Below are 54,921 nucleotides of genomic sequence, written 5' to 3' on the forward strand. Positions count from 1 at the left end.
CCCTGGGAGACGAGGTCCTCAGCCTCAGGGCAGGCGAGCGGGTCAGCCTCTCGGGGATGATATACACCGCCCGCGATGAGGCCCATCTCCGCATGATGGAAGAAGGCATTCCCTTTGACCCCGAAGGAGCCGCTGTCTACCACTGCGGGCCGGTGGTAAAGAATAACCGGATCATCGCGGCAGGCCCTACCACCAGCGCACGGATGAACGAACTCTCCGGGTTTCTGTTGGATGCGGGTGTGCGGGCGCTCATCGGCAAAGGCGGCATGGGTGACACCGTGCGGGAGGCGCTGCGGGGCAGGGGTGTATATCTCGCCTTCACCGGCGGTTGTGCGGCCCTTGCGGCGTCACGCATGACCCTGAAGGGAGTCTTCTTCGAAGATTTGGGAATGCCGGAGGCCGTCTGGGCCATTGAGTGCAGAGACCTCCCCCTGACCGTTGCAATCGATGCAGAGGGAAATGACCTCTTCTTTGACGTCCACCGCAGAGCAGAGAAAAGATTTGACAAAATGTTCTGATATCTCCCATATTTGGGTAATCAGATGAAACTGTCGATACCTTTAGTAAATGATCGGAACAATAATATTAGCAGGACGTGCCGGATGAAACTGAAAATCGATGAACGGCGGTGCAAGGGCTGTAACCTCTGCACCATCGTCTGCCCATATAATATATTTCAGGAAGGCAGGAAACTCAATGAACGGGGCATCATTGTCCCGGTTCTTGACCGGCCCGAACGCTGCACCAACTGCCGCCTGCGACACCTCTACGGCAGGCAGTTATGCGGTGCATGCCAGATGATCTGTCCCGACCAGGCCATCTACTGGGTTGAAGAAGACCCCTATTCTGAAGAAAGCGTGGTGATTGAGTTTTGAGCAAAATTGAGTTCATGCAGGGAAACAGGGCATGCTGTGAGGGAGCCCTTGCCGCCGGATGTGATTTCTTCGGGGGGTATCCCATCACCCCTTCCACCGAGATTGCAGAGATGATGGCGCTAAAACTCCCGAAGGCGGGAGGCACCTTCATACAGATGGAGGACGAGATCGCGAGTATGGGAGCCATCATCGGTGCGTCGTGGACCGGTGCCCGTTCCATGACCGCCACATCAGGCCCGGGATTCTCGCTCATGATGGAGAACATCGGCTATGCGGTGATGACAGAGACTCCCTGTGTCGTCGTCAACATCCAGCGTGGCGGCCCTTCAACCGGCCAGCCGACGATGTCCGCACAGGGGGACATGATGCAGTGCCGGTTCGGCCCACACGGAGATGTGGCAACGATTGCCGTTGTGCCTTCAACCGTGCAGGAGATGTATGAACTGACAGCAAAGGCATTCAATCTCGCCGACCGGTTCCGTGTCCCCACCTTTGTGATGTCGGATGAGACCATCGGGCATATGCGTGAGAAGATCGTCATACCCGAGAAGGTCGATATCGTGCCAAGAAAACCGCTCCTCAAAGGAAAACTTCCCTTCGAGGCGGATGAAGACGGCGTTCCCGGGTTTGCAGAGTTCGGGAGAGGCCACCGGGTGCATGTCACCGGCCTCACCCATGACGAGCGCGGGTATCCGGATACAACAGACCCGGAAGTCCACGAAAAACTGGTGAAACGCCTCTACAACAAGGTGGAGTCAAAACGCCACGAGATAGCTGATTATGATGCCGTCAATACCGATGCAGAGACTGTCTTTATCACCTACGGGCCGTGTAGCCGCACGGTCCGGCAGGTGCTGCACGACCACCCGGACGAGTGTATCGGCCACCTCAACCTGCGCATCGTCTGGCCCTTCCCGGAGGAGACGCTGAAGATTTTTGCCAATGCAAAGACCTTCATCGTACCGGAACTGAATCTCGGCCAGATGGTACGTGAAATCGCCCGGCACACGACCGGTGAAGAGGTGCTCTCCATGCCAAAGATTGGCGGGCACATTCACACACCCGCAGAACTCTATGCCGCAGTGGAGGCCAGAAAATGACCACCCGCGTCTTTGAGAAGTGGTACCGCGAAGACCGGCTGCCGCATATCTTCTGCACCGGCTGTGGCAACGGCACCGTGATGAACTGTGCCATCAAGGCGGTAGAGGAGATGCACTGGGAGATAGACGACACCATATTTGTCTCCGGTATCGGCTGCTCCTCCCGTGCACCGGGGTATATGTCCACCGACTCCCTGCACACCACCCACGGCAGGGCACTTACATTTGCGACCGGCGTGAAGATGGCCAACCCCGATCTCAATGTGGTCGTCTTCACCGGTGACGGAGATGCCTCTGCCATCGGCGGCAACCATTTCATTCATGCCTGCCGGAGAAATATCGACATGACCGTCATCTGCATGAACAATATGATCTATGGCATGACCGGCGGACAGGGGAGTCCCTGCACTCCGGTCGGCAAGATATCCACCACCACCCCTTACGGGGCTACCGAGCCGGTCTTTGATCTCGCAGAACTTGCTGTTGCAGCCGGTGCAAACCATGTGGCCAGGTGGACTTCCTACCACACAAAAGAACTCACCAGGGCCATCGAGACAGGCCTTGCCACCGAAGGCCTCTCATTTATCGAGGCGATGGTGCAGTGCCCGACCGCATACGGCAGGAGAAACAAATTCCGCAAGGCGACAGACCAGGTGGAGTGGATGCGGACGCATGCCATCCTCCTCCAGAAGGTCCGCCGGCTGGAAGAGGAAGGAAAACCCATACCCGAAGAGCACTTTGCAGTCGGGGAATTCGTCCACCGGCAGCGCCCGGCAATGGGGGTGCGCCGATGAGGCATGAAGTCATCTTCTCCGGATTCGGTGGACAGGGAGTCATACTCTCTGCAGTGATTCTCGGGCGTGCGGCGGCCCTCTACGGCAACAAATACGCGGTCCAGACGCAGGTCTACGGGCCGGAGGCACGGGGCGGTGCATCGATGAGCGCCGTTGTCATTGACGATGAACCGATACTCTACCCCAAGGTCGCCTCCCCTGATATCTATGTGATCATGTCCCAGCAGGGATTCGAGAAGTACGGGGCAGCTGCACCCAAAGATGCTCTCATGCTGGTGGACTCAGAACTGGTCCATTCGCGGCCGCAGTGCGCCTGCACTGAAATCCCGGCAACAACGGAGGCAAAGGAGACCCTGGGCCGGGTCATCGTTGCAAATATTATCATGCTCGGTGCACTGGTCACGGCCACCGGTCTGGTCTCCGAGGATGCCATCAAGCGGGCAGTCCTTGACAGTGTGCCAAAGGGGACCGAGGATCTGAACCTCAAAGCCCTTCACCTCGGATTTGAACTTGGAAGAAATACGTGAGGAACTAACGGATGAAACTCCTTGAATTTGAAGCAAAAGAGATATTCAACAGATATGGCATCCCGATCCCCGAGGGCGTGGTAATCAACAGCCCGGATGAACTCAGTGGTCAGCTGAACAAATTTTCCGACGAAGTCGTGGTCAAATCACAGGTGGACGTGGGCGGACGGGGAAAGGCGGGCGGCATCATCATCACAACGAAGGCGGACGCAGTGGAGGCTGCCAGGCATCTCTTTTCCCTCCCCATCAAAGGCCTCATCCCGAAGGCCATACTTGTCGAGGAGAAGCTGCCGATTGAACACGAATACTACGTGAGCATCACCATCGACCGGACGACACGCCAGCCCATGATCCTCTTTGCAGAGACCGGCGGTGTCGACATCGAGGAGACGGCCCGGACCCGGCCTGAAGCCCTCCGGCGTGCCGGATTCTCACCACTGCTCCCGGACGTGCCGGGATACCTGATGCGCCGGATCTTAGGGACCGCCCCGAAAACACTCGGACCGGTCATCAACAACCTCTACAAGGCATTCTCTGCATCGGACGCCCTGCTCGCCGAGATAAACCCCCTCGTGACGACCCCGAAGGGCGTCTTTGCGGCAGACGCAAAACTCATCATCGACGACAATGCCCTGATACGCCAGGGCATCACGGCAAACCGCGACCTGACCCCCCGTGAACGCGAGGCAGAGGAGAACGGCTTCTCATATGTCGAACTCGACGGCTCCATCGGTGTCATCGGAAACGGTGCGGGCCTGACGATGTCCACCCTTGACCTCATTGCGCACTACGACGGCAAAGCGGCAAACTTCCTCGACGTAGGCGGCGGCGCCGGGCGTGAACGTGTCATGAAGGCCGTCCGCCTGGTGGCAGGCATGCCGGATGTAAAGGTCATCGTCGTCAACCTCCTCGGGGGCATCACCCGGTGCGACGAGGTGGCAAAAGGCATCATCGACGCGGGCATTGACCAGCATGTCATCACCCGCCTTGCAGGGACAAACGAAGACGAAGGCAAAGCACTGCTGGCAGAGAACGGCTACCAGATGCTTGAGACCATGGAAGCAGTCGTGAAACAGGCAGTGAAGGAGGCAGCAGCATGATATACGGCGACCATAACACCGGCATCATTGTCCAGGGGGCAACTGGCAATCAGGGTGCATTCCACATCAACCTCATGAACCAGTATGCACGGGAGACAGGCGGCCGCGGTGTGGTGGCAGGCGTCACCCCCGGCAAAGGCGGCCGGGACGTGCACGGCGTCCCTGTATATGACAGCGTGCGTGAGGCAATGGCAGAGCATGATGCGACCACATCGGTGCTGTTTGTACCCGGATTTGCCGCAGGCGACTCCATCATGGAGGCAGCCGATGCAGGGCTTGAACTGGTGGTCGCAATCACCGAAGGCATACCGGTGCACGACACCATGCGGGCCCTTGCCTTTGCCAGGATGGAGGGCTGCACGGTCATCGGCCCGAACTGCCCCGGCATTCTCTCTCCCGGCGAGCTGAAACTGGGCATCATGCCCCCGCATCTCGCCACACCCGGAGAGGTGGGCATCATTTCACGCAGCGGAACCCTCACCTACGAGGTCATCAACGAACTCACACGGGCCGGTATCGGGCAGTCAACCGTCGTCGGCATCGGCGGCGACCCGGTCATCGGCCAGACCTTCACCGAGGTGCTGGAACGGTTTGAATCCGACCCGCAGACAAAGGCCGTTGTGCTGATAGGAGAGGTGGGCGGAAACCTCGAGGAGGAGGGGGCGAACTCAACCGACCTCCCCCTCGTCACCTACATCGCGGGTATCTCCGCACCGCCGGAGAAACGGATGGGCCACGCGGGCGCCATCATTGAAGGCGGCGAGGGCGATGCGGTATCAAAGATTGCACGTCTCAGACGCCTGGGCATCCCGGTTGCAGAGAAACCCTCCGATATCCCGGCGCTGGTGCGGGAGCTCGTATGATCCAGACGATGCTGAATGCAGCCGCGGCACTTGCAAAAGAGGTCGGTGCAAAGGCAATCGTCTCATTTATTGAACCGGTGGATTTCACCTGCGACATTCCGGTGATATGGGTGCAGGACATGCAGCTTGATGTCCTGCGTGACCTCACGATGCATGACATCCTGGAGGTATCTGAGCGCCACCTGCACGATGCAGCCGTCCAGATCTACATCTCCCAGAAGTATGAATCCGGCACAGTCATCGGTGTCTTCCCGTACGCCATCTTGGTCTATGACATTAACAAGGGCAAGGAGTTCATCAGCGTCCAGGAGTTTGACGACCTGGTACCACGGGGCGTGATGACGGCTGTCCTCCAGCTGGCCCTTGAGATTGCAGTCGAGGGGCGGGAAGGCCATTCCATTGGCACCGCCTTCATCATCGGCAATATAGAGGAAATTCTCAGCCACTCCCACTCGGCCATCATCAACCCCTATCAGGGACACAGAAAAGAGGTGCGTGACATCACCGACCGGAGCAACTGGGAGAGTGTAAAGGAATTTGCCCAGTTAGACGGCGTCTTTGTGGTGGACACCACGGGGTCCATCCAGTCGGCCGGCCGGTATATCGATGTCAGAGGAGACGAACTGAGCCTCCCCCCCGGCATGGGCGGCAGGCACCGGGCAACAGCATCCCTTACCCGCATCATCCCTGCGGTGGGAGTCACCATATCAGAGAGCGGCGGTATGGTACGGGTATTTCGGAACGGTGAATGCTGGCTCACGGTCCGGTCTGATCTCAGGATTAAAAACTGAACCTTTTTTGACGGAAAATTACCCGGGGTTATTTTTTATCCCAAAGGAAATTCTTATGTCTCAATGAATCCACTTTTTAATTATCTAAGGAGTTCGTGAATATCAATGGGACGAAATATTGCGGTTGAGACGCTCAGCGAGACGCCACTGAACAGACAGAGACTGGAACTTGCAGAACGCAAATGTATCGGCCACCCGGACAGCCTTGCAGACGGTATCGCAGAGGCCGTCTCACAGGCCCTATCACGGGCATACCTGGACGAATGCGGTGCAGTGCTTCACCACAACACCGACCAGGGCGAGATCGTGGCAGGCGAGTCACTCCCGAAATTCGGCGGCGGTGTCATCACCCGGCCCATGTATGTGCTGTTAACCGGGCGTGCCACAAAGACCTTCGACGGCGTGACCATCCCCACCGATGCCATTGCTCTCGATGCTGCACGCAATTATCTCACCGATACACTGGAATACCTGAACATGAACCGGGAGGTCATTGTTGACTGCCGTATGGGAACCGGGTCGTCTGATCTCCGGGATGTCTTCCGTGCCTGTGAGAAAAAACACCTTCCGCATGCCAACGACACATCATTTGGTGTGGGGCATGCACCATTCTCTGACCTTGAGAATGTGATCCTTGCCGTCAGCAACCACCTCGACGGCGTATACCGCCCGAAAAACCCAATCATCGGGACAGATATCAAAATAATGGGCCTGCGCCAGAATGAAGATATATCCCTCACCCTCTGTGTGCCGATGGTTGACCGGTTCTGTGCTGACTTAAACGACTACAAGGAGGCAGTCATCAGGGTCGGCGAAGAGGTGCAGCGGGTCGCCTCCGGTGTCACCAGCCGCCGGGTGCGTGTGGACATCAACACCGGCGACAACTACGAGAAGGAAGGGGCCATCTTCCTGACCGTGACCGGTACCTCTGCTGAGATGGGAGACGACGGGTCTGTCGGCCGGGGCAACCGTGCAAACGGCCTGATCACCCCCCACCGCCCGATGAGCATGGAAGCCACCAGCGGAAAGAACCCGATAAACCATATCGGTAAGATATACAACCTCCTCTCCACCGAACTGGCCCAGCAGTGTGCACGGGAGTTTGACGGCATCGAAGACCTCTACATCAGACTGCTCTCCCAGATCGGACGGCCGATTGACCAGCCGCTCATCGCAGGCGCACAGTTTGTGGCAGCAGACGGGGCGGATATTGCCGCCATCAGCCGTGGTATCGAGGAAATAATGGATGCAGGTCTTGCAGACATCACCTCGGTCACCGAGCGGGTCATCCGCGGAGAGATGAAGACCTTCTGAACACCCATATAACGGAACACAAACATATGACAGACGAGACACAAGAGCGGATACGGCTGGCAATCCCGAACAAAGGCCGCATATCAGACCCGATTATTGACCTTCTGGAGAAAGGAGGACTCCATCTCCACAGTTCATCCAGCCGCAAGCTCATCGCACCGACATGTGACCCGGCTGTCGAGGTGCTCTTTGCCCGGCCGATAGACATTCCCGAATACGTGGCAAACGGCGCCGCAGACCTTGGGATTACCGGGCGCGACATGGTCCGTGAACGCGGAACAGCGGTCACCGAGATACTGGACATGAAGATGGGCAGTGCGACGCTTGTGCTTGCGGTACCGGAGGAGTCAGGTATCAGGACAGCTGAAGAACTGGCAGGCAGACGCATTGCAACCGAATTCCCGCACACAACACAGGAGTTCTTCCGGGAACGCGGTATCGAGGTAAGTCTCTTCCCGGTCAGCGGTGCCTGCGAGGCAACGCCCTATCTCGGGGTGGCCGATGCAATTGTGGATCTGACCAGTTCAGGCACGACCCTGAAGACCAATCATCTGGTTGTAATCGAAGAGATCCTCCGTTCAACGACCATACTCATCGGGAACAATGAGGCAATGCAGCAGAGACGGGGGAAGATCGATGAGATCACGCTTGCCCTGGAGAGCGTCATATCGGCCCGAGGCAAGTGTTACCTGATGATGAATGTGCAGCGTGACTCACTCAGTGAAGTGCGCGGAGTGCTGCCCGGTCTGGGCGGGCCGACGGTGATGGACATCGCATCGGACGAGAGTCTCGTCGCCGTCCATGCGGTGGTTGATGAAGAACGGGTCTACCAGCTCATCACCCGTCTGCGCAATGCAGGTGCACGGGACATTCTCGTCATGCCAATTGACCGGCTCATCCGGTGAGGAGACGATGAAGGTATTTCCCGCAGTAGATATACTGGACGGCACCTGTGTGCAACTGGTGCAGGGCGACCGGAAGAACAGCGTTGCCTATGGTGACCCGGTATTGCGTGCAGAGGAGTGGCTGCAGCAGGGCGCTGATGCCCTGCATGTGATCAACCTGGACGGAGCCTTCGGTGCCGCAGATAAAAACGTCGGTCTCATCAAGGAGATCATCCGTTCCACCGGCGCTGAGATACAGCTGGGCGGCGGCATCCGGAGCACGGCGGATGCGGCAGGCTGGCTGGACGCCGGTGTCACACGCGTCATCATCGGCACACTGGCCGCAGACCGCCCTGAGGCGATCACCGATATCGCAGACGCATACGGCAAAGAGGCAGTGATGGCAGGTGTGGATGCCCGTGGCGGCAAAGTGGTCGTTCACGGCTGGGAGGAGACGGCAGGCGACTTCATCACCATGGCCCGTGCCTTTGAGGAACGGGGTGCAGGTGCCCTGCTCTTCACCAATGTCGATGTGGAGGGCCTCTGCAACGGCATCGCAGAAGAACCGGTGCGGCGCCTGAGAGAGGCCGTCCGCATACCGGTTGTCGCCTCAGGAGGCATCACAACGCCGCAGGATGTCCATATCATGCGAGAGATAGGTGTAGAGGGCATAGTACTCGGTTCAGCCCTGTACAGGGGCACCATCACCCTGAAAGAAGCAATCGAAGAGGCAGAGAGATGAGACAGGCAGAAGTAACGCGAAAGACAAACGAGACGGCAATCTCTGTGACGGTGGACCTGGATACCGAGGACAACATTGCAGTGGATACCGGCATACCGTTCCTTGACCACATGCTTGAATCCTGTGCACGCCACGGCAGGTTCAGCCTGATGGTGAAGGCGGTTGGAGACCTGGAGATTGACTGCCACCACACCATCGAGGATACGGCAATTGTCCTCGGGGATGCTCTGGCAAAAGCGCTGGGTGAGAAACGGGGCATCAGGCGGTTTGCACACATGGCAGTGCCCATGGATGAGGCAATCGCGGTGGTGACCCTGGACCTCGGAGGCCGTGGCTATCTGGTGTATGAAGCCACATTCTCACCAAACGGGTTTGGAGCAATTCCCGCAGACATCTTTGAGCACTTCTTCTACACACTCTGTATCCACGCAGGCATCACTGCACACATGAACGCCACCGGCAGAAACGATCACCACATCTGTGAAGCACTCTTCAAGACATTCGGTGTCGCATTATCACAGGCGGCGGCAGTAACTCCCGGACATAACGGGATACCAAGTACAAAAGGAATAATCTGAAATTTTACTTTTTTTTGAAAAAGAAAGGATGTATTATGCGTTCATTTCATTGACCGCAAGGTCTACATCTTCTTTCTTGATCGTCTTCCGGCCAGCGTGCTTGGCATACTTGCTTGCTTCTCTGGTCAGCTCAGCAATGTACTCCTGGGCAGCATCTGCGATTGCCTGTGCGGCATCGCTGCCAACTCTCTCAGCGCCGTTGTTTTTTGCAATCCTCACGACTGCAGCGATAGGTAGATCATTCGCCATATTTATTGCACCTCAGAAAGAAAATCGGCAAGTTAATATATAAACCTTATGGCGATTCGGGGTAATCTGCCTTGTAAAATCCACAATAAGGAGTATTCACGGTGTATTTCACACACCATGAGCAAATCGGAGAGGGATTTAAAAAAACGCAAAAATGGAGATGTAATCGATATTTGATTGTGCAACAACCAGTATTTATTTTTTAAACAACGAATTGGCAATGAATACTGAATTCGAATAATCTGACGAGGCGCGCGAAGTATCGACAAAAATCCGGTCGATATTTACCACCGGAGCACCATGGGCAATTCCCCCTCCAAGGAGGCATAATGTACGAAAAATAAGGTTTCCCGATATACCGTCCGGGGCGATGATAACACCGTGGGAACGGACGGCATTCTCAATCAGAATCTCTGCATGGTCACAACCTGTACGGGCAGCCACCAGCTCTGCATCCGCAATGGTCCTGTCCACCACCGGATGGCGCCCCAGATCACCGAGACGCCCTCCGGAGAGTACCGCCGCACGGTCTGTCACACCAAAGGCAGGTGCCATCCTCCGTGCCTGTACGAGCAGTGAAATCTTCTCGTCAACGGTCCATCCCTCATCCACCCCGACCGGTGCCAGCAGAAACCGTATTCCCTCTGCTGTCTCAAGAAAGGCAACCCGTTCCAGACGGGAGACGCCCGCCACCCGTTTCAGTGCGGAAAGCGTTGAACTGGAGGGCAGACTGCCGCGTATCGCTGCGTCGATGTCACCGGAGAAGAGCGCCTGCACCAGTGCCTCTTCCGGCACAGGCTCATACACGGCATCGAAACCTGAAAAGGTATCCCGGTTATCAGGATGCGTAAAACAGCGGAGTGGAATTGCTCCTGAACACCTCTCCATGGTCGCCCGGACAGATTCCGGGTTCGTCCCGGCACCAATCCCAATTACCACCGGCCGAACCCTCCCTAATCGTCCCTGGGAAGCCCCATGATCCCCTGTTCATTCAGGTCAAAGACCATGGTCTCAGTGTCACAGTGGCGTATGATCAGTCTCTCTGAATCGGTCACCACACCGATATCCGCTGCGGCCATACCGACACCGGTAAAGAGCTTTAGAACGGTGTCCACTGAACCGGCAGGCACGGTGACAACAAAGCCCATGCCCGGATACATGCGCACCCAGTGTTCAAAGGTGAGGCCGAGTGCATCAAGGTCAGGCCGCGGAATATCCTCAAGGCAGACGACAGCGCCCTTCCTGCTGCTCTCAAGCAGCATGCCGAGCGTGCCGATGACGCCGGGGTTGCTGATGTCCTTACCAGCACTCACCAGTCTCTCTTCGCCGAGGGTGCGCATCACCCTGATCTGTGCACGCACCTCTTCTGCCGTCCGGAGGGTGGCGGAATCCCAGTTCATGGCACAGGACGGATGTATACGTCCATGAAGATCGATCGCTGCGACTATCCGGTCGCCCACCTCTGCGGTATGAGAAAATATTGCATATTCAGGGTCAACGCTACCAAGGATTGCGACATCAATGACATTCATCTCCGCATCCGGATGAAGGTGTCCTCCCACCACAGGGACACAGAATTTAGCAGATGCCTCATACATCCCTCTCAGCACTTCATGGCATACCTTTGCATCTTTGACAGACAGAATATCCACTATGGCAAGGGGTGTGCCCCCCATCGCAGCAATATCGTGGACATTAACAAGCACTGCACAAAAACCTGCCCAGTATGGATCTGCATCCAGAAGACGGCTCCATATGCCGTCGGCTGCCAGAAGAAGGCCGGTATCTCCGTTCTGTATTAGTGCCGCGTCATCCCCGAAGGAGACCGGCACGTTTGGTGTTACAAGACGGAGCGATTTGATTACTTCTCCGATTGCACGTTTGCGTGTGACGCCATCATAATCGCGTACCGCTTTTGCAATCTCGTCTGTGGAACATTCTACCACAATTTACACCATCTTCGATCAAAATATCAGCGTTCAGTTTAGTTAATAATATGCATATTTCTCCCGGATAACGGTGCAATGGCGGGCCCGGCACCCCGCTGCGGATACACTGCGTTCACTCCCAAAAACGGCTACCGCAGCAACACAGATGAAGACAAATTTCCCGGGCACTTCCAACCATTACCACTGCATTTTTCACCATTCAGGCACAGAGAATTATCCATGGACTGGGCTGCACACTACAGACCACAGCGTCTGCAGGATATCATCGGCAACGGCCAGGCAATCCGCCAGATCGCTGAGTGGGGACGAACCTGGCATACCGGCACGAGGCCGCTCATCCTCTACGGAAAACCTGGAATCGGAAAGACGACCGCAGCCCATGCGTTCGCCCGCGACATGCAATGGGACATCATCGAACTCAACGCGAGTGACCAGCGCACAAAGGGAGTAATAGAGAGAGTAGCAGGTGCAGGCAGCACCACAGCAAGCCTTACCGGCACCGGGCGGCGCCTCATCATCTTTGACGAGGCGGACAATATCCACGGCAATGCCGACCGCGGCGGGGCACGTGCCATAGCAGACGTCATCCGTTCGTCCCGTCAGCCCATCATCCTCATTGCAAACGACCTCTACGGCCTCGACCCGTCTATACGCGGCCTCTGTGACACGGTTCCGTTTCGGGCCATCATGGCAAAGACGATCATCTCCCATCTGCGCTATATCTGCGCAGCAGAAGGTGTGGACTGCGACCCTGCGGCATTGCAGCATATCGCAGATAATTCAGGGGGGGACATGCGTTCCGCCATCAACAGTCTCCAGGCCGCTGCCATCGGCACCGACCATGTGGGCAGCCATGATGTGCACACATCACAGAAAGACGAACGTACATCAATATTTGAACTCATCACAGCCATTCACTCCGGTGCTGACGATGACAGACTGCTGCGCTATGCACGTGAGGTGGACGACACCCCCGACACCATCGAACAGTGGATCGGGGAGTCGGTGACCGCAGTGAAGGGCACCGGGGAGAAGGCGTATGCCTACCGGACGCTTGCCGCAGCAGACCGCTTCATCGGCCGCACCTACCGCCGCCAGTATTATACACTCTGGAAATATGCATCCGCCCTGATGGTCATGGGGCCTGCAGAGGCGGCAGGAGGAAAGGGCATACATGCACGCATCATGCCGCCCGCCCGCTGGCGCAGGATGAGCACCGGAAGAAAACAGAAGACACTCAGGAGCGGCATCATGGGAAAACTCGGGGAAAATTACCATATTCCCGGTAACGCATTGCGCGAGGATTTTTTCACGCCCATCACAAAACTCATCGAGGCAGACCCGGAAGACTACGCCCGTCTTTTGCACTTTGATAAAGACGAACTGGAATTCTTTATCGGCGATAAGAAGAAGGCTGCCGGGATCATCAAAGACCTCGCAAAAGAGCGGCGTGAAGAAGAGCGGGGGTATACAAAGAAAAAGCTGAAAAAGGGGCAGAAGGCAGTGCCTGAAGTGCAGAAAGAGGTGCCTCGTCTCCCCCCGGAACCAGTGGAGCCTCCCAAAGCAACACCGGAGGCGCCGGAACCCGCTGCCGAACCCGAACCCATCCCTGACCGCTCACAGAAGACCTTATTTGACGGGTTTTAGATGCGGGTATAATACTGGTGGAGCACGACCCCGCAGTCAATGATGCGGCCGCCGCGCTCATATATCTCATCTCCCAGGTGATAGATGATGCAGTCTGCATTCACCGAGCGTGCAAGCGCGATGATGCAGGGAACCATCTCAATCCCCGGCCGGACCGCATAGATGAGTGCAGTGCCACGGTAGCACGCGGTATCAGGTGAACAGACGTCATCCAGAAGAAAGGGAATCCCCTCCGGCGGCTGCTGCGGAAGGATGTCGGTTGTTTTGACCGTCACCCCGGCACGGGCGAGGGCATCTGCCACACTGAAATTTCTGCCGACCCCAACTTCTGTGGCAGACTGGTAATTCCCGATGATATAACGGGAAAAATGCTCTTCAATATGCTTATAGCCCCCCATTGACAATGTTATTTCGGATGAGTTTCCTTATATTTTGGGATTCAACGTCACCGGAGGGTCTTCAGATCCCTGTGGCACAGGCAATCGGGGCAATTCTGGGTACAGACGTTGACCTCCGGGAAAATCCGGTCATGCTGCGTGGCTTTGACGGCGCACGCGGCCAGTATAACGCATCAAAAATACTTGGTGGCATGCAGGACATCTATACCCGGCAGCATGGCATCGGGGACTACATCCTCATTGTCGCCGGAAAAGACCTCTATATTCCGGGGCGCGATTTTGTCTTTGGCCTGGCCCGCCCGTCAGTGCGTGCAGGCATCATCTCGACGACCCGCCTCGATAACCGCTATTACCAGCGGAAGAGTGACATGTATGACACCATTGACCGTGTGGTAAAGGAAGGCACCCACGAATTCTGCCATATGCTCGGCCTTGACCACTGCAGAAACAGCGAATGCATCATGTTCTGCCCGACAACTCTGGACGAACTGGACAGGAAACGCAAGACCCTCTGCCCGACATGCCAGAGGAGACTGGACGCTGCCAAGAGACATTTCTGATTGTCCACATGCTGTTGTCGCTATAGAAACAACAGATTTATTTGTTCCCGGGAAGAATTACCAATATAACCTTTCAGTTAGTCATAGTGTATTAGCAGAGGAATAGACACATGCGATATTACGAGGGCCTCATTAAGCGCAAATTCAAAGATCTGGTCGGCTCAAAATACGAGGCGATCCAGAAGGAATACAGTGAATATATTCTCACGGAAGAAGAGATGCGGCCGCACGAGATCAAAAAAATTCTGCTTCCGCTGGACTTTTCAGTCACCGAAGTGTCAGAATCCATATGCGAACTGCTTTCAGCATACGAGAACGCAACGGTCACGCTGATATTTATCACGGATGAACAGATCTCTGATATCATCAGGGCTTCCCTGGACGAGGAGGCAGGCGAGGAGTTCACCCGGAAAAAGGAGGAATACGGCACCCGCCTCCTGGATGACTATGAGCACTGCCTCACATCACGCAACATTCCCTGCATGCGGCGCATGCTTCTGGGGAACAAACAGCAGGACATACTGAAGATAGCACCTGACTTTGATATGGTCGCCATTCCGAAATGCTATGCAAGCAACCACCCTGATTCCTGTGCGGTGAGCGGAGACGCCATCCTTCTGGCCCAGTCACTGGCGCAACCGACAATTGTATTCTGAAGTGATTTACAATGCTAACAACCATACAGCTTCTTGCACTTGTCGTATTCATTGCGACATATATCCTCATCATCGATGAGCGTATCCACCGCGCCGTTGCCGCCATGGCAGGTGCTGCGGTGGTCGTATTCCTGGGGATTGTCCCCTGGGATTCGATGCTGGAGCACATCGATTTCGGCACCATATTCCTGTTGATGGGAATGATGATCATCATCAATGTGGCCCAGCAGAGCGGACTCTTTGAGTATATCGCCATACGTACCGCAAAGATGGCCAAAGGCAGCCCCATCATGGTGCTCATATTGTTCTCTATCGTGACTGCCATCGTCAGTGCCTTTCTGGACAATGTCACGACCGTACTGCTTTTGACGCCGATGCTGCTCTACATCACCAAACTGATGGACTTAAATCCTGTGCCTTTCCTCATGGCAGAGATCATTTCGTCCAACGTGGGTGGTGCCGGCACTCTCATCGGTGACCCCCCGAATATCATGATCGCTTCCTCCGCGGGTCTTTCATTCAATGAATTCATCACGATCATGGGGCCGATTGCAGCAGTCGACATGGTACTGGTGCTCATCATCTTCCTCGTCATATACGGCAGGTCGATGAAGGTGACAGAAGAAGAGAAAGAGGTCATCACAAAGACCATCAACAGTCTGGATGAGCAGGCTGCGATCACCGACAGGAAGCTCTTCAAAAAGGCAATCGCTGTCATTCTCATGGTGGTCGTCCTCTTCTTCATCCACAGTTCAATCGGCACCTACCTGCACGTGATCTTCCCGTTTGTCGACCCCTCCCTTGCCCTTGAACCGGCGGAAGTCGCCCTCATCGGCGCTGCCATCATCCTGATATGGAGCAGGGTGCAGCCGGACGAGATCTTCGAGAAGATTGAGTGGACCGCCCTCTTCTTCTTTGCAGGCCTCTTTATCATCGTGGGAGCCTTGGTGAACACCGGGATCATTGAGATGATCTCCCAGTACATGATCGGCATGGTCTCAAACCAGTTTGAGGCGATGTTTGTTATTGCCTGGTTCTCGGCCTTTGCCTCGGCAATTGTGGACAATATCCCGCTCACGGCGGCCCTCATACCCCTCATTCATGACATGAGCGCCACCATGGACGTCTATCCGCTCTGGTGGGCACTCTCACTGGGTGCGTGCATGGGTGGAAACGGAACGGCCATTGCCGCATCAGCCAACATAGTGGTGCTCGGTGTCGCAGCGCGGGAAGGAGTAACGATTACCTTCATGCAGTTCCTGAAGATAGGAATGCTCGCGCTGGTGGTCACGGTCGGAGTCGGCCTGGTGATGCTCTATGCCATGTTCGGAATGCTCTAGGAGATGGAAACGATGAAGATACTGGTATTACTGGACGGCTCCATGTGGAGCCACAAGGGAGCGCTCTATGCACTCCGGATTGCACGCGAGAAGAAGGCAGAGGTTGTCTTATTCTCGGTGCTGGACAAACGGGATTCAAAGTCAATGGCATTCAACTTCTGCACCCAGTCAAATATGTGCAGCAGAATTGAGAACTATGAATCACAGATCTGGCGGGACATGCGCAAAAACATCAACGATGAGATGGCACAGGTCCTCCTCTTCTTTAACCGGGAAAACATTCAGACCGCATCAAAGATTGTCGAAGGTTCGGCATCAGAAGAGATCATCAAAGAGGTGCAAAGCGACGGATACGGCCTGATTGTAATGGGCGCATACGGAAGAAACCCGAGATCCAGCGGAAACAGCCTCTTCCCCAAACTGATAAACAAACTACCGGTGCCAATCTTCATGGCACGCTGACCTTTTTTTTGTATATCCCGCTCACCCCGGCCATTTCATTTTTTAACAGGTATTTTTAACCGGATCAGGGCATCATGCCTGTCTGATCGTGACACGGCCATTCAAACACATACTTAAACGCCAGTGTACAACAATATACATCAATGATTCTTACTCACTCATACACAGACAACAGCCGGAGAGCATACGGGGGAGATTCCCATAAAATCGCGTGACATCGCCATCGTGGGCATTCTCCTTGCCATCGGCGCCATTCTCCGTTACCTCTTAAATATCATTCCCACGGCAATCGTATCCAATCCCATCATCGCACTCTACTGCCTTGCCATCATCCTTATCCGCCCGAACGTACGGGACACCATAGGAATCGGCATCGTGGCAGGCATCATATCCGCCCTTATCAGCCACTCCATATTCCCGCCGGCAAACCTCATATCAGAACCACTGGGGGCACTGGTCTGTATGGCCCTGTACTCAGCGACCAGAAAACACATACCGGTCGCACCCACCGTAGCCACCTTCGGCGCCACCCTTGCCAGCGGGTTCACCTTTCTTTCCATCAGCATCGTCGTCATTGCGGCAGGCTTCATATCCGCACCCGGTGAAGGCTTCACCGTGGGTTCCTTTATTCTCGTCGTATCACCCGTCATCATCCTCACGGCCATCGCCAATGCCGTCATCGCCCAGCTGCTCTACATTCCTTCCGCAAAGATACTGATGCGGGGGGCACAGGGAGAAGACGTGCAGGTGCACACGGACATGACCAAAGATACGTCGGCAGACCCGGACACCCCGGCATTCCAATTCACCAACTTCTCCTACACCTACCCGCAGGGAAGAGCACCCGCACTCAAAGATATCAGCCTCAGCATCTCCCAGGGGGAGTGCGTCCTTGTGAACGGCACCACCGGAGCGGGCAAGACCACCTTCTGTCTGGCGGCAGCAGGCATCCTCTGCCATGAATACGAAGGAGGGACGAAGGGCACACTCTCGATATGCGGACAGGATGTGCGCAGCTATGAGGACATGGGGGAGATCGGAAAGAAGATCGGTGTCGTCTTTGACGATGCCGATGCACAGCTGATATTCACCACGGTTGAAGAAGAGGTCCTTTCAGGTCTGGAAAACCGTGGCCTGCAGCCGGAGGACGTCAAAACACGTCTGGAAGATATGCTGGCATTCACCAGCCTGACAGAGCTTCGCTACCGTGAACCCCATTCACTCTCGGGCGGCCAGAAACAGCGGGTGGCACTGGCAGCAACCCTTGCATCCGGCACCGCATGCCTGATACTGGACGAGGCAACGGCAGAGCTGGATACCGCTGCAACCGAGAGCATCATTGCCATCCTCACCAGACTCAGGGAGGCGGGCAGAACCATCATCGTGGTGGAGCAGAAACCCCGTGCACTCGCAGCCATCGTCGACCGTGTCATCACCATCGAAGACGGCCGCCTTGCAAGAGACGAGACCGCAGCAGAGTTCTTCGCGACCTATACCGATGAAGCAGAGGTCAGCAACGATCGGGTGGATACCGCCGCAGTTGCAAAACAGGGCGAACCCCGGATTGTGGTGCGGGATCTCGTCCACAACTACGGGGAGAACCGTGCCCTGTCGGGGGTCAGCCTGGATATATATCCAGGTGAACTGGTAGCCATCATCGGTGAGAACGGCTCCGGCAAGACGACGCTCGTCAAACACTTCAACGGTCTGCTGCGCCCGACGTCCGGGACGGTGACCGTCTGCGGTATGAATGCAGCAGATGAGAGCGTCACCCGCCTCGCAGAGCAGGCGGGCCTTGTCTTCCAGAACCCCGACACCATGCTCTTTGAAGACACCGTTGAAAAAGAGATGCAGTTCGGTATGAAGAACATCGGTATAGACCCGACAGATGCACAGGAGCGTATCAAAGAGGTGCTTGTCAGGGTGGGGCTCGGCGGGGGGGAGGCCCGGTTTCCCCGTGCGATGAGCAGGGGGGAACGCCAGCGCCTTGCTATCGCCTGCGTGGTGGCCATGAAACCGGAGATCATCATCCTCGATGAACCAACGACCGGTCTGGACCCGGAGGAGGCCGAACGCATCATGGGCATCATCCGCTCCCTCTCAGAGGCGGGCCATACTGTGATCATGGTCAGCCATGATATGTCCGTTGTCAGACGGCATGCAGAGCGTATCATCCTGATGGATGAAGGGACGATCACATCAGACAGCACACGCATCAGCGGAGGTGCAGCATAATGGCAGAGATTCTCCAGTACAAACGGATTGACGGTGTCTTCCACCGGATGAACGCACTCACCAAGATCTGCTTCCTGCTGGTGGTCATCGTGCTGGCCATCCTCTCGACAGATCCGCTGGTGCTCGCCGGTCTTATTCTGCTGGTCTTCAGCCTTGCACTGGTTGGACGCTTTGGTCGTGAACTGCTCGCACAGGTGCCTATGCTTATATTCCTGAGTGCAGGTCTTATACTTTTGACTGTCCTTACCATGCAGAGCGGTGATGTGATAGGCTACCTGATACCTGCGGCCGTGCCGGTCATCGGCGGGCATATACCCGTCACGACAGGAGCGCTGCACTTTGCCGCTGTTCTCTCACTGCGGTTCTTTGTGATGCTCTTTACATTCCAGCTGATGATCATCTCCACCCAGCCGCGGGATCTCATCACCGCCCTCCGGAGACTGCACCTGCCGGTGGACTACGCGCTGATGCTGTTGATTGCCATCCGGTTCATCCCCAGCCTGCAGCTGGAGGGCAGACGCATCCAGGAAGCCCAGCAGGCCCGGGCATACAATCCCGGTGCAGGTGTCAAGGGCAAGGTGCGTGCACTGACCCCCATCATCATCCCGCTCGTCTCCAATGCCCTTGGCAAGGCCAATGTCCTCGGCCTGACCATCGACCTCCGGGGACTGCGGACGATGTCCCGCACACCCGGCCTCGACCGTCCCTTCGGCAGACCGGATTATCTGCTGGCCGTGCTCATTGTGGCCCTTGTCATTGCAGGTGCTGCGGTGACTCTGGGCTGAATTCTTTTTTTTGGCTCAGCCTTATCCAAACTATTCTGATCTTTGATTGTCCCCTTTTGTCGCAATCTAAAATACAACCGGAGCAAGGGGGGATGCTCGCCCATCCCCCCTGCGACCTATCATATTTCAGGGGGTGGGTTTAGGGAGGGGGACTTTCCCCCTCCCTTTCTCTTAGTCAGGTGGGAGACATTGAACTGCAAAACTATACAAGACAATCGCTTACGTGAGAGATATTATTCAGTGTCAAGTTCACGTTTAAGTCCAATATAATACCCCTGAATCCAGTCCGCATAATTGGTAATTTGAATTCCTGTTTGTTCAAATCGGTGTAAGTAATCCTTAGCAATCTCCAACTCACCGGCATTATACGCATAGCAGGCAATACGAATAAATGCAGAAACCTCTTCAGGATGACCATGAATTCTATTAAATTCATCCATTGAATTTTTCGTACATTCCCACATCTCTTCTATTCGATTTTGTCCAAGAAGCTCATCGCATAAATCAAGTCCCACGACTACTGCTCGGATATAATTTCTATGTTTCAAGAGAGTTCCTTTCATATCACAAAGTAATCTCAGTACAATTTCTCGGTCATAATTAGGCCCATTTTCTTTCTCAAGGACCGCTAAATCCCATAGATAATTACATTTCTCTGAAACACAGTAATCAGGTAATAACTGAAGAATTTCTGCATATTGTCTTTCAATTTCTGATATGATTTGTTGGAGATTTTTTGAATTTGTGAAAAATAAATCCTCAAATAATGTTAGCCGCCCTAACTGTTTTAATTTCTGTAATACGTGATCAAGTTCTTTGTAACAATGATACCTTTCCAGAGGAAGAAGAGTGGAGTATTCAGGATACTGACACTCAATCTGTGTAAGAAATGCAGGTTTTAACAATTCTGCATTCCATCTCATTCGTAGTTGAGAAATATCATATGAAAGTTGTTGTTCTCTTGAAATTCCAGGATACAATCTTTCCCTCGCTTCATCAAGCGCCTCAGCTAACTGTTCCTTATTATTTATTTGACGGCAATAATCTGTGACAAAATTGAAATATTCCAAAATATCTTGGGTATTCTTTTTATCAATCGTTGAGTAATATTCATTCTTCAGTTGTTCTGCCTCATTGAATTTCTTCAAAAGAATCAGCACATGGATAACATTCTGATAATTGATGTGAAGAGAGCGTTTGTCACCAGTTCGCTTTGCACATGAAAGACTTTTTTTGTATCTCAGAAGTGCATCAGTATAATTTCCTTCTAATTTACGAATCTGACCAAGATTATTCAGAGCAATTTGATAGGTTGTTGTTTCTGATTGATCGGAGCATTCTGAGATTCCATGAAGAAGTAATTCGGAGCATTTATTTAAATCCCCTTCAAACTGAGCAGACAATGCTCTTATTACATACCACTGAAGAAGATGTTCTCCTGAAAGATCAGGAAGTTTCTCCACAATAAGATCAGCATAAATATAATTTCCAAGTTGTACGGCATATCCTGCTTTTTGAAGAGCAAGGTCTGTCTTTTCCCCATCATTCAGACTTTTTTCATCAACATTCATTAAAAGTTCAAAACTGCGACGAATATCAGATAATCCTGAGGATGCCTGGGCTGCAAGAGTATAATACCTAAATTTTTCAGAGGAATCTAAAAACATCCATTTGTTCTTTTTTAATAATTTTTCAGCTTCATTTGGTTCATTCGCTTTGAGGCAAGAAACAACATCTGAGCAAACCGATGAGCAAGGCCATAGAATCTTTCCTTTTGAGGAATAGATGAAAACCAGAGCGAGAACAATGAATAAAATAAGGAGAATTATCGCAATGTTGGCATCTAAGATACCCTTCATTATGGAAATCAGATAAAGAAGGAACAGAGTAGCGAATAGAAAATACTTGTAGCAATACTTTTTATTCAACAATATTTTCCATTTTATTAGAATGGCACCCAATATTGAAACGTATATCAGAAGAAATAAAATTACATCGCCACTATCAAAAACTGATTTTATTTCAATAATATCTGGAATCATTCAATTCAATCATTAAAATATTCAATTATCAAATGATAAAGGCTCTTCTTCAGAATATGAGAAAGCAGGATCTGTATATTTATTGCATAGTTCTCATCAATTCGATGAACCTCACCAAATTATAAAATCATTCATCAGAAAAAACAACTGTGGATGACGAAATTTCTGATGGCAATACCCCCCTATGCATACACCTGGTATGTTCCGAATGAATACTCGTGGTCGGCATGGAATCAGTGTCCCGGCTTAACATAACAGGACAGTCAATAAAAAGAGGAATTATTCTCTTCTGCGCCCGATGGCAAGGATTACGCCTGCAATGGCAAAGGCCGCCACTGCGGGAATCCCTGTTACGGGAGACTTAGTGGTCGGGGGAACGGCGACCAGACCAAGAATGACCGTCGTGCTCTGGCCACCGGTCACTGTTACCGTCTGGGAGGCATCGGTATATCCGGTCTGCTTCACGGTCACGACATGGGTGCCTGCGGGGATGTCGGAGAGGGTTACCGGGGTGATGCCCTTGAACGTATTATCGAGGAGCACCTCAGCACCGGACGGGGTTGAGGAGACGACTATCTGCCCGGTCGTGTCCGGCACCGGTGACGGTGCATTCGGCGTAAGCTGGGTGTTCACGGTCACAACAGTCCCGCCTTTCACATATACGGTCTGGGTGTAGTCCTGGTAATCCGTATGCCGGATGAGAATGGTATGAGATCCCTCCCTGACACTCGTGAGATCGAGAGAGCCGCCAGCCGGGGTCTGCCCCATATATTTCCCGTCAAGGTAGACGGATGAACCGCCCGGAGTGGATCCCACTTCAATGGACCCCATGCTCGGATGCTGGGGGGTAAAGGTAACGGTGACGGGCGTCTGCTGTCCTGCATTCACGGTGACAGTCTGGAGGTACTCATCATAGCCTGCCTTGTGCAGCCGGAGGGTGTGCGATCCGGGAACAAGGTTGGTGATGAGATGCGGGGTTTCAGCCATAAATCTCCCGTCCAGATAGATATCCCCCCCTTCGGGTACGGTATTGATATTGAGGGAGCCGGTCTGCTGGGGATTGGGAGTCAGGTATGCATTCACGGTGACGGTCTGGCCCGCGGTCACGTAGGTTGACGTCCCATACGACTGGTAACCACTCATCGTAATATGGACGTTATGGCTGGTTCCCGCACGCACTGATGAGAAGGTTGCAGGAGTACGCTGCCAGGTGCCGCCGTCAATGGTTGCAATGGCACCGGCAGGCTTGGAGATCACCCTGATATTCCCATACGACGGTGTGGGGATCGGTTTCAGGGTCGCATACAGGTTCACGGTCTTGCCGTTCGCAGGCCACGACGTCACCGGGCCGGTGAAGGTCCGGTAGCCGGATTTTCGGACGGTAAACGTCCGGTATGGCGTGCCGGTGGTCACGACCCCGGTATCACAGAATCCCTGTGCAATGCTACATCCCGTGGAGGACGCATCAAAGGTAACCACAGCGCCGTTCACGTTGCAGTTCACCCGTATCCATCCCCTGTCAGAGCCAACAGGCGCCGTCGTCACATGGGTGGTTGGTATGGCTGTTGGCACCATCGTTACATGGGTAGTCGGTATGGCTGTTGGCACCATCGTTACATGGGTGGTTGGTACCACGGTTGGCACCATCGTTACATGGGTAGTCGGTATGGCTGTTGGCACCATCGTTACATGGGTGGTTGGTACCACGGTTGGCACCGTCGTCACATGGGTGGTCGGTATGGCTGTTGGCACCATCGTTACATGGGTGGTTGGTATGGCTGTCGGCACCGCCGTTACCGGTACCGGCTTCAGCGTTGCATCAATGGCACTTTGCTCGCCGGCACGGAGATCCTTTGTGGCAGTGTAGCGCTCATAGCCCGTCATCGTGATCTCTATGGTGTGAGTGCCAGCTCCCAGTTCCCTGCCGCTGATGGGAGTGATCCCTGCCACTTTCCCGTCAATAAAGACCGCCGCCCCGGAAGGCGAGGAGATGATGGTCAGCCAGCCGACCTGCGAGCCCGGTGCCTCTGTGGTCGGCACTGCTGTCACCGGGTGCGTAGTAGCTACGGTTGTGGGTACCGTGGTGGGTTTCACGGTTGCTTCGTGAGTGATCGTCTCGTTGGTCACAACCGGTTCTGCCCCGGCTGCTGATGCGGGAATGACCAGCATGGCAACAACGAGGAGAGAGATAAGTAATGCGGCATATTTCATGGATCTTCTTTTGTTATTTACCGTGTAATAAGGTTTAATGGTGTCTGAAAAGAGGGATGGAGCCGGAGTGCGGACGGCTGCCGCCCGGTTCCCCATATGATTACGAAAAAACAGGCAGAACGCCCACGACTTTAGTCGTGGGAGTATGTCAGCCTCCCCTGCGATTCCTGAATTTTTACCCAGTACGATATATCATAAGGATTCCCGGTGATATTCCGGCAAGGAATAAACCGTATGTCCACAACCGACACCTCCCTTAAAACCACCGTTGGCAGCCTTTCGCTTAACAACCCGTTCCTGCTTGCGTCAGGTCCCCCTACTGCCTCGGGCATACAGATCCGGCATGCGTTTCGGCTCGGCTGGGCGGGTGCGGTCACCAAGACTATTGTCCCAGATACGCTGGAGATAGAGGATGTCTCGCCCCGTTTTGCGGCCTGGAAAGGACAGGATGCCGGGCTCCTCGGCTTTGAGAACATCGAACTGCTCAGCAAACGGAATCTGTCGTACTGGACCGGTGAGATTGCCGCCATGAAAAAGGAATACCCGGACCGGGTCCTGATAGCAAGCATCATGGCCTCGCCCGATCCCGCAGAATGGCAGGATCTTGCCGGCACCGTGCAGGACGCAGGGGCTGATGCGATCGAACTGAACGTGTCCTGTCCCCACGGCATGCCTGAACAGGGGGTTGGTGCTGCAATCGGACAGCATGCCAGTCTTGTCCGGGAGCTGACACATGCGGTGCGTGGCGTCGTCAGGATTCCGCTGATAGTCAAGCTCACGCCCAATGTCACAGATATCGTGCCGGTTGCGCTGGCTGCTGTGGAGGCCGGGGCGGATATCCTTACTGCGATAAACACAGTCCAGTGCCTGATGGGCGTCGATCTCGATACCCTTGAACCCCTTCCATCGGTAGCCGGATGCAGCACGTACGGGGGATACTCAGGGCCTGCGGTGAAACCTATCGGGCTCCGGGTGATCTCGCAGATTGCCCGGGAACTGCCGGTCCCGCTCATGGGGATCGGCGGCATCTCCCGCTGGCAGGACGCTGCCGAGTACATCGCGGTGGGTGCATCAGCAGTCCAGGTCTGCACGGCGGTTATGTGGAACGGGGCCGGCATCATCCGCGAAATGACCAGGGGGCTCTCGGGATATCTTGCAGAGAAGCACCTTCCGGATCCCGGTGCCCTCAGGTGCCGTGCTCTCCCCCGCATTGCATCGCATGCGTCCCTTTCCCGGGATACAGCCCATTGCGCATGTGCAGAATTCCCGGACCGGTGCACGTCCTGCGGCCGCTGCGTCATCGCGTGCCGCGACGGTGGATACCATGCTATCTCGCTCACGGACCGGCACGTAGCAATTGACAAGGGCCGGTGCGACGGATGCGGCCTGTGTTCCTTTGTCTGTCCCGAAGGTGTCATCGTCATGCAGCCCCGCACGCAGATGACAGGGAGATGAGATGGAGCCGCCGTTTGTCCAGGCGGACGAACGCCCCTCACACAATTTCACTGGTGCTGGTGTTTTAGAGGAAGAGAACATAGATGCCGGTCTCTGAGCACATCGATTCGGCATCTCCTGATTAAACAGGATTAAATATCGTTAATTGTAGAGATGTCTGTCATAAAATGAAAATTAAGACCATTTTAGTTATTATTGTTGCAATTGTGGTTGCCTGTATGTTAATTCCGCCCGACGTCTACGAGCAGACCGACGTACGCTCAGGCATAGGGAACGGTCTTTCCGAGATCCTGCTCGGGCTGGAGAAGTATGATCTGGCAATGATGACGAGCGACTGGGTGCTGGAGACAAATACTTCCAATATTGAGGCACGGGAACAGCAGGTGGCGGCACTGACCGGCCTTGAAGAGTATGAAGCAGCCATAGAGATGCAGAAATCTCTCGTGGCAGACAAAGGGACTCAGACAACCAAAACCGACTGGACTAAACTTGCAGAACTGAATGCAAAAGCAGGGAATTTTGGAGATTCCGTGGATGCCTATGAGATGCTTGTTAACACGTACGATCTTTCACCCACTGATGCGCAGTCCGTTGAAACAAGCGATCTGATGCGTTCCTACTCTGAAAAGGGGGCCCTCCTGATTAAACTGCAGAGATATGATGAGGCAATCGCCTGTTATAATTCAGCAGTCGAACTGGAACCGTCAAGTACAGCTGCCTGGATTGGTCTTGGAGATGCATACCTCTTTAAATCCATGTATGATCAGGGCCAGTTAAAGGATATGTACAAAGAACTGGGAAAAAAACCATCTGAACGGGATTCATCCGTTAAAAAGATAGACATGTCAGCGGTTAATTCAAACAGGAAGGCGGTTGAGGCATACCAGAAAGCCGTTGAGATCGATCCTCTCGTCTATCCGTTTGTCGTTACCAAAATAATGGGCAGTTATGAAAAGACGGTGAGCAGTTACCAGGATATACTGGAGAATTTCCAACTGGATCCTTCCGACGGGCATTGATTCCACGATCATCCAACAGATATATGGACAGTTATTTTCATGTTCCCAATTTTCCATCACTCTGTTTTTTCCAATTATTTTTGGGAGGATATCGGATTTCCTCTAATTCTCTTCCAAATCTTCAGATTTTTCCACAGAACCTAAAAATATTCGGGATACTATCAACCATACCGAAAGCCCTAAAATTATCTGCGTATTCAGACAGAGAGCTCCTCAGGCCGCCGTTCTGCATTCTCTTCCTCTCTATACACGATACAGGCGTATGACGCCAACAATGCCAGAACCACAGACTGCCGCCGCCATTTTCAGGAGGGTCGACGCACTGCTAGCCGCCGTCAGCCCAAACCACAACGTGATGCTCCTGCGGGTCATCGCCGCACTTGTCTCTGTCCTCTGTTTTGCAGGGGATCAGATCTTTAAATCTCCGGCCCTTGCCCTTGCAGGAACGGTCACCTATATCATCTGCCTGTTGCTGTACACCGAGGGGCTGTTCAGGACCATCATCCTGATGCACCGTGTCAGCGCCGAACTCCTCATCGTCGCTGTGATGGTTGTCACCTTCCTGGACGGTCAACCCCTGAGCGGGGCGCTGGTCGCCTGGGTAATCGGTCTCGGGCTCTTCATCGCCACCACCATCATCAGAAAGAACCGTGAGCGTATCGAGGGCCTGGTGAAAGAAGGGAAACAGACAGCACGGGTAATCAAAGACGGAAATGTCAGAGAGGTCGGGCTGCATGAAGTCTCCACCGGTGATCTGGTGATCGTCCCAAAGGGGGCGATGATCCCGGTCGACGGTGTGGTCACCGAGGGGCACTCCTCGGTCGACGAGTCCGCAGTCACCGGTGAGCCGTACCCGATCTTCAAGCAGGCCGGGAGCCAGGTCACTTCAGGAACACTCAACCTCTCGGCACCGATTCATGTCAGTGCGACACGGGACGGGGACGACACCTATCTCTCGGTGGTCACCAGGGAGATCGAGGAGAGTCTTGCAGATAAATCGCAGACCCAACAGCATGCCGAGACAATCGTCCAGGTATTTCTCATCGGCGTGACCGGGTATGCGGGCCTTTTGTATCTCCTCACCGGTGACCTCCACCTCCCGGCCGCCGTCCTCTCGGTAGCCTGCCCCTGCGCCTGGGCCCTGGCCACCCCGGCTGCCTTCGCCGCGACGATCGGCCGCCTGAGTCGGGAGCACGTCCTTACCCGGGGTGGAGAACCCCTGGAACGACTGGTCGGGGCGGAGACCCTGGTGACCGACAAGACAGGAACCCTCACCCGGGCTGAGCCTGTGGTGGGGAGCGTCGTCACGCTCAATGGTGCCGATGAGAGGGGAGTGCTAAGATATGCAGCCGCTGTTGAGGCCAGGTTCTGCCATCCGATCGCCGCAGCGATCACGACGCATGCGGAGTCGCAGGAGATCGGTGCGCTGCCTGAAGTGACAGAGAGCGAAGAGCTCCCTGGCCAGGGGGTGCGGGCGGTTATTGACGGGAGTGTGGTCTTCATAGGGAGTGGGGAGACCCTCCGGGCAGCCGGTATCACTCTGCCTGCGGTGCAGTATGAGGGGCGGGCGGTCTGGCTCGCCGTCGAGGATGAACCTCGTGGCGTCTTTGTCATCAGAGATACCCTGCCCGGTACGGTGGACGGATTTGCCGACGCCGTGCGGGCGTGCGGAATAAGCCGGGTAGTGCTGGCCACCGGCGACCAGGAGGAGAGGGAGGCGCAACGGGTCGCCGCCGCGATTGGGGCAGATGAGTATCATGCCGGGTGCAGACCTGAGGATAAGACTGCACTGGTGAAACAGTTCCAGAATAGAGGACGGGTGGTGATGGTCGGCGACGGGACCAATGATGCACCGGCCCTCGCGGCGGCGGATGTCGGAATCGCAATTGGCGGACATCGCAATCCGGGTCTAGTCGTACGTTCGGCGGAGATTGTCGTTCTGGGTGATGACCCTGCTGCAGTACCTGTAATTCTTGCGGCAGGGAAGGCAATGAAACAGGTGATCACACAGAACTATGCCTGGGCGGTGGGCTTCAACACCGTCGGCATCGCCCTTGCGACCGCCGGGGTGCTCAATCCAATCCTTGCCGCCGTCCTCCACCATGTCAGCTCGGTCTTTGTCGTGGCCAATGCCACCAGACTCTACTTCAGGCGGGGGGGCAAATCATAAAAATACGGAGGAGATCAGATGATGACAGAATCCCGGAAAACAGGCAGAAACCGTGAAGCGATGTCAGGCATTGGTTTCAGGCTCATGTCACTCATGTTTCGCATAAGAAACATGGTGAATCCGCCAGGAGAACTTCTGAATGAGATTGGAATTGACGATGGCATGGTTGTTGTTGATTACGGCTGCGGCCCGGGCAGTTACATCAAAGACGCCTCAGCGATGGTCGGTGCAGCCGGCATGGTCTATGCAGTTGATATACACGAACTGGCAATCGCATCCGTCCGGAAACTGATACAAAAAGAAGGGCTCAAAAATGTAGTTCCGGTACAGGCGAACGGATATACGTCCTCCATTGAAGACCATACAGCAGATCTCATCTATGCGCTTGACATGTTCCATGCGATAGGTGATCCCGATGCATTTCTCACGGAACTGCACCGGATTGTAAAACCCGGCGGGATGCTCGTAATAGATGACGGACACCAGCCACGCGAGGCGGCAAAAGAGAAGATTCTGCATTCGGGCCTATGGGAGATAACAGAGGAAAGGGATGCATTTATGAGATGCACTCCTGCTGAAACGGAGTGAGACGATTGGAATTGAGAACCCGGAATGAACAGGCAGGAAAAAGAACGAGAATATCTTTTTTTGGGAGTGCGCGGTATGAAGCCATCCATGGCATCTCAACACATTCACTGAATCGGGCCAAGGCACAACTCCGATATTTCTTCATTCTGTGAAATCCGGAGATACACGCAAAGAATCCTGGATAAGGCCCACCGGGTTATTGTGGTTCACATTGATACCTTCAACCCATACAGACGGAAACGGACAGGGTTACTCACCCATTCTCCTGAAGAATTTGTTCCGACGACTGGTCACAAGGCACGTATCATCAGTGGTGGTCTTCAATAAGCGGGAAACAGATGCAGAAGATCCGGGTTTGCCCGGTCATCTTCCTTCTTCTGCAGGTCTGCGCCCAAAAAAGAATGAAGTGTTTACTTCTTCTTTATGTAGTAGGCTCCGCCTGCCACCACACCCACCACGATACAAACCACGAGGATGGTCGTCCATGGAAGCGTGCCTGCCTCAGTAGATCCTGATGCGGCGGGAATGGCTGCAGCTGCGGTGGTGGGCACCGTGGTCGCGGAGACCGGTGCCTTCGTTGCCGTGGTCACGGCTGCCGACCCGGTGAAGAGGGCAAAGCAGCTGAAGTGGGTGACCCTAGCGCTCACGGTATGCGTCGCCGCATTCACCGTGGTCGGAAGGTTCTCCCAGAGACCGGTGGCAGCGTTGTAGCATCTGATTTTGTAGTCTTTGCCTTCCACCCACTCGTCATCGGGTATGCTGAAGCTGATGGTGATGGCCGGGCTGAACGTGGCCCCCTCCGGTTTGCACTCGCAGGAGTAACCTTCAAAGGTGAATCCGCTGGGGACCGCAGGTAATGTTGCAGCCTGCTGGATGCGAATCGTTGATAGGGGTTTGCCCACAGAGTCGTAGACCCCGGTGCCTTTCGGAAGGTAGAGGGACACCTTCTTGTCCACAGAACTGACCGTCACCGAGCCGAGCAGACTGCCGGTGGATGAGGTGGTGAGGCTGGCCTCTCCCAAAACGGTGTCGGGGGAGACGACTGGCTCCTGATAGATGGGGCCGCCACTTCCTCCGCCACCGCCGCCGCTGCCGCCGGGGCTGGGCGGGGTGTAGGTCGCGCTCAGGTTAAGACGCTGGGTCTCGCCCGGACTGAAGGTCGCCGTCTCCTTTGCGGTGTGGCCGCCGACCGTGAAGGTGATGGTCGCACCGACCTCGCCGTCATAGCCGGTGACAATAAGTCTGCGGTCTTCAAGTTCCAGACCGCCGTAGCTGCCCGTCTCGGTGGTGGTGAGCGTGCCCCTCACTTCACCGTTGATAAGAGCGGTGAGCACGGTGCCTGCCGGTGCAGGGTTGCCGTTGATGGTGACACTCCCCCTGAACTCGTCCGGCAGGAGGGGCAGGCTGTCCTCTGCTGCGACGCCGCCCACAAAGGCGAAGACGAGGAGGATTGTAATGATCGTTTTGTAGTTCATGGTGTGTGCCTCAAAAAATTCAGGCGCTAATGGCCGCAAGTGTGCCATCAGCCCTCATGAAGAGCCAGTAGCCATCTCCGGGCTGCATATCACGCGTATCTGCGTGTGAGTTGCCTGCGCCGTTGATGACTGAGGTGGTGTATGCCTGTGTACCTGAGTCGAATCCCAGAAGGATGGCCCAGTGATCTTTTACGGATATGAGTGCGTCCTTTGCGGGCGCCGCGGTGGTGTCAGAGAACCCGACTGCATTCCAGCCTGTGGTGAGGCGCTTTACAGGAGGTGTCTCAAGGGTTTCGGTATCGAATGTGAACGATACGCTGGCCGTGCCGTTTGAGTAGAGCCAGATGCCGTCCAGCGGACTGATGGTGTCAGTGCCGGTCATCTGCTGCCAGCTCTCTTCAGGGCTGTATGCATAGACGGAGTGTCCGGCGGAGTCAACATCCCCGAAGATGGCAACGGTGTTATTGCCCGGTGCGAGGTTCTTGGGTGTGGAGACAAAGTTCCAGCCGTCCCGGAGGGAGAGGGTCATGTCGCCTTCTACCACTGGTTCCGGGAAGTTGGTGAGTTTGATCTCATCGATGCTGCTGATCATCTGACCTTTGGTGAGGTCGCTGCCAACAAGCCTGAGCGGCCATTGCGGCTTGTCACCACTCTCGGAAAGGGGTTTGCCGTTGTTTTCGTTTGCTATGATCATGTTGTTGTTGTGTGCGACGTCGGCACTGGCAAGTTCAACACTGTAGTCATCATCGGTGCCTGCCACGTTGTCCGGGCCGTAGTCGATGACGGTGACCGTGTAGCCTGCTTCAGCGAGTTCGTCGTTGAACGGGCCGTGGCTGTTGCCGTCGTCGACCCAGCCACAGAGCAGCCAGAGCGGCATACCGGACCAGAGGTTGTCATCGTCTGTCCAGGTGGCTTTGTGCTTGGAGTTGGCACAGACGACACCGTGTTCAAACGCGGCACGGTCGATGGTCTCTGATATCGCACCGTTGAGGGTCAGCACCCAGTCGGTTCTGGCTTCAGGCAGAATTTCGATGGTCGCGACCTTGGCAGCAGAGATGCCTGCAACCGCGGGCATGCCCTCAAAGTAGTGCCAGTTCTGTTCTTCAATGCACTGGTGCATATCCCAGTTGCCGAATATGCCGTCGTCTGCCATGAAGAAGAGGCGCGGGCCGTCACTGTAGGCAGGAGTGTCACCTTTTTCTTCGGTCCACCATGCGAGAATGGCCTCTCCCTGCCGGATCTGGGGTTCATAGATCGGTGAGTAGGAGAGACTGGTGCGGTAGCCATCAGTAGCAATGAATTTGATTTCATTACCCTCCGAGGCGCCGCCTGCGAGGTCGCAGAGGTCACGTACCGATGTGCCTTTTACGACTTCATTGATCTTTCCGGGGTTGGCATTGACACTCTCTTCAGGATCCCAGAAGTTATAGGCTTCACCGGGATGAGCATCGTTCCAGGCACCCTCAAAGACCGGGCCCTGGAAGTGGAGTGCAGTGCCGTTCTCACCGCCGTAGACGGTGAGGTGGCGCTCCATCCACCGGGTGGTGACGGTGGCCTCGCCTGCGATGGTCGTGCCGTCGCCAGCATATTTGATGATATGCACGGAAGGAAGTCCTTCGGTGGAGATGACAGTGATTTCAGCAGATCCTGAGACAGTGTTGTTCGTGGCTGTGAGTGTGGTCACACCCGGAGCACCGGCGGTAAAGAAGCCGGTCGCATTTGCGGTTCCGACGGTCTCGTTGCTGCTGGTCCAGGTGAAGGTCAGATCGGACATGCTCTCTTCGTACTGGTCAATGCCTGAAGCAGAGAACTGCCATTCTTCATGTTCTTCGAGTTCAGCGGTGGCCGGGGTGAGGCTGATCGCGGTGAGTACCGAACCTGCTTTTTGTATGACGTTGTTGTTCCATTCACCCATCATGGGGTATTCGTCTTTGTAGGTGCCATATGACATCGGCGTGTCGCCTATGCCGTCTCCGGCAGCGTCCTCACCGGTGTATCCGCTGTAGTAGTTGCCGACATAGCCGATGTACTCGGTGTCGCCGTAGGTGTAGGTGACCTCCTCAGGCGAGTGGTAGATGTTGTCGGTCAGGCACTCGACGGTGCCGTCGAAGGTGTTGGCCCAGATGATGTTGTCATGGAGTGTATCCTTGACGCAGATCTCGTCTTCGTCGTTGTCTCTGCAGGTGTTGTTGTAGACAAGGTTCGCGGTGACCTGATCCCTGAGGCTGATCCCGCGTCTGGTGTTCTCATGGCAGTAGTTCTCTTCGACAATATTGCCGGTGGCAGTCTCCTCTACAACGTTTCCGATGTGGATACCATTGTAGCAGTTGGCACAGTCATTGTAGCGCACTTCGCAGTCATCGAAGTCAACGATCTCAATACCTGCGACATGCTCGTTGGTCAGTCCCCTCACGGAGAAGCCTTCGATGATGATGCCATCGGCATTGAGATCGAATACCGGAGCGTCCGGTGATGTGGCGGTCACGGTGACCGCATCTGAACCATCCTCGGACCGGATGGTGAGCTGTTTGTCGACCAGCACATTCTCAGTGTAAGCGCCGGCCTTCACCACGATGGTGTCACCGGCATATGCAGCGGTCACAGCCGCCTGGATGCTCTGGAAGTCTGCCCCGGAATCATCATCTACGTAGAGGGTCTCCGGCTCATGCGGCAGCACGAGCGGATAGTTTGGGTGCGCAGACATCAGCGGCGCATTGTCTGTGCCCAGGCTGTCCGGAAGTTCGTAGGCTGTGTCTATGACGCCGTCGCCGTCCTCATCCGTTCCGGCGTAGTCCGACCAGAAGTTCCCGAGGCAGCCGGTTTTTTCAACGCCGTTATAGGTGTAGGTGACGGGCTCAGGAGAGTTCCAGTAGGTGGTGGCCGGGGCGGTGGTGCCATCGTGGAGGGTTACCCCTGATACATTAGAGTTCAGGAAGATTTTGTTGCCCTCGCCTGCCTCACGGAAGTAGAAGCCATTTCCTTCTAAATCTCCATTAAAGGTATCCCCAGAGATGGTGTTGTTGGATGATGTCTGGTAGAAGTACACAGCATTTCCTTTCCAATCATTCACGGTATTATCTGATATGGTGCAATTGACTGAATTCCGAACCAAGAACGCTCCTATAGTCCGACTGCCCATGCAGTTGACAATGGTATTATTTTCAATCACCACGTTTTTTAGGCCATTTACCATTATAGCGCCATATTTACATTCAGCATTTCGGGCAACATTATTCCTTAAATTTACATCAGAACCAAGTCTAAAAAACCAGTTTACACTACCACCATCAATGATATTGTTTTCGAATGTACAATTTGGAGATAATAATTCGACCCCAGCGGAGGCGGAAAGACCTTCAAAGACACAGTTCCGGATGATCGTATCCGGTGCAGGCCCAAATGTCCCAAGCCGGATACCGCATGGACTGTTAATTATTGTCAGCCCGTCAATGATTGTCCCGGTCCCGTCCTCATTGCTCCCGGATGGGACCTCAATAGATTCGCCATTTACCATATCTACAACTACCGGGCCGTCATCTTTGAGGGCCTGAATGGTAAGATGCGGTTTATGTATTGAAAACCATGAATAGGTGCCGGGCAAGATCATAATCGTATCACCCGGTGACGCGGCTGTGATGGCATCCCGGATAGTTTTGTAGTCAGCAGCATCTCCGTCGTCGTCAACGTAAAGAGTCGATGCCAGAACCGGCGTGCAGATGAAGGAGAGCAGAATAAGGGAGAATAATACGAGTAAATTCAGTTTTTTCATTTCAATCACTCAAAAAAAAGGAAAAAAGGGTTAGTTGGAGTGGTGATGCGTCACCACGAGCTTTACATAATCGGTTTCAAGGTGCGAATAATAATCATCCATACCATCTGATGACTGAGCAGCATTCTGCTTCACAAGCACGGTGACGTCACCATTAACGACATAATCGCTGATGCCTGAGGTGACGCTGGAGAGTGCCACGTAGCCAACGTTATTCTTCCAGATGTAGGTGGTGGCGTCCTGATCTGCTGAGCCGTTGTCATGGCTGCTGGTGCCGGTCCAGGTGAAGGCCAGCTTCTCGATGTTGGCTGTGTCCTCAGAGAGGTCGAAGACAAAGCGCTGTGCAGCGAATTTGCCGTCGTTCGCACTCACAGTTGTCTCGAATACGTTGTTAACCGTCGCAATCTTGGATGTATCAACCGTAGTGCTGCTCGGCTCGTTCACGGCTGGAGTTGCACCGACTTCGCCCTCATACGCAGACTCAACAGTGTCTCCGCCGGTGGCGAAGTCATAGCGGTGAGCTGGGAAGATCTTGATTGTGTCAACGGTCTGGACAGAGAGACCCTTTGCAGAGGGGTACTGGGTGCTGTAGAACTTCCAGTACCAGGATGGCAGTGATTCGTGCATATCCCAGTTGGTGAAGTTGTTCTCGGTTTCGTTGTAGAAGTAGAGTCTCATGCCCTTGCCCCAGTTAGGAGCAAAGCCGTCCACGGAGTCCCACCAGGTGAGAACCATGTCACCCTGGCAGGAGACCGGAGTGTAGACATTGTCGTAGCTGAAGTAGCGGTCCGCCTTCGGGTAGGTGGAGTCAGCGACCAGCAGTTCGGCGCCCGGACTCATATTATCAACCCTTACAAGGAGATCCTCTATGGAGGTGCCGTTGTGGGCGCCGTAGCTAACAAGGTTGACGCCTTCTTCGTCCTCGTCCCAGACGTTGTAGTCATTTGCATTGAGACCAGCGGCAATCCACTCGTCCTCAAAGACCGGGCCCTGCATGTAGATTTCACCGTTGCTCACAACATGAGTAAAGTTATCTCTCATGTCCGTCCAGCTAATGGTTTCTGAGTCGTCAACAACTGAGTAGTTGTTGTCGCAGTACTTCGTTACGGTGACACTCTCTGTCCCCGCTGCCGCCGGGGCCACCAGCACTACGCAGATCACGCAGAGGCAGAAGAGCGCCGAAAGCCCGTATTTTAAAAATCCATCTTTTTTCATTTTCATTACCTCAGCCAGCATGCCAACCTCTGACTAATAGACCTTCAAGATATCAATATAAAACAATTTTGATTTTTTACACCCATTTGTCAACATAATTATATTAATAAAATTGACCCCAAATACCAGATCAAAAAGCCAATCAGAGCGATTAAAATGCACAAATACAGAATATAACACCATTTACCGAGCAAAACGTAAAAATAAGCCACATTATCGATTTATCGGAAACATTTGACACACTGCCCCTTATACCAGGAAAGAGACCGGCAAACGCCACGAATATATTGTGCGCACAAAATAATTATATTGCATTACATCAATAAAATATATATTTGTAACAAATATTGGCAGAGAAATTAAAAAAGAAAGATGATTCAGGCCCCGATGGCCGCAAGTGTGCCATCAGCATCAACACGGAGCCAGTAGCCCCAACCCGGAGACATGACCGCACCGTCAGCAGGGCGGGCCGCCAGTTCATAGGCCTGTTTGTCTGCATCATAACCCACCAGTGAAGACCAGTTGGTAAGACTGACAAGGGCATCCGTTGCCGGGGCGGAATCGATATCAGAGAAACCGATTGCATTCCAGCCGGCGGCAAGCGGTTTCATCGCCGGGATCTGTCGGGGATTGGAGTCATACGTCAGGTTGACGGATGCATCCGTATCGGAATAGACCCAGAGACCATCCAGAACCTGAATCCGGTCTGCTGAGTCAAGTGCCTTCCAGCCGTCTGCATCATAGATCAGGACAGAGTGGCCGGACGGGTCTGGCGAGGCAAAGACGGCCAGCGTGTCACTGCCGGAAGCAAGCCTCTTCGGGGTCGAGACAAAGTTCCAGCCGGACTTCAGGTCAAGCGTATCATCCTGAGGACCAGAGCCCCCACGCCTGATTACGGTCACAGACGTTACGAGGGAATTATTATCTTCATCCTCCTCACCCCCGCCGCTTACCACAGCAGTCAGTTCATACGTGCTCGCAGACGCAGGTTTCCAGACAAAGGTCACCTCCGTTGCAGCACCGGGTTCAAGACTCCCCACCTCCGTTACTCCGATCTCCGTTCCTTCCGCAGAGAGTGAGAGCGTAAAGGAACCGGACACCTCACTGCCCCGGTTGGCCACACTCAGACCTATCGTATTGTTCTCCCCTGCAAAGACCTGGGCAGGCAGAATAAATGCTTCAGGCACGAGATCAGGCGTACGCGATAGTTCCACAACCACACTCTCAAAGACCGAGCCTCTCGGATATATCGAAAGCACCTCCTTGTTGTCACCGGAAATTTCCGCAACAGGCATAAACTCCATCAATACCGATTCATTCTCTGCATCCAGATGCACCCTCGTATATCCAAGGGTATTCTCCAGACTGTTCTGGTAGCCGGTGGTCTTCTCCTCTGTCAGAGTGTACATCGGGCCTCCTCCGGTTGCTGCCACTACATACTGTATGCCATTGACCAGATACCGCTGGTATGAGTGGACATGCCCGTTGAAGACCGCATTCACACTGTTCTCCTCGAAAACAGGCCCCCACAGGTCGCGGAAATTTTCCCAGCCGCCGGGATGACGGGTGCCGGAACTGTATGGCGGGTGGTGGAAGGCCGCAAATTTCCAGGGGGCGGTGTTCGATGCAAGATCGTCTGTGAGCCATGCGGTCTGCTCGTCCATCTGTGAACCGGAAATACCACTTGAATCAAGCATGGCAAAGTGTGCATCACCACAGTCAAAGGAGTACCACTGAGGCATATCAAAGGCCTCATAGTAGGTGATTCCGTCATCAATCTCTTCATGATTACCGGTGATGGGGTAAATGGTTGTGTTCGCAAGCATCGCCCCTCCGGCTGCAAAGAACCGGTCCCATTCCTCAGGGTTTTTCGGGTCACCCACGGTGTCGCCCACATGGAGCACAAAAGAGACATCCGTCTCCTCCTCTGCAATCCTGTCGGCAACAAGTTTGTGCCTCTCAAGCTGGGTAAAGGTCGGCAGCTGCTCCTGTGAATCACCATAGACGATGAAATCAAAGGAACCCGACTCGGGGAAGGTTTTGAAGCTGTGATCCTCTGTCACATTCACCCCGGCCGTCACCTGGTAGTGGTAGGTCATCCCCGGCATAAGACCGGTCAGGCGCACATGATGGAGCAGGGACTCCTCATCGCTGGACACACTCCGGCCATAGCCACGGGAGAAATAATCCGCCTCAATGGCATAGTCCACCTGTCCGGCCGCCGGTATATCGGTCTTCCAGCTGATGGTCGCTTCTGTTCCCGTTGTTTTGGTGATGTACGGCCCATGCACGATCTGCTCCCGCTGAAGGATTTCGTATTCACTGAGACATGCGACCAGGGGGTAGTAGTCATGATCAGTTTCAGAGGCATTGTAGACCATCTCGCCGACCCCGTCGCCGTCGGCATCGGTCCCGGCATAGGAGTCAGAGTAGTAATTGCCAAGATAGCCGTAATGGAGGGTGCCATTGTAGATATAGTCAACCGGCCCCGGAGTGTTGGCGGTGTTGTTCGATGATTTATAGCTCGTCCAGCCTGCCTGATTTGCCGGAGCGTCCCCCAGGTGGTTCAGGTAGATGAAGTTATTGTCTGCCCGATCTGTCTGTAAACCACATGACGTGCACTGGAGGCAGGTATTGTTGACAACGGTGTTTTCTGTGCTGGACTGGATCTTTATACCAACACGACTCCGTGTCACCCTGTTGTCAGAAACAAGATTGCCATTGGAGGAATCGTACAGTAAAATACCCGAATCGCCTCCTGATATGGAATTCCCGGAGATAACAGAGTCTCTAAGGGTGAAAAAAAAGCTTTCACCGCTGATCGTGTTATTGGATATGGTGAAATTCACACCACCATGCGTAGATATAGCTTTTGAGTTAATTGTGATGGTGTTTCCCTCAATCCTTAAATCAGAAGAACTACTCGTTCGTATTCCACCATCCTCATTACCTGATATACTACTCTTCACTACCCGGGTCCCGCAAGAACTCAGAATATATATCCCATGCTTGCTGTTGGCAGTCATCTCAGACGCCCTGATCTCAGAGCCTGACGATTCCTTCACCAAAATGCCATAATGAGGGTTTTCCGACAGTATGCAATGCACAAGTGTCGTATCCTCTGCCCCGTTCAGCTCAATACCATTGAGTGAGTTCTCAGATAACAGACAGCCATCGACCAGCGAGTTCCTGGTGTTATTCACCAGTATGCCATTCAGGGAATTCGTATCCGCAGCACAGTCACTGAGAACAATATCCCCGGCAGCCTCCAGAGCAAGCCCGTTATAGTTGCGTGTGGATGTGATATTGCTAATCCTGCAGTGCTGCACACCATTCACCAGGAGACCGGAACATCCGGTACTGGTTGCGCCTGTCACAGTAAAACCGTCAATCGTGACATTCCCGACAGTCACCTCAATCGCACTCCTGCCCGAGTCTGCCGCGGCAACGGTCGCTCCTTCTTCTGACAGAAGAGAGAGACGCTTGTCAACCCTGACATTCTCGGTATAGGTTCCCTCACGAACCATGATGGTGTCACCGGGGTTGGCGGCAATGATTGCCTCCTGAATGGAAGTGAAATCACCCGCACCACCAACATCGACAGTGATGGTCTTTGGTTCGGGCAACGCCTCTCCCACCGTCACAGTCGCCTGTCCGGAAATCCCGCCTGAAGTTGCGGTAATTTCAGTCGTTCCCTCACTAAGCGCCGTGAAAATTCCTTTCACGTCCACGGTTCCGACAGATGTATTGGCACATGACCAGGTGACCGGAACACCCGTCATCAACTTCCCGTACTGATCCTTTGCAAGAGCAGTAAACTGCCGGGTCGTACCACTCACGAGGCTTGCCTCAGAGGGCAGAACCGTGATTGTAGTCAGGAGCGGCTGATTGGTCACGGCAATATAATTCTTTTTTGTCCAGGACACCGAACCTTCCGCGTTCGTCACCGTCAGGGTGACCGTGTATGTACCGGATTTAGTGTACTCGTGCACAGGATTTTGATCGGTTGAGATAGCATTGTCACCAAAGTCCCAGTGCCACGCGGTGGGAACGTCAGCGGATGTCTCCGGGGTAAAAGCGACGGTAAAAGGGGCACAGCCAGAGGTCTGGTCTGCATCAAAAAATACCCTGAAGAGGGGAGCCGGGTCCTGAGATTGAATAATCACCCGGTTGACATATTTTACCGCATATCCGGTCGTTGCTGGATATTCATCATCCCCTGACACATAATAGTGCCAGTACTGTTCATCCATGCACTCATGCATGTCCCAGTTTCCAAAGACGTGCCATCCCCAGGGGTTGGTTGAGTTGTCAGCAAAGAAGATCAGGCGCATACCTTCCTTGTAACCCGGAGTATAACCCAGATCCGGCCGCCACCACGTGACAACCATCGGGCCCTGCCGGGGTTCGGGAGTGTAGACATTCTGGTATCCAAAACGTTTGGACATCCCATCATTGGCCATAATTCTGACCGTATCCTCAGAACTCATCCCGCCGACCAGTTCACAGAGGTCTTTGACATCCGTGCCCTTCAGGGCACCATAGTCTTTCTCTTCGATATTTCCGGTCTCATTTTTATCCCATCTGACTATCCCTTCTTCATTACCCAGCGCAGGCCCTTCGTGGTAGTAATGCGTAATTCCATCACCCTGAATGGGCAGATTTTCTTCCATCCAGTGGTAGTCAACGGTTTTTGTCGCAATGAGACTTCCATCAGCAGCCAGTTTACTGACAGTGACCTCGTTTGTCGGTGACCCCGCGGCCACCGGCGCGACCACAACACAGAGCAGCAGCAACAGACAGAACAAAACACCTGTCCCCTTCATATCCAGTCACCTGACTCTGCAGAACATATCATTCTATTAATCGATTGTACAACATTCATCCCGTCTCATCCTGTATATGATATACTGAGGGAGTCTCTCAAAAACAGATATAAATTAGTTCTGATTTTTTTTGACATATTGTAAACAACTATAAATTAATCAGATCGATATCCGCAGGCATGTGTAAATTTGATATAGGCCATTAGAGAGCCCCTGTCGGGATAAGATGAGCAAAAAGGAACTATAATGCGAAAAGAACGGACAAAGATCCCCGAATATATAAAAAACGGATAATCATGCCAAAAATAGTAAAATGAACGGAATTAAATCAGATATCAATGATGCGCAGCCACATCGCCTCTGGTTCACCATAATCCCCATACCCCCGGAGTATCAGTCCTGCCGTAAAGAGAGGGAATTCATACAAAACCGGCAGCACCTGTCCGACCATAGGCAGCCGTGAAAATGAATCGCACAGAAATCCGGGAAAAGAGCACAGAGAAAGAAAAAAAGAATGATTTCCTCCGGCGGGCATCAGTCATCCAGTCCACGGATACATCCTCTTTCTGCGAACTGTCCGAACACACCCGGATTCATATCAAACTCCACATTCTACCTGCCCTTCCCCATATCCGTAAGACCAAGGGCATACTTTCGTGCAACCGGATAAACCGGCTCAAGTTGCCCGGAGAGATCTTTCCCGCCAAGCGTAAACGGAGAACTTCCCAGCCGGCGTATCGCAGGAACAGATTCATCATAAAACCGGAACTCAAACGAATCAAGATCAGACCCCACCTTCCAGAAATTCCGGAGATAATCTTCCGGTGAGAATACCGTCTGTGCACGAACAGCATCTTTGCCCTCATCTTCAGCAGGAACATCCGTACCTGCCGCCGCACCCCGCCTCTTTCTCAGTGCATCAAGCACCTCTTCACGCCCCATGCCGCGAAGACCGAACAGGAAGAACGGATTCTCATCAAACCATTCTGCAAGGATATAATAGACCGCCGCAATATGCTTGCAGGGATTCGCCCAGTCCGGACAGGAGCAGCTTGTGGCAATATCATCATCTGACTGGGGGAACAAAGACAGGCCCACCGATGTAAATACCTCTTCAAGCTCCTCCGGCATCTCACCGGACAACAGTCGGGCCGCAATGATTGCCTGCCCCGCCATCCCGTCTATCACCGACTCCCATTCATCTGAATCATAATCCCTGAACGTGATCGTCACAGTATATGGAGTTCGCATGGATCCCCTGACTTTCGCCTCCACCACACCGTCCTGGTACCGAATCGATGTGACCGATCCGTTCCGGGCATACCTCTTGCCACGGGAGAGGCGGGGAGAGTCACCGATCTCTTCCAGTGCCCGGACAAACCTCTGTGACCACCACATCTCACCAACCGCACCGCGCCTGCTCTTGAGAACCGGGGATCTTTTCAGGTAGACCCCGTTGCCGGAATCTGAAGTATTCTCCTTAGCTGCCATCAGGACTCTCCAAACGCATCTGCACTGAGCGAGACCAGTTCTCTCAGTTTATCAGTAGAGAGATTTGTAAACCAGTCCTCACCCGAACCGATAATCTCATCTGCAAGCTTTCGTTTCTCTTCAAGCATCGCATCAATCTGCTCCTCAAGCGTACCTGCGGATATCATCAGATGCACCTGCACATTCTTCGTCTGCCCAATCCGGTATGCCCGGTCGGTCGCCTGATCCTCAACCGCCGGATTCCACCACCGGTCCACATGAAACACATGATTGGCAGCCGTCAGGTTCAGCCCGACACCACCGGCCTTCAGTGAAATGACAAACAGCCGCGGGCCATTCTCTGACTGGAACGATTCCACCGCCTCGTCACGCTTTTTCCTTGATGTTTTGCCATGCAAAAGCAACACCTCCTCCGAAAATTTATCCCGCATCAACACCTGAAGCTGCTCTGCAAATGTGGCATACTGGGTAAACACAATCGCCTTATCGCCATTATCGATGACTTCGTCAAGCATCTCAAAGAGACGCACCAGTTTACCGGATCTCACAGAATTGATACAGCCGTCACCGGTGAACAGCACAGGATGGTTGCAGATCTGCTTTAGCCGGGTAATGGCAGACAATATGACACCCTTTCTCTGAATACCCTCGGATTCATCAGCCGCCCTGAGCATCCCGTCAACCGTTGCCTGATACAAAGTTGCCTGTTCCTTTGTCAGTGTGCAAAAGACCTTCTGTTCAATCTTATCCGGCAGATCCTGTATGATGGAACGATCGGTCTTTACCCTCCGCATAACAAACGGGCCGATCATCTTTCTCAGCAGAGCACCCGCATCACCGTCATGATACCGCTCAACGGGCACGGCAAACTCCTTATAATAACTGCCATATGAACCCAGATAGCCCCGGTTCAGGAAATCCATGATAGACCACAGTTCTGTCAGCCGGTTTTCAACAGGCGTGCCGGTCAGTGCTATTCTCCGGCCCGCCGGAATTGTCCTGACAGCACGGGACTGTTTGGTCAGGTGATTTTTGATGTTCTGGGCCTCATCCAGCACCAGACATGCCCACTGAACCAGATTGATTGTATCGATATCGCGGTTTGCCAGACTGTATGTCGTAATGACCACATCATATGCAGATACCGCCTCCGCAAACTCTTCTCCCGCAGCACGTCCTGTGCCATGATGAATATAGACAGAGAGACCAGGAGCAAACCGGGCAAACTCACGGTTCCAGTTACCGATAATTGACATCGGGCAGATGACAAGAACCGGCGTTGCAGGCAAATTGGAATATTTCATCTCAGAGAGCAGATACGCAATAAACTGCGGGGTTTTGCCCAGCCCCATGTCATCGGCAAGGCATGCCCCCAGCCCCTGCCGCGTGAGAAAAGAGAGCCAGGAGACACCTGTCAACTGGTATGGCCGGAGTTTGCCGTTAAAAGTGTCGGGAATCTCAATCACTTCCGGTTTGGTTACCCCCCTGATATTGTCCAGTATCTCCCCGACCTGTCCGCCGGGTGACGAAACTTCAACCTCAAATTCCTGTTCAAAGGCCCGTGTGGTTTCAAGTTTTAACAGATCACCCAGTTCAATACTGCCGTCAGCATATTTCCTCTCAAACGCACGCAGAGTCCGTTTGATCTCTTTGGAATCGAAGGCGACCCATTTCCCCCTCACACGAACAAGCGATTGCTTCATATCTGCAAGTTCCATAAACTCATCAACAGAGAACGTCTCACCGCCCAGTGCAATGGTGTAGTTGAAATCCAGCAGACTATTGAAGGAAAAAAACCCGGAACCCGTAGTCTTCTGTTTCTCCGGGGGTTTTGGATCAATATTCAGTACCGGCTTCTCCGGTTGCTCTTTCCACCAGGGCGGCAGGAGCACGGTAAAACCTGCCTGCTGAAGTAATGGTGACGTCTCGCTTAAAAACGAGTAGATATCAGCCGTGTCAATCGCAAGAGCTGTCGGGCATGCAGTCTTCAGACCAGCCGCAAGTCCGGGAAATATCCTGACCGCACGCCCAAGATCTGCCAGAAAATCCTCTTCAGGATGGCTGGTTCTGCTGAACAGATACGTATGCTCTGTGGTTCTCGGTTCCCATATTTCCTCTGCAGGAATGATCAGGGAAGGCTCATCACGTGCCTGAAGCTGAAATGTGATATTCCAGCGATTGTCCTCACCATCTTCATCCGGTTCTTCAAGGCGAAAACAGGTTTTGAATTCGTGGACTTTGCCTTCATCCGCCCCCCCGGAAAGCCAGGTATTTATCTCTGCAATAAACGCTTCAGAGAGAGCAACGGGATGATATTGATCTGCATGGCACCCGGTTAATTTCAGGAAACAGGACAGCGCCTCTTTTTCGGACGTCTGCATCTTTTTACTGATTTTAAACGGAACCGGCGTATCAGAGAGGGCATCGGTCACCACCTGAGAAACCATAGAGGTCACAAAACGGTCAAGTATGGTATCTGCATGATATCTGAAAACATATCCGGAATCCGCATCATATCCGTTTGCGCACGATTCACATACACAGGGCATTGCCCCTGCAAGCGAAACATATCTCTCTTCATCATCGCTGCCGATGACCGGTTTCCATACGGGCAGAGTAGTGGCCGTATCCAAAAATGCAGGAATAAAGCGTTGACGTGCGACAAGTTCTACGGAAAAACCGATGGCAAACAGCCAGTATCGCAATGAATCACCGACCATGACACCGGAAGAGAAGAGATCAAAAAGCCGGGTATATAGTCCGGCCAATGCAGAGAGGTCGCATGATACTGTAGCAAATTTCCAGGGCAACAGTTGCTGTGACGATTTCTTAACGGCAATGGCCGCCATCGAAGGCATATATGATGTGAGAGGTGCTGCAGCTTCAGACGGGAAGACCGCGGTCTGCTCCCCCTCATGCCACTGTATATCACTGCCGCCGGTGACCCCGGTCAGCAGACGCTGCAACTCTTCGGCTGATACGGTATTTGGATGTGGATGTACGCGGGGATGTTTTGGTTTTCTCCCGCGTCTTGTTGGTATCCCCCCGGAACGATTATCCGATTCACCAAAGAAACAGAACCGATCGGGTGTATTGGGATCATAAAAGCCATGGATTACAACAAGATTTGTCCCGCTGGTTTTGCCTTCCACGATAATCATTACAAAATAGGATTCTTCGGGTATTAACCAGTCTGTTCGCTGAAGACTCCGTGTGCATCATCAACATCCGCTGTTTTAATTGATGGGGAATCCGGGTCGCCAAAAACACTTTCACCGGTATTTGCCAACCGCTCACCCTTTTTTCTGGTCGTTATGATCTGATCATAACCCATAGATCCATGCATCGTTGATCACAGTCACTACTTCTAAATCGGGGCGACACCCCTCACAAAAAACCAAAAGAGAAAGAGAAGAAAATGAATTATTCCTTCAGACCGGCGATGGCCACATCAACGATGGCACCAATATCCTCAATCCCCCATACCTCGGAATTGATCACGAGGTCATAGGGCGTCAGATCATTGATATCAATATTATAGTATTTGTGGTATCTGCCGGCCTCACAGTCCTCACGTTCAATCGTGAGTTCAACTGCTGTCTGTGGATCAATTCCCTCACGGTCAGAGATGCGCACAGACCGGCATTCAACAGACGCTGCCACCCAGATGCGGATATCAGCGTTATCAATCATATGCCCCGCAAGACGCCCCTCAATGATGATATTATCGCGTGCCTCGCCAATCTCCTTCTGGCGGGCATCGATCATCCGGTCCACGGATTCATCCTCCTCTGCCAGCCGCCCGAACGCAGCAAGTTCCATATTGCGCTCAGCAGCGAGCCCGCGAAAGACTTCCCCTGCCGATATCAGATTGAAATCATGTCTCTTCACCAGATATTTGGCAAGTGACGTCGTACCGCTTCCCGGCGGGCCGCTCACCGTAATCCGCATCAGAGTCCTCCGATATTAAGCGCCTTTCTTATCACCTGCGAGAGGCAGATGGAACAGATCATATACCAGAGAATCCATGCCGGAAGGAAGAATGAGATCCCATTCAGCATAATCTCTCCCAGATACGGGAACGTAATGGTCGGCATTGCAACAATGGTGCCGGCATCAAACGCTGCCTGCATATTTGAAACCGTCCAGAGCATCCATATAAAAATGGGCACAGTCACAATCAGAATCCATCCCATCGGCTTAAACTGCTCCTGGGACATCTGCATCTGTTCCTCCATCATCCGTGTCCGCTTGTCATTGAGCTTTTTCAGTTGCTTCTCGTCACCTGCAAGCTGTGCTTCACGGTATATCTTCTGGAACTCCTTCATCTTTGCCTGAACGACCTGCATCTTCTCGTAATCAATGGTATACTTCTGGAGAAGAGATGAATAACAGCCGGTAATCGTTGCAAGAATGAGAATCAGAATTACCCAGAGCTGGGGATTGTCAGTAACGCCGATGATCGTTGCCATAGGTCCAAAGACAACATTGGCACCGGATCCGATGGCATCGCGAATGGGGGCGATTGAATAGGCTCCCATCGCAATCAGCATGACAATAAAAAAGGAGCCCATGCCACCCATGACCCCTTTTCCTGCCGACTTGCCGGATTTTGCGATATCTCTCACCTCAGAATATCTTTGAGTTCTTCGACTGCCCTGTCGAGCAGATCATCGGCATTGATGATGACTTTGACCGTGCATCCGGTTAGCATCGCATACGAGGCCGCCATCGCACGGTTGAACTCCTGGTGCTCACAGAGAGCACGGTAACCTTCAGCGTCACGCACCCGGGACTCATCTCCCATGCGCCGCATCAGGATCTGGTCCTCATCTGTCTCGACAAGCACAACGATATCAGGCATCAGTTCTTTGAGCACCCACTCGGGAAGACCTGCCAGGTATCCACCCGGAGTCTTCACCGTACAGTGGGTGTCAATGATGACATTGCCTTCGGTCTTCGCGATAAACTGTGCGGCACTGCGCTGCAGTTCGCGCTGCTTTGCCTGTTCGAGTTTGCGCATCTCGTCACGGCTCTCAACGATACCCTGACCGGATGCCACATCGAACATACATGATCCAAAATTAATATTCTGATACTCAACAGCCTCTGCTGCGAGTTCAGAAATGGTCTGATTAATGACGGTCGTCTTGCCGACTCCCGGCACACCGGTGATTACTACTTTTTTACCCATCCTACACTTCACTCCTTACCGAAGAACCCGCGCATGAACGGGTACATCTCCATAATCTGTTCACTTGCAACCTCCTCGTACAGCCGGTATACAATACTGACTGTCAGCAGGAGACCAGTTCCCCCGACCATGCCGATGACACCAAAGTAGTTGGCAATCACACTCAGGAAACCAACAAAGACACCACCGATGACCGTGACACGCGGAATATAGCGGTCCAGGTACTTTACAAGCACCTGTTCCGATCTCCGGTATCCGGGAATTGACATACCGCTCATCTGGATCTGGCGTGCCACATGGGACGAGTCCAGGCCTGCAGTCTTCACCCAGAAGAGTGCGAAGATTGCACCGCCGACCACCATCACGAACAGGTCAAGACCCATCCTGATGATAATCTCCCATATGGGGTGACCGACATCATAGGCCCACCACATCCAGTCAGACGGACCGTTGATGGGTGCCAGATAGTACATGATCCCGTTCAGCGGGGTGTTGCCCTGATACTCTCCCAGGAACGTTATACCAAGATTGTTCAGGAACAGACCAAACATCTGGATGTTTGCCTGCAGCACACGGACAAGAATCATCGGCAGCACACTGGCATATATGAGTTTCACCGGGAAACGCCCGCGGGCACCACGTACAGACGAGTGTGCAAGCGGGATCTCAATCCGTGTCGACTCTACATAAACGATCACAAGGAAGATTGCCACAGTCGTAATCAACGCAAGCATATCAGTGCCGAAGTACTCCAGGAACGGTGCACCATCCATGATGACCGCAAAGAGCCGCGGGAAGAATCCGACAGGGTATGCATCCTGTACAGCGCCCCAGTTCAGGAAACCGTTGACAAGACCCTGGGATACACCAGCAACGATAAAGAGACCGACACCAGAGCCGACCCCCCATTTTGTCACGACCTCATCCATAAAGAAGATCAGTACCCCACCGATACAAATCTGCAAAAAGACAAGGAACGTAACAGCACCGAGATTTCCGCCAAATAATGCATTTGCAACGACCGGGTCAGGGGCAAGGAATCCACCGATAACATTCGGGATTGCCTCAAGCACGATCATGACAAATATCAGGAGCTTCTGCAGGCCCATGTACATGACCTGTCCACGCATATCGCTGGTATCCAGATCCAGCAGATCAGCACCCTTGAGGAGCTGAAGCACAATGGATGCAGTGACAATCGGCCCGATACCCAGATGGGCAATTGAGCCACTCGCACCTGCTAAAAGGGCACGGTAGAATGCGAAAATATCCTGTGAACTCGGATCAAGCCCAAACACCGGAATATTAGTCAGTACAAAATACAAAATCAGAATAGCAGCCGTCCAAATCAGCTTATTTTTAAAATGGACATGCCCTTCCGGACTTTTCACTGCAGGCATTGCGGCCAGCAGCGGTTCTAATCGATCCAGCATCGCTCCCATAGTACTATTTTTCCCAGAAAAAAAAGAGAATCAGGCGTCCAGTGCCTGGCCGCCATTCCCTTCAATCTTTTGTCGGGCCCTGTCAGTAAATGACACAGCAGAGATGTTCATCTTCTTAGTAACCTGTCCGCCTCCAAGTATTTTATCAATACCGATTTGGCCTGCATCGATGACGATGGTATCCCCATCCATTTCTGCGTTCCCGGATGCCACAAGGGCATCTGCCATCTGATCAATGTCCCCGACATCAACGGCGTCAACAGCGGACGGGTTTTTGTTCACAAACCCATGCTTTCCGTTGTGGACATCACCTTTGAGGAGGTAATGGGAGAACCGGTGATCACGGTGACCGGCCCGGCCTCTGCCACCACGGTTTCCGGCACCACGGCGATTCTTGTGTGTTCCGCCACCGCAGGTTCGTGAACCGCGATATTTTGAGCGTTTGTTTACTGGCATCTGATTCACCGCATCCTGTAAAGAAGCGAATTGATCTCACTTCCGTAGTTTCCGAGTGCGCCGCCCTGCTGGTATGTCCGCTTAATGGACTTGTGTCCCTTACGCGGGGGGTGGAGCCGGAGTACCGGCTTAAGTTCCGGCACATCAGCAATGGATGCCTCGCCTGCACAGAGTGCGGCTGCAAACGCATTGATGTCCTCAAACTTTGAGTTCTCCTTCACATACTCTTCAGTCAGGCGTATGTTTCCGGTCAGCCTGCCACGGGTGGTCAGGACTGTTCCCAGAATTTCAGGGTCAGCCTCGCCGTATGCCACGTAATCCTTAACTTTCCGGATCATACCGAGGTATGCCGGGGTGTCAGGAATAAGGACACAGTGGTTAACGTGGTGAAGACGGAGCATCTTCAGGGTGTCTTTAATCTCCCTGTTGCAGTTAACAACACCACGCACCTGCACTACCACATACATTACTCAATCACTCCTGTCCGGATGAGATTTGAATTATTCAGTGCATCAAAGGTGGCCTTTGCAAAGTTGATGGTCGTCCGGGTCTGCCCGAACGATGAGGTCCAGATATCGGTGATACCTGCAAGTTCGAGGACCTTCTTTCCGATGTCACCTGTTACCAGGCCAATACCCTGGGGTGCCGGAATCAGTGTGATGGTCACACTGCCTGCCTTCCCCTGAACACGCATCGGAATGGAGTGCCCTTCACCACATCCGCATTCCCAGCTGCCACATCCGCGTTTTACAGATATGACATTGATCTTTGCGTTTGCAATTGCCTTCTTGATAGCATTGCCGACCTGTGCGTCCTTTGCCTGTCCGTATCCGATATAGCCGTCACGGTTTCCCACAACGACAACAGCACGGAACTTAACACGTCGGCCACTGTCAGTCATTCTCTGAACCATATTGATGTCGAGTACCTCATCATCAAGGTCAGGGAGGAAATAATCAACAATACCCGGTTCTTTAATAGGTCTGCCAATCTCAAGCACATCTTTAAGGCTTGTAAAATCACCGGCAGCAACCTGTCTTCCGAGACCCGTGATAGGAATCCATACTTCCCGTTCATAGGCCATATTACTTCAGCTCCTTCATGATTGCTTCTGCTGCCTGTTCTACATTGGCAACAAGATCTGCTGCACGCTCAGGTGCATATGCTGCAATGTGTGCGCCTTTTACCCTGTCCTCAGACGGGAGAATCGACTCACCGTGGGGGACTTCAAGACCTGCATCCACAGCGCCTTTCAGTGCACCAAACACCTTCCCTCCGGGGGTTGAACGGGTCAGGCCGATATCAAGAATACCTTCTTCATAGCCTGAATTCCGTGCACGCACCGCAAAGAGCATGCCGGTGAGATATGCTGCGGGGGTATTTCCCATAGCACCGGTAAAGCCGTATCCTTCCAGTTCATGTGAGTATGCCGCAACAAGTGTCCGGTCACCCTCAAGGGTCGCCTCTACCAGCTGGATGATGATCTGCCGGTTGGTCTTGCGTACGACCATACGTGGTTTCTCGGAGAGGAGAAGCCGCATCCTGGAGTAATAATCCGTTTTGCCCTCGTGTCTCCTTCTGAACGGGACAAAATATCGTGGTCCGGATGCCATTAGTTCATCCTCCCCTGAATCTGCTCAAGCTGTGCTTTCATATGTGCCACACTGCGGTACTGACCGCCTGCTGCCTTCCGGTATACTCTGCGGTACAGGGTAGCATCAATGCTGCCGTTGTCACGCAGTATCCGGAGTTCACGCCGGATTGCACGGATCCTTTTGATCCATACCCGCTTGGACGGGGTACGTGCATTGGCGGCTCCCTTCCTGCGTCCATGACCCTTACAGTGGCCATAGGAACGCTTTGCAGTGAGAAGACGTGCACGGCCGCGGCTGACGCCTTTAACCGGCTTTGCACGGATTGCGCCCTCTTCAATAAGGCCACGCATATCCTCACGTGAGATCGCGTTTTCAATATCATCCTCACGCTCGCTGTTCATCCAGACACGGTGTACACCGCACTTCAGAACAGCTGCTGCGATACGGCGCTGATTTTTGAGATCACTCATCAGAAGCCACCTCTTCCTCAACGTCTTCTTCCACGACCTCAGGCTCCTCTGCAGCAGCCTGTCCGGATGCATCTTTCAGGTTGAATACCTTAAGCCCAAGCTCAAGTGCCTTGTCCTGAATGACTTCACGTTTCCTGTTACCGACAGTTGCTGCAACACGGACTGCATGTGTCTCAGGGTTGAGCCCTTCTAGATCTGCAGGTGTGAATACAAGCACTTCCTCATATCCACTGGGGTGGAATCCACGTACAGCGGCAGGGCCCCCAAACCCAGGTTTGGGGAGACGACCCTTTGCCCATTTCTGCATGCGCTGTTTACTCTGAATACCACGTGGACGCCTCCATACGTCATCCAGTTTCTTCTTCTGATGAAGGCACTGGCGCTTAAAGGTTGCCCGCTTTCCATTGCGTGCACGGATAAGTCTCATCTTTTCGTCAGCCATATCAGATCACGCCTTCTCAATGATGTATATTCCATCCTGGAACACACGGGGATCACGATTGCGCACATGCGTAGCCCGTTCAATACGAGCGGCTGTGGTGCCCACGAGTTCTTTGTCGATGCCTGATACAGTGATCTCATCGTTTCCGGTTGAAACGGTCACTCCCTCTGAAATCCGTGCCACCCGGGCCTTCTTCTCGCCAAGGAAATTGACAATCTCAAGAGCTGTGTCAGTCTTCTTGAGCTGGATAGGGAAGTGACTGTAGACCACTTTCATCTTGTATTCATAGCCTTCTGTAACCCCGCCGCACATGTTGCGTGCATGGGCTGCATAGGTCCCGACCATTGCAGAAATCTTCTTCCGCGTTGATGCAGTTTTAATGGTAAAGACAACACCATCACAGGAGACATCAAGACCCGGGTAGCGCATATCACGTGTAAGTGTTCCTTTGGGTCCCTTAACAACGAGGCGTGTGCCTTCCATTGTTGCAGTGATACCCTCAGGAATCTCAACACTACGTTCACTCAGCATTTAATACACCTCAGTACACATACCCGAGCAGCTCTCCGCCGACGCCTGCTTCTCTTGCCTGATCATGTGATATCACGCCTTTAGACGTGGAGATGATCAGCAGACCAAAATTCTTCGCCGGAAGATACTGTGTCTCCCATTCTTCAAGCTCTGCAACCTTCACGGAATACCGCGGTGAAATAACACCGCATTTATTGATGTTTCCGTTCAGCTTCACATTGAACTGACCGCCACGGCCATCTTCAATGAGTTCAAATTCTGCAATATAGCCCTTCTCTTTCATGATGCCGAGCATTGAACCAAGAAGCCTGCTTGCCGGTTCAACGATACAGCTCGTCTTGCCGACATCGGAGGCGTTCTTGATGGTGCTCATTGCATCCGCAATCGGATTTAATCGTGCCATAACTCTTTGCCACCTAGTTCATCTTTTTAAAGCCGATTTTAGCGGCATTTTCCCGGAAGCACTGACGGCAGAGCATAATATTGTGCCGGCGGACAAGCCCCTGCTTTCTTCCGCACATCTGGCACACATTTGCACCACGACCGAATTTCTTCGGTGATGCATCCGATTTCTTTCCCTGTTCTGCCATTAGATTACCTCTACATTGAATGCTTCACTCATGTACGCCACAGCGTCCTCTTTGGTGACACGCTGCTTTGTCGGGAGTTTTCTCTTCTGGATTGACCTGCGCGCAATGCGGATACCCTTGCGCTCAAGAACGACATTGACATCCATGCCATAGATACCGATCATCGGGTCATAACTCTGGGTTGGGAAGTCAGTGTGTTCTTCAATACCGAATGAGAAATTGCCGGTTGCATCGAACTGGGATGCTGCAAGAGTATTTTCCTGGATTTCAAGTGCAGTGCGGACGAAGTTCTCTGCACGGGCACCACGAAGGGTGACACGGCATCCGATTGGCTGTCCCTTCCGGACACCAAAAGCAGGCTGGGTCATCTTCGCAAAGGCACGAATCGTGGACTGTCCGGTAATCTCTTTGACGATGTTTTCAGCCTTGACAAGCTTGTCACCGGATTCGCCGACACCCATGTGCACGACGACCTTATCGACATAGAGTCCCTGCATTGGGTTCACTGTTCAATCCCCCATTCGCTGATTGCAGACTCCTCGCGTCCTACCATAAAGACATAATTATCAATCGTCTCGAAAGTCTCACCGGTGCCGTCCTCTGCAAGAATGACACGGTTCGGGATACTTCCGGGGATGACATCAATCGTTGTGATTCTGCCTATTTTACCGGAGTGGCGTCCACCAATGACCATTGCTGTGTTGCCCTCTGCGAAGGCAAAGTGGCCGGTGACTTCAAATTTGTTATCCGGCATCAGGGACAGGACAACAGAGTCCTTTGGTTTGTATGCCTGTGTGTCGACAATGATGTTTGCACCGTAGCGCAGGTTCAGCTGAACCTTACCGCCCTTCACAATTGTCTTGTCTGCAATCTTGCAAAGACGGCTCTCTGCTGCCTCTGCTGTAATCGGGACGGAGACAATATCGCCGCGCTTGGCACGGAGAATGCGGAAGTACTTGTCCACAGACGGGAGAGCGATGATGTCAAACACACCGACGCCCATCTTTGGGTCAGTGCAGACAGCACCGTTCACCAGCACTGCACGGCTCTTGAGGATACGCTTAACCTCTTTTACCGTAAGTGCAATTCCCATGTGGTCACGCAGCCACACTGCCACAGGCATTGCGCTTGCATTGTGCGGACCTGCGGCGGTCTTGGTCACAAATGTGTTCGTCTTCTTGGCAATACGCCATGAACCCGGGCTGTTGAGCCTCTTTAAGTGGTTCGACATTACTTCTTCGCCTCCAGCTTCTCCTCACGACGTTTGTCTTTCAGATTCAGTTTCACAATGCAGACATTGGATGGATCAACCGGACGGGGAACTTCAGTTCCGTCTGCACGGGTTGATACAACACCGTGGACAATGATCCGGGAATAATCGAGATTAACCCCGTCAACAATGCCTTCATCGCCTGCAAAGTCTCCGCGAATGACACGGACTGTGTCACCGGTAACTATACGCACGCTACGGCGGCTGTACTGGTTCCGGAGTTCTGATGACAGCGGAGCATTCAGGAAACGACCCCTGGCATGAAGGGGTGCATTGTAGCGGAATTTGCGCTGTTTGCGCGGTTGTGTGCTTGCAATACGTACCATATTTCCTTCTCCTCAGATGATGATCGTCGCCATTGAACCAATCTTAGGGAAACGCTCTGCCACTTCACGTGCGACAGGGCCTTTAATTTCCGTTCCCTTAGGTTCTCCGCGTTCATTTACTACTACCATTGCATTGTCCTCAAACGAGAGACGAAGACCGGAAACTCTCCGGATCTCTTTCTTCTGCCTGATGACGACTGCCTTCACGAGCGTCTTTCGCATGTCGGGAGTGCCTTTTTTGACCGTGACCGTTGCCACATCTCCCAGACCCAGTTTGGGCTGGCGGCGGCGTACGCCATGGTAACGGTCTACAGAAACAATCTCCACCTGCCGTGCACCGGTATTATCGGCGCAGAGAAGGCGGCTGCCGGTTGCAAGTGCACGGGGTGTACGCGATTGTTTCGCTTTCATTCCGTAATCACCTCAACAACGACAAATTTCTTGGTCTTTGAGAGCGGGCGACACTCGGCAATCTTTACCATGTCGCCTACTTTT

54 protein-coding genes are annotated in these 54,921 nt (G+C 53.4%); 23 read left to right on the plus strand and 31 right to left on the minus strand.

Annotation, left to right across the window (positions count from 1 at the left end; all coding sequences use genetic code 11):
* The first annotated feature begins 2 nt into the window (after positions 1–2).
* From MKMG_RS01675 to hisB, 12 genes are all read left to right on the plus strand, one after another.
* Complete coding sequence (locus tag MKMG_RS01675) at positions 3–518, plus strand: FumA C-terminus/TtdB family hydratase beta subunit (protein WP_165074809.1); 516 nt, start codon at positions 3–5, stop codon at positions 516–518.
* Positions 519–602: 84 nt separating this feature from the next.
* Positions 603–875: a ferredoxin family protein gene (locus tag MKMG_RS01680; protein ID WP_165074811.1), complete on the plus strand. Its 273-nt coding sequence runs from the start codon at positions 603–605 to the stop codon at positions 873–875.
* Positions 872–1,975, plus strand: a complete 1,104-nt coding sequence (locus MKMG_RS01685; protein ID WP_165074813.1) for a 2-oxoacid:acceptor oxidoreductase subunit alpha — start codon at positions 872–874, stop codon at positions 1,973–1,975. Before MKMG_RS01680 ends, MKMG_RS01685 begins: the two co-directional genes overlap by 4 nt.
* Positions 1,972–2,769, plus strand: a complete 798-nt coding sequence (locus MKMG_RS01690; RefSeq protein ID WP_165074815.1) for a thiamine pyrophosphate-dependent enzyme — start codon at positions 1,972–1,974, stop codon at positions 2,767–2,769. The genes MKMG_RS01685 and MKMG_RS01690 overlap by 4 nt, the downstream gene beginning before the upstream one ends.
* Positions 2,766–3,296: a 2-oxoacid:ferredoxin oxidoreductase subunit gamma gene (locus tag MKMG_RS01695; protein ID WP_165074817.1), complete on the plus strand. Its 531-nt coding sequence runs from the start codon at positions 2,766–2,768 to the stop codon at positions 3,294–3,296. Before MKMG_RS01690 ends, MKMG_RS01695 begins: the two co-directional genes overlap by 4 nt.
* Positions 3,297–3,307: 11 nt before the next feature.
* Entirely contained in the window at positions 3,308–4,396 is a 1,089-nt protein-coding gene (locus MKMG_RS01700; RefSeq protein ID WP_165074819.1) for a succinate--CoA ligase subunit beta, read from the plus strand.
* On the plus strand, positions 4,393–5,259 hold the full coding sequence (gene sucD, locus MKMG_RS01705) for a succinate--CoA ligase subunit alpha (RefSeq protein WP_165074821.1): 867 nt from the start codon (positions 4,393–4,395) through the stop codon (positions 5,257–5,259). Before MKMG_RS01700 ends, sucD begins: the two co-directional genes overlap by 4 nt.
* Positions 5,256–6,050: a diadenylate cyclase gene (locus MKMG_RS01710; protein ID WP_165074823.1), complete on the plus strand. Its 795-nt coding sequence runs from the start codon at positions 5,256–5,258 to the stop codon at positions 6,048–6,050. Before sucD ends, MKMG_RS01710 begins: the two co-directional genes overlap by 4 nt.
* A gap of 105 nt (positions 6,051–6,155) precedes the next feature.
* Positions 6,156–7,364, plus strand: coding sequence for a methionine adenosyltransferase (locus MKMG_RS01715; protein WP_165074825.1), 1,209 nt, complete (start codon positions 6,156–6,158; stop codon positions 7,362–7,364).
* 26 nt (positions 7,365–7,390) lie between these two features.
* Positions 7,391–8,269, plus strand: a complete 879-nt coding sequence (hisG, locus tag MKMG_RS01720; RefSeq protein ID WP_165074827.1) for an ATP phosphoribosyltransferase — start codon at positions 7,391–7,393, stop codon at positions 8,267–8,269.
* Positions 8,270–8,276: 7 nt separating this feature from the next.
* The gene (gene hisA / locus MKMG_RS01725) at positions 8,277–8,990 is read left to right on the plus strand and encodes a 1-(5-phosphoribosyl)-5-[(5-phosphoribosylamino)methylideneamino]imidazole-4-carboxamide isomerase (RefSeq protein WP_165074829.1); all 714 of its coding nucleotides are present in this window, start codon (positions 8,277–8,279) and stop codon (positions 8,988–8,990) included.
* Positions 8,987–9,568 carry an imidazoleglycerol-phosphate dehydratase HisB gene (gene hisB, locus MKMG_RS01730; protein ID WP_165074831.1) on the plus strand — a complete coding sequence of 194 codons (582 nt, stop codon included), beginning with the start codon at positions 8,987–8,989 and terminating at the stop codon, positions 9,566–9,568. The genes hisA and hisB overlap by 4 nt, the downstream gene beginning before the upstream one ends.
* Positions 9,569–9,601: 33 nt before the next feature.
* Here the strand turns inward: hisB and MKMG_RS01735 are convergent, their stop codons facing one another.
* From MKMG_RS01735 to MKMG_RS01745, 3 genes are all read right to left on the minus strand, one after another.
* Positions 9,602–9,817, minus strand: a complete 216-nt coding sequence (locus tag MKMG_RS01735) for a histone family protein (RefSeq protein ID WP_165074833.1) — start codon at positions 9,815–9,817, stop codon at positions 9,602–9,604.
* Between the two features lie 195 nt (positions 9,818–10,012).
* On the minus strand, positions 10,013–10,756 hold the full coding sequence (mtxX, locus tag MKMG_RS01740; RefSeq protein WP_254059043.1) for a methanogenesis marker protein Mmp4/MtxX: 744 nt from the start codon (positions 10,754–10,756) through the stop codon (positions 10,013–10,015).
* A 14-nt stretch (positions 10,757–10,770) separates the two neighbouring features.
* Positions 10,771–11,766, minus strand: coding sequence for a methanogenesis marker 2 protein (locus MKMG_RS01745; protein ID WP_165074900.1), 996 nt, complete (start codon positions 11,764–11,766; stop codon positions 10,771–10,773).
* Between the two features lie 219 nt (positions 11,767–11,985).
* Here MKMG_RS01745 and MKMG_RS01750 point away from each other — a divergent pair, with 219 nt between their 5' ends.
* Complete coding sequence (locus MKMG_RS01750) at positions 11,986–13,413, plus strand: replication factor C large subunit (protein WP_165074835.1); 1,428 nt, start codon at positions 11,986–11,988, stop codon at positions 13,411–13,413.
* On the opposite strand, the gene MKMG_RS01755 is transcribed toward MKMG_RS01750, so the two are convergent.
* Positions 13,410–13,811 carry a UPF0146 family protein gene (locus MKMG_RS01755; RefSeq protein WP_165074837.1) on the minus strand — a complete coding sequence of 134 codons (402 nt, stop codon included), beginning with the start codon at positions 13,809–13,811 and terminating at the stop codon, positions 13,410–13,412. The two genes, MKMG_RS01750 and MKMG_RS01755, sit on opposite strands and share 4 nt — an antisense overlap.
* Before the next feature lie 17 nt (positions 13,812–13,828).
* Here MKMG_RS01755 and MKMG_RS01760 point away from each other — a divergent pair, with 17 nt between their 5' ends.
* The 6 genes from MKMG_RS01760 to MKMG_RS01785 all read left to right on the plus strand — a co-directional run bounded on the left by MKMG_RS01760 (position 13,829) and on the right by MKMG_RS01785 (position 19,849).
* On the plus strand, positions 13,829–14,371 hold the full coding sequence (locus MKMG_RS01760; protein WP_165074839.1) for an archaemetzincin family Zn-dependent metalloprotease: 543 nt from the start codon (positions 13,829–13,831) through the stop codon (positions 14,369–14,371).
* Between the two features lie 110 nt (positions 14,372–14,481).
* On the plus strand, positions 14,482–15,027 hold the full coding sequence (locus tag MKMG_RS01765) for a universal stress protein (protein ID WP_165074841.1): 546 nt from the start codon (positions 14,482–14,484) through the stop codon (positions 15,025–15,027).
* 11 nt (positions 15,028–15,038) lie between these two features.
* Entirely contained in the window at positions 15,039–16,367 is a 1,329-nt protein-coding gene (locus MKMG_RS01770) for an SLC13 family permease (RefSeq protein ID WP_165074843.1), read from the plus strand.
* Between the two features lie 12 nt (positions 16,368–16,379).
* Entirely contained in the window at positions 16,380–16,829 is a 450-nt protein-coding gene (locus MKMG_RS01775; RefSeq protein ID WP_165074845.1) for a universal stress protein, read from the plus strand.
* Between the two features lie 225 nt (positions 16,830–17,054).
* Positions 17,055–19,064: an ABC transporter ATP-binding protein gene (locus MKMG_RS01780; RefSeq protein ID WP_371415187.1), complete on the plus strand. Its 2,010-nt coding sequence runs from the start codon at positions 17,055–17,057 to the stop codon at positions 19,062–19,064.
* A complete protein-coding gene (locus tag MKMG_RS01785) occupies positions 19,064–19,849 on the plus strand; it encodes an energy-coupling factor transporter transmembrane protein EcfT (protein WP_165074847.1) in 786 nt (261 codons plus the stop codon). The genes MKMG_RS01780 and MKMG_RS01785 overlap by 1 nt, the downstream gene beginning before the upstream one ends.
* A 233-nt stretch (positions 19,850–20,082) precedes the next feature.
* On the opposite strand, the gene MKMG_RS01790 is transcribed toward MKMG_RS01785, so the two are convergent.
* Both MKMG_RS01790 and MKMG_RS01795 read right to left on the minus strand, forming a co-directional pair.
* Positions 20,083–21,891, minus strand: a complete 1,809-nt coding sequence (locus MKMG_RS01790) for a hypothetical protein (protein WP_165074849.1) — start codon at positions 21,889–21,891, stop codon at positions 20,083–20,085.
* A 279-nt stretch (positions 21,892–22,170) separates the two neighbouring features.
* Positions 22,171–24,102: a PEGA domain-containing protein gene (locus MKMG_RS01795; protein ID WP_165074851.1), complete on the minus strand. Its 1,932-nt coding sequence runs from the start codon at positions 24,100–24,102 to the stop codon at positions 22,171–22,173.
* Positions 24,103–24,336: 234 nt separating this feature from the next.
* Here MKMG_RS01795 and preA point away from each other — a divergent pair, with 234 nt between their 5' ends.
* The 4 genes from preA (at position 24,337) to MKMG_RS01815 (ending at position 29,334) form a co-directional block, all read left to right on the plus strand.
* On the plus strand, positions 24,337–25,557 hold the full coding sequence (gene preA / locus MKMG_RS01800) for an NAD-dependent dihydropyrimidine dehydrogenase subunit PreA (RefSeq protein ID WP_165074853.1): 1,221 nt from the start codon (positions 24,337–24,339) through the stop codon (positions 25,555–25,557).
* Positions 25,558–25,724: 167 nt separating this feature from the next.
* Complete coding sequence (locus MKMG_RS01805) at positions 25,725–26,576, plus strand: tetratricopeptide repeat protein (RefSeq protein WP_165074855.1); 852 nt, start codon at positions 25,725–25,727, stop codon at positions 26,574–26,576.
* 274 nt (positions 26,577–26,850) lie between these two features.
* A complete protein-coding gene (locus MKMG_RS01810) occupies positions 26,851–28,746 on the plus strand; it encodes a cation-translocating P-type ATPase (protein WP_165074857.1) in 1,896 nt (631 codons plus the stop codon).
* An 18-nt stretch (positions 28,747–28,764) separates the two neighbouring features.
* A complete protein-coding gene (locus tag MKMG_RS01815; RefSeq protein WP_254059044.1) occupies positions 28,765–29,334 on the plus strand; it encodes a class I SAM-dependent methyltransferase in 570 nt (189 codons plus the stop codon).
* A 410-nt stretch (positions 29,335–29,744) separates the two neighbouring features.
* On the opposite strand, the gene MKMG_RS01820 is transcribed toward MKMG_RS01815, so the two are convergent.
* From MKMG_RS01820 to rpsQ, 25 genes are all read right to left on the minus strand, one after another.
* Positions 29,745–30,857, minus strand: a complete 1,113-nt coding sequence (locus tag MKMG_RS01820; RefSeq protein ID WP_165074859.1) for a hypothetical protein — start codon at positions 30,855–30,857, stop codon at positions 29,745–29,747.
* Positions 30,829–34,578 carry a NosD domain-containing protein gene (locus MKMG_RS01825; RefSeq protein WP_165074861.1) on the minus strand — a complete coding sequence of 1,250 codons (3,750 nt, stop codon included), beginning with the start codon at positions 34,576–34,578 and terminating at the stop codon, positions 30,829–30,831. Before MKMG_RS01825 ends, MKMG_RS01820 begins: the two co-directional genes overlap by 29 nt.
* Before the next feature lie 30 nt (positions 34,579–34,608).
* The gene (locus MKMG_RS01830) at positions 34,609–35,814 is read right to left on the minus strand and encodes a hypothetical protein (RefSeq protein ID WP_165074863.1); all 1,206 of its coding nucleotides are present in this window, start codon (positions 35,812–35,814) and stop codon (positions 34,609–34,611) included.
* 356 nt (positions 35,815–36,170) lie between these two features.
* Entirely contained in the window at positions 36,171–40,619 is a 4,449-nt protein-coding gene (locus tag MKMG_RS01835) for a NosD domain-containing protein (RefSeq protein ID WP_165074865.1), read from the minus strand.
* Positions 40,620–40,947: 328 nt separating this feature from the next.
* A complete protein-coding gene (locus MKMG_RS11640; protein WP_256366055.1) occupies positions 40,948–41,070 on the minus strand; it encodes a hypothetical protein in 123 nt (40 codons plus the stop codon).
* 161 nt (positions 41,071–41,231) lie between these two features.
* The gene (locus MKMG_RS01840; protein WP_165074867.1) at positions 41,232–42,110 is read right to left on the minus strand and encodes an SWIM zinc finger family protein; all 879 of its coding nucleotides are present in this window, start codon (positions 42,108–42,110) and stop codon (positions 41,232–41,234) included.
* Entirely contained in the window at positions 42,110–45,271 is a 3,162-nt protein-coding gene (locus MKMG_RS01845; protein ID WP_165074869.1) for a DEAD/DEAH box helicase, read from the minus strand. The genes MKMG_RS01840 and MKMG_RS01845 overlap by 1 nt, the downstream gene beginning before the upstream one ends.
* A 262-nt stretch (positions 45,272–45,533) precedes the next feature.
* Positions 45,534–46,061 (minus strand): (d)CMP kinase, encoded by a 528-nt coding sequence (gene cmk, locus MKMG_RS01850; RefSeq protein WP_165074871.1) that lies wholly within the window; start codon positions 46,059–46,061, stop codon positions 45,534–45,536.
* Complete coding sequence (locus MKMG_RS01855; protein WP_254059045.1) at positions 46,061–46,738, minus strand: DUF106 domain-containing protein; 678 nt, start codon at positions 46,736–46,738, stop codon at positions 46,061–46,063. The genes cmk and MKMG_RS01855 overlap by 1 nt, the downstream gene beginning before the upstream one ends.
* The gene (locus tag MKMG_RS01860) at positions 46,735–47,304 is read right to left on the minus strand and encodes an adenylate kinase (RefSeq protein ID WP_165074873.1); all 570 of its coding nucleotides are present in this window, start codon (positions 47,302–47,304) and stop codon (positions 46,735–46,737) included. The genes MKMG_RS01855 and MKMG_RS01860 overlap by 4 nt, the downstream gene beginning before the upstream one ends.
* Before the next feature lie 8 nt (positions 47,305–47,312).
* Positions 47,313–48,746: a preprotein translocase subunit SecY gene (gene secY, locus MKMG_RS01865; RefSeq protein ID WP_165074875.1), complete on the minus strand. Its 1,434-nt coding sequence runs from the start codon at positions 48,744–48,746 to the stop codon at positions 47,313–47,315.
* A 30-nt stretch (positions 48,747–48,776) separates the two neighbouring features.
* Complete coding sequence (locus tag MKMG_RS01870; protein WP_165074877.1) at positions 48,777–49,202, minus strand: uL15m family ribosomal protein; 426 nt, start codon at positions 49,200–49,202, stop codon at positions 48,777–48,779.
* A gap of 5 nt (positions 49,203–49,207) precedes the next feature.
* Entirely contained in the window at positions 49,208–49,669 is a 462-nt protein-coding gene (locus tag MKMG_RS01875) for a 50S ribosomal protein L30 (RefSeq protein ID WP_165074879.1), read from the minus strand.
* Positions 49,669–50,286, minus strand: coding sequence for a 30S ribosomal protein S5 (locus MKMG_RS01880; RefSeq protein WP_165074881.1), 618 nt, complete (start codon positions 50,284–50,286; stop codon positions 49,669–49,671). The genes MKMG_RS01875 and MKMG_RS01880 overlap by 1 nt, the downstream gene beginning before the upstream one ends.
* Position 50,287: 1 nt before the next feature.
* On the minus strand, positions 50,288–50,815 hold the full coding sequence (locus MKMG_RS01885) for a 50S ribosomal protein L18 (protein ID WP_165074883.1): 528 nt from the start codon (positions 50,813–50,815) through the stop codon (positions 50,288–50,290).
* Positions 50,815–51,267, minus strand: coding sequence for a 50S ribosomal protein L19e (locus MKMG_RS01890; RefSeq protein WP_165074885.1), 453 nt, complete (start codon positions 51,265–51,267; stop codon positions 50,815–50,817). The genes MKMG_RS01885 and MKMG_RS01890 overlap by 1 nt, the downstream gene beginning before the upstream one ends.
* A complete protein-coding gene (locus tag MKMG_RS01895) occupies positions 51,260–51,709 on the minus strand; it encodes a 50S ribosomal protein L32e (protein ID WP_165074886.1) in 450 nt (149 codons plus the stop codon). Before MKMG_RS01895 ends, MKMG_RS01890 begins: the two co-directional genes overlap by 8 nt.
* A 6-nt stretch (positions 51,710–51,715) precedes the next feature.
* The gene (locus tag MKMG_RS01900; RefSeq protein ID WP_165074888.1) at positions 51,716–52,240 is read right to left on the minus strand and encodes a 50S ribosomal protein L6; all 525 of its coding nucleotides are present in this window, start codon (positions 52,238–52,240) and stop codon (positions 51,716–51,718) included.
* Positions 52,241–52,250: 10 nt separating this feature from the next.
* On the minus strand, positions 52,251–52,643 hold the full coding sequence (locus tag MKMG_RS01905) for a 30S ribosomal protein S8 (protein WP_165074890.1): 393 nt from the start codon (positions 52,641–52,643) through the stop codon (positions 52,251–52,253).
* A 13-nt stretch (positions 52,644–52,656) separates the two neighbouring features.
* Positions 52,657–52,830, minus strand: a complete 174-nt coding sequence (locus MKMG_RS01910; protein WP_062396601.1) for a 30S ribosomal protein S14 — start codon at positions 52,828–52,830, stop codon at positions 52,657–52,659.
* The gene (locus MKMG_RS01915) at positions 52,830–53,336 is read right to left on the minus strand and encodes a 50S ribosomal protein L5 (protein WP_254059046.1); all 507 of its coding nucleotides are present in this window, start codon (positions 53,334–53,336) and stop codon (positions 52,830–52,832) included. Before MKMG_RS01915 ends, MKMG_RS01910 begins: the two co-directional genes overlap by 1 nt.
* Complete coding sequence (locus MKMG_RS01920; RefSeq protein ID WP_165074892.1) at positions 53,333–54,061, minus strand: 30S ribosomal protein S4e; 729 nt, start codon at positions 54,059–54,061, stop codon at positions 53,333–53,335. Before MKMG_RS01920 ends, MKMG_RS01915 begins: the two co-directional genes overlap by 4 nt.
* Positions 54,061–54,426 carry a 50S ribosomal protein L24 gene (gene rplX, locus MKMG_RS01925; protein WP_165074894.1) on the minus strand — a complete coding sequence of 122 codons (366 nt, stop codon included), beginning with the start codon at positions 54,424–54,426 and terminating at the stop codon, positions 54,061–54,063. The genes MKMG_RS01920 and rplX overlap by 1 nt, the downstream gene beginning before the upstream one ends.
* 12 nt (positions 54,427–54,438) lie before the next feature.
* The gene (locus MKMG_RS01930; RefSeq protein WP_165074896.1) at positions 54,439–54,837 is read right to left on the minus strand and encodes a 50S ribosomal protein L14; all 399 of its coding nucleotides are present in this window, start codon (positions 54,835–54,837) and stop codon (positions 54,439–54,441) included.
* Positions 54,834–54,921: 30S ribosomal protein S17 (rpsQ, locus tag MKMG_RS01935; protein WP_165074910.1), on the minus strand; the 88-nt coding region annotated here is incomplete at its 5' end. The genes rpsQ and MKMG_RS01930, both read right to left, overlap by 4 nt.

The organism is Methanogenium sp. MK-MG, assembly GCF_009914725.1.
In the GTDB taxonomy this organism is placed as follows: Archaea; Halobacteriota; Methanomicrobia; order Methanomicrobiales; family Methanomicrobiaceae; genus Methanogenium.

Bases quoted from the DNA above. Each gene is read 5' to 3' on its own strand.
- MKMG_RS01715 (WP_165074825.1), top strand. From the start codon at position 6,156: ATGGGACGAAATATTGCGGTTGAGACGCTCAGCGAGACGCCACTGAAC.
- MKMG_RS01765 (WP_165074841.1), top strand. From the start codon at position 14,482: ATGCGATATTACGAGGGCCTCATTAAGCGCAAATTCAAAGATCTGGTC.
- cmk (WP_165074871.1), bottom strand. From the start codon at position 46,061: ATGCGGATTACGGTGAGCGGCCCGCCGGGAAGCGGTACGACGTCACTT.
- preA (WP_165074853.1), top strand. From the start codon at position 24,337: ATGTCCACAACCGACACCTCCCTTAAAACCACCGTTGGCAGCCTTTCG.
- MKMG_RS01690 (WP_165074815.1), top strand. From the start codon at position 1,972: ATGACCACCCGCGTCTTTGAGAAGTGGTACCGCGAAGACCGGCTGCCG.
- MKMG_RS01905 (WP_165074890.1), bottom strand. From the start codon at position 52,643: ATGGCACGATTAAATCCGATTGCGGATGCAATGAGCACCATCAAGAAC.
- sucD (WP_165074821.1), top strand. From the start codon at position 4,393: ATGATATACGGCGACCATAACACCGGCATCATTGTCCAGGGGGCAACT.
- MKMG_RS11640 (WP_256366055.1), bottom strand. From the start codon at position 41,070: ATGGTCGGACAGGTGCTGCCGGTTTTGTATGAATTCCCTCTCTTTACG.
- MKMG_RS01875 (WP_165074879.1), bottom strand. From the start codon at position 49,669: ATGTATGTGGTAGTGCAGGTGCGTGGTGTTGTTAACTGCAACAGGGAG.
- MKMG_RS01810 (WP_165074857.1), top strand. From the start codon at position 26,851: ATGCCAGAACCACAGACTGCCGCCGCCATTTTCAGGAGGGTCGACGCA.
- MKMG_RS01920 (WP_165074892.1), bottom strand. From the start codon at position 54,061: ATGTCGAACCACTTAAAGAGGCTCAACAGCCCGGGTTCATGGCGTATT.
- MKMG_RS01805 (WP_165074855.1), top strand. From the start codon at position 25,725: ATGAAAATTAAGACCATTTTAGTTATTATTGTTGCAATTGTGGTTGCC.
- MKMG_RS01785 (WP_165074847.1), top strand. From the start codon at position 19,064: ATGGCAGAGATTCTCCAGTACAAACGGATTGACGGTGTCTTCCACCGG.
- MKMG_RS01680 (WP_165074811.1), top strand. From the start codon at position 603: ATGAAACTGAAAATCGATGAACGGCGGTGCAAGGGCTGTAACCTCTGC.
- MKMG_RS01695 (WP_165074817.1), top strand. From the start codon at position 2,766: ATGAGGCATGAAGTCATCTTCTCCGGATTCGGTGGACAGGGAGTCATA.
- MKMG_RS01890 (WP_165074885.1), bottom strand. From the start codon at position 51,267: ATGAGTGATCTCAAAAATCAGCGCCGTATCGCAGCAGCTGTTCTGAAG.
- MKMG_RS01900 (WP_165074888.1), bottom strand. From the start codon at position 52,240: ATGCTGAGTGAACGTAGTGTTGAGATTCCTGAGGGTATCACTGCAACA.
- MKMG_RS01735 (WP_165074833.1), bottom strand. From the start codon at position 9,817: ATGGCGAATGATCTACCTATCGCTGCAGTCGTGAGGATTGCAAAAAAC.
- MKMG_RS01880 (WP_165074881.1), bottom strand. From the start codon at position 50,286: ATGGCCTATGAACGGGAAGTATGGATTCCTATCACGGGTCTCGGAAGA.
- MKMG_RS01750 (WP_165074835.1), top strand. From the start codon at position 11,986: ATGGACTGGGCTGCACACTACAGACCACAGCGTCTGCAGGATATCATC.
- MKMG_RS01885 (WP_165074883.1), bottom strand. From the start codon at position 50,815: ATGGCATCCGGACCACGATATTTTGTCCCGTTCAGAAGGAGACACGAG.
- hisG (WP_165074827.1), top strand. From the start codon at position 7,391: ATGACAGACGAGACACAAGAGCGGATACGGCTGGCAATCCCGAACAAA.
- MKMG_RS01760 (WP_165074839.1), top strand. From the start codon at position 13,829: ATGAGTTTCCTTATATTTTGGGATTCAACGTCACCGGAGGGTCTTCAG.
- MKMG_RS01860 (WP_165074873.1), bottom strand. From the start codon at position 47,304: ATGGGTAAAAAAGTAGTAATCACCGGTGTGCCGGGAGTCGGCAAGACG.
- MKMG_RS01775 (WP_165074845.1), top strand. From the start codon at position 16,380: ATGAAGATACTGGTATTACTGGACGGCTCCATGTGGAGCCACAAGGGA.
- rplX (WP_165074894.1), bottom strand. From the start codon at position 54,426: ATGGTACGTATTGCAAGCACACAACCGCGCAAACAGCGCAAATTCCGC.
- MKMG_RS01820 (WP_165074859.1), bottom strand. From the start codon at position 30,857: ATGGCACACTTGCGGCCATTAGCGCCTGAATTTTTTGAGGCACACACC.
- MKMG_RS01795 (WP_165074851.1), bottom strand. From the start codon at position 24,102: ATGAAATATGCCGCATTACTTATCTCTCTCCTCGTTGTTGCCATGCTG.
- MKMG_RS01830 (WP_165074863.1), bottom strand. From the start codon at position 35,814: ATGCTGGCTGAGGTAATGAAAATGAAAAAAGATGGATTTTTAAAATAC.
- hisA (WP_165074829.1), top strand. From the start codon at position 8,277: ATGAAGGTATTTCCCGCAGTAGATATACTGGACGGCACCTGTGTGCAA.
- MKMG_RS01930 (WP_165074896.1), bottom strand. From the start codon at position 54,837: ATGAAAGCGAAACAATCGCGTACACCCCGTGCACTTGCAACCGGCAGC.
- MKMG_RS01845 (WP_165074869.1), bottom strand. From the start codon at position 45,271: ATGATTATCGTGGAAGGCAAAACCAGCGGGACAAATCTTGTTGTAATC.
- MKMG_RS01910 (WP_062396601.1), bottom strand. From the start codon at position 52,830: ATGGCAGAACAGGGAAAGAAATCGGATGCATCACCGAAGAAATTCGGT.
- MKMG_RS01840 (WP_165074867.1), bottom strand. From the start codon at position 42,110: ATGGCAGCTAAGGAGAATACTTCAGATTCCGGCAACGGGGTCTACCTG.
- hisB (WP_165074831.1), top strand. From the start codon at position 8,987: ATGAGACAGGCAGAAGTAACGCGAAAGACAAACGAGACGGCAATCTCT.
- MKMG_RS01755 (WP_165074837.1), bottom strand. From the start codon at position 13,811: ATGGGGGGCTATAAGCATATTGAAGAGCATTTTTCCCGTTATATCATC.
- MKMG_RS01870 (WP_165074877.1), bottom strand. From the start codon at position 49,202: ATGCCAGTAAACAAACGCTCAAAATATCGCGGTTCACGAACCTGCGGT.
- MKMG_RS01815 (WP_254059044.1), top strand. From the start codon at position 28,765: ATGATGACAGAATCCCGGAAAACAGGCAGAAACCGTGAAGCGATGTCA.
- MKMG_RS01790 (WP_165074849.1), bottom strand. From the start codon at position 21,891: ATGATTCCAGATATTATTGAAATAAAATCAGTTTTTGATAGTGGCGAT.
- MKMG_RS01700 (WP_165074819.1), top strand. From the start codon at position 3,308: ATGAAACTCCTTGAATTTGAAGCAAAAGAGATATTCAACAGATATGGC.
- secY (WP_165074875.1), bottom strand. From the start codon at position 48,746: ATGGGAGCGATGCTGGATCGATTAGAACCGCTGCTGGCCGCAATGCCT.
- MKMG_RS01825 (WP_165074861.1), bottom strand. From the start codon at position 34,578: ATGAAAAAACTGAATTTACTCGTATTATTCTCCCTTATTCTGCTCTCC.
- MKMG_RS01835 (WP_165074865.1), bottom strand. From the start codon at position 40,619: ATGAAGGGGACAGGTGTTTTGTTCTGTCTGTTGCTGCTGCTCTGTGTT.
- MKMG_RS01710 (WP_165074823.1), top strand. From the start codon at position 5,256: ATGATCCAGACGATGCTGAATGCAGCCGCGGCACTTGCAAAAGAGGTC.
- MKMG_RS01770 (WP_165074843.1), top strand. From the start codon at position 15,039: ATGCTAACAACCATACAGCTTCTTGCACTTGTCGTATTCATTGCGACA.
- MKMG_RS01895 (WP_165074886.1), bottom strand. From the start codon at position 51,709: ATGGCTGACGAAAAGATGAGACTTATCCGTGCACGCAATGGAAAGCGG.